The sequence below is a fragment of the Bacillus sp. AK031 genome, from assembly GCF_053903065.1.
On record NZ_CP096424.1, the window covers coordinates 2,464,991 to 2,522,042 of the forward strand.

A 57,052-nucleotide genomic window follows, 5' to 3' on the forward strand; every position below is an offset into this window, starting at 1 on the left:
GACGGTCAGCACAGTAGCCGTTCTAATACCAGCCATGATAAACGGAAGGGAAAGCGGAAGCTCCACCTTATAAAGGAGCTGGCGGTTCGTCATCCCCATTCCTCGGCCGGCCTCTATAATCGCCTGGTCGACTCCTGTAATGCCGGTATAAGTATTCCTAAGAATAGGCAGGAGAGCATATACCGTCAGCGCAATAATCGCTGTAGCGCTCCCTGTTCCAAGAAGCGGAACAAGAAACCCAAATAAGGCCAGACTTGGGATAGTCTGAAATACAGCTGTCACACCTATAAAAAATTCAGCTGAGCTTTTCTTGCGTGAAATGTATATCCCTAAAGGCAGGGAAATCAAAATGGCAAAAAAGATCGCAACAAATGAAAGAATCAAATGTTCAATAAGACCCTGCATAATGTCATCGGACCTGCTCGTCACCGTCGTAAAAAAAGTGGAAACAATGTTACCCAGCATGCGGAGACCCCTCCTTTTCTGCGATCGAACGAAGGATGTCTTCTTTTGTTACATATCCGATGATTGCTCCATTTTCTTCGACTGCAAGCAATTCAGTATTAAATTCTAAAAACTGCTTGGCTGCAAAAGAAATGGAAGACCCTGAAGGAAGAAGATGACTGTTCGCTTCCAGTTCCGACCTGGACTCAGAAGACATGACATCATTCACGGTAATGGTAACTGCACCGCTTTGGATACGATGTTCACCAATAAAGGCCCTCACGAATTCATTTGCCGGATGGGCTAAAAGTTCTTCCGGCGACCCGAGCTGTTCGATGAGACCATCTTTCATGACTGCGATGTTATCCGCTATCTTCAGCGCTTCGTCCATGTCATGCGTGACAAACACGATTGTTTTATGTATTTTCTTCTGAAGGCTCTTCAGCTCATCCTGGAGCTGTTCGCGGCTTATCGGATCCAGTGCACTGAACGGTTCATCCATCAGGATGATCGGCGGTTCTACTGCAAGGGCCCTTATTACCCCGACGCGCTGCTGCTGGCCGCCGCTAAGCTCCAATGGAAATCTCTTCTTATAAATTTCCGGTTCAAGTCCGACGAGCTCCATCAATTCGTCGACACGAGGTTCGTATTCTTCTTTTTTCCAGCCTTTCAGCTTGGGGATGAGTGCAATGTTTTCTTCGATTGTCATGTGCGGAAGCAGCCCGATCCGCTGTATGACATAACCAATGTTACGCCTCAACTCCACTTCATTTTTTGAAGCGATTTCTTCCCCGTTTATGTATATCTTGCCTTCTGTCGGAACAATAAGCTTATTGATCATTTTCATGGTGGTCGTTTTACCGCATCCGCTCGGACCGATCAAGGCGGTCAATTCACCTTCAGGGATCACGAGGTCTATCCCTTTTATAGCCTCTGTCCCGTCGTCAAATCTTTTCCTCACATTCTTAAATTCAATCATCACAACACCTGCTTAAAAAATAAAATCATATTAATATTTCCCTGCTCAACACAAGTTAAACATATATTAATTTAATTATAAACAGATAACGCTTGAGGAATACGCTCCTTTTTTGAGAGCGGCTGGCCGGGACAGGCAAGGGGATACCACAAGAATATTTCTAAGTAAAAGGCAGAAAGAGGATAGTGGCTGATAGAATCATAATACTCTTGGATAGACATCCAACTCAGATCATACTGGCCATAACAAAACAGCCGGACATGAAATCCCGGCTGTTGCTTCAAAAATTTTCCTATGCTTATAAATCTTTATTTTTCCGCATCAGAAATTGTTCTACAATAATGGCCGTAATCGTGCCGATAATCAGGCCGTTATTCAATATCGAGGCAGCCACTGCAGGCACACCTTCATAAGCTGACGGTGGAACAAACATCAGCCCGACACCGGCAATCAGTGCGATTCCTGCGACAAAATTCGAGCGTTCCTGGCTGTGTTCTTTTTTGTATTCACCAAGAGCAAGGCCCACCATATTGATAAAAATGACATATGTAACTGCATATCCGACAGGTGCTGGCAATGTGGCTAATATGTTCATGACATCAGGGAATAGACTGATGACCACTACGAGTGCCGCTCCAAAGATGAATGGGATTATTGAGAGTATCCCTGTTGCAGAAACAAACCCGGCAGCACCTGAAATCGGCACAGATCCAACAGCTGAGAATATTCCTCCGAGAAGCTGATTGATTCCGGAAACCGTCCCTGCCTGGTTATAGCGTTTATGCAGCTTGATTTCATTTCGGCTCATTACCTCTTCCATCACCCTGACCGATGCGATCATATTGGTAATAAGTAAGAGTGTGATGAAAAAGGAAGTGATAATGACACCCAGGTCAAAAGCCGGCATTCCGAATACGAAGATATCTGGAAATGACAGGATTTCGCCTGTTGATGCCGGAGTGCTGCCAGTTTTGCCGATTGCAATAAACAGCAGCCAGCCAATGGCGAGAGAGAAGATAATCGAATAGCGTTTAATCCATTCCACTTTATGATTTGAAAGGTACAGTGTCAGGAAGAATGTCACCAAGCTTCCCGTTAATATAAGAAAATCAATGCCTGGCTGCTCTCCAGTAATCCCGAACATGCCTTTAATAAATGAACCGCTAAGCTGGAATATGAGCAGCAGCAGATAAATAAATGTGATAGTCGGAGTAAACAATCGTGTCAACTTTGAAAGCCAGCCTGTTAACGCAAAGAAAAAGAAAAAGGCACCACTTGCGATCATTCCACCCTGAAGAAGCTGCAAAACTTCATTACTTGATCCGTATATTGTTCCGACAAACCCTGCATAAATGGCGAATACGCCCCACCATAATCCTGCAGGCCCCTCGTTAATAGGCATTCTGTGTCCAATTAGAGCCTGCAAAATGCCTGCTGCCCCCAGAACAAACATCGTCCTTTGTATGAAACCTGCTGTCTCCTCAGCCGGAAGCTGAAATAAGTCAGCTATTGCAATAGGTGCGGCAATGGAGCCGGCTACCATAAAGGCCATCCACTGAAGCCCTGTAAAAAAAGTTTTCATTCTTACACCTCATTCTAACAATCTATCCTACATTCTAGCATATGAGGCAGATATTCCTTTCTTTTTTTCTCAAAAAAATCCAAACAGCCCGTATGCTCTTTTAGTTATCAAAAGATATTATATGTATAGCAGAAAAACCATAAGAATAGACTAATATTAGCAAGTTATAATAGCTGGTCATAATTTTTTAGCTTCACTTCTCCCATATTGTTCTTTTTCATGGTAAAATAGTGTGGATTCATACTAACGAGCTGCTTTTTCTTTGCAGCATACGGGTTAAAGGGGTTGTATCAATGATCATTGCACTTATTATTGTAATCGCATATTTGTTGGGATCGATTCCATCAGGGTTAATTATCGGCAGAGCCTTTTTCGGAAAAGATATCAGGGAACACGGAAGCGGAAATCTTGGCGGGACAAACAGTTTCAGGACACTCGGGGTAAAAGCAGGGATGGTCGTGACCATCATGGATATCCTTAAGGGAACGGCAGCAGTGATGCTTCCTGTTCTTTTTGAGTCAGAACTGCACATGCTGATTGCAGGGGTGGCAGCTGTCATAGGCCATATGTATCCTGTTTTTGCAAACTTCCGGGGCGGCAAGGCCGTCGCAACATCAGGCGGTGTACTGCTAGGCTATGTTCCGCTTCTGTTTGTATTATTGCTATTAGTCTTTCTGCTTTGCTTATTCCTTACTAAATATGTATCGTTATCTTCCATTCTAACAGCCGTATTTGCATTTATATATGCGTTATTCACCGGAGATCTTCCGCTTATCATCGTTGTCGGTGCCCTTTCTTTCTTTGTGGTATACAGGCACAGGGCAAATATAGCCAGGATAAAGAGCAAGACTGAGCCCAAGATCAAATGGCTCTCATTTAAAAAGTAAAAAAGAATGCCGTATACCTTCCAGGTATATGGCATTCTTTGTGAATTGACCTCATTTTATCCTATTAATAGGGAATTTTCAGGGTAGGGTGTTTATTTATAAGACAAGCACTACTATAATGAATATTAAAGGACTTTTATCCTGTTATAAAATTTTTAGAGAAAAGTTGGTTGGTATGATGAACAAGAAAGTTTTTTGGGGTTCTGCTTTAGCCATTATTCTGATTATCATTGCTTCAGCATTAGTCATGACCCAGTATCAAGCTGCGGATGGTCCCGATCAATCGGGTACATACAGCCTTCACACAGCCTCTGAAACAGTATTGAAAGAAAAGTCTTATACATCAGAAGCAGTCATTGGGGCAATCGGGGATGTTCTCCTGCATAATACAGTGTACCGCGATGCGGAAGAAGGAGACTCTTATAACTTCCTGCCGATGTTTCAGGATGTAGAAACCTTTTTGCAGAAGCCTGATTTTATGATAGCCAATCAGGAGTCACTACCGGGTGGAGCCCACCTCGGAGTTTCAAGCTACCCCGCCTTTAATAGCCCTTATGAGATTGTCGATGCCCTTCAGGAGCTTGGGGTAGATGCACTGACAACTGCGAACAATCACTCTTTGGATAAGGGGACAACAGGGGTGTTGAGTGCCATTTCTCATTATGAGGAGATCGGCATACCATACACGGGAGCTTTTAAAAGCCAGGAAGACCGCGAGAATATCCGGACCTTTAACGTCAACGGCATTTCATTTGCTCTTTTGGCCTACACTTACGGGACAAACGGAATCCCCGTTCCCCAAGGGAAGGATTACCTTGTTAATCTCATCGATATCAATGTAATGAAAGAGGATATCAAACAGGCAAGAGACCTGGGCGTGGACATGGTTGTATTGGCAGCCCATTGGGGAAATGAATATGAAAGATTTCCTAATGAAACCCAGAAAACCCTTGCACGGCAGCTGACAGATGCGGGGGCAGACTTAATCATCGGCCATCATCCCCATGTGCTGCAGCCGATTGAAAAAATGACGACAGCAGATGGACGTGAGGCAGTTGTCATTTATTCTTTGGGTAATTTCCTTTCAGGCCAGGAGGGTGACTTGAAGAATATCGGTGGAATCGCCAACGTCACCGTCCAAAAGATTATTGATGAAAACGGAAAAAGAATAACGTTTCCAGAAATCGGTTTCCAGCCGACGTATGTGACTCAGTCAAATTACCGTAATTATCGCATACTTCCACTGGCACAAGCATATCAAAACGGGCTGGTCCCTTTTCCTGAAGATGAAATGGTGTCCCATGTGATGAATATCCAATAACAGAAAATCCTGTCCCTATACGGGTCAGGATTTTTTGCTCTTCGGAACATTCGCCTGTCGGGGCTAAACGGGGCGCTTCCGCTTTTTAGTGTGGTGCCGGGAACAAAACATGATGGAATAAGACCGCGGTTACTGCAAGCAGGGCCAACACGAATATTACTGAAGTGAAAGCCTTCTTACGGCCTTTATGGCCCATCCACACAAGCAGAAAATAAATGACAGCGGCTGCTGCAATAAAACCTGACGCTTCAATTATATCCTCCATTTTGTGAAGTTGGATAAATGTCATAAGGACCATACCGCTGAAGATACCGGCACCAATGCTGTTAAAGAGTTTCAGGCTGCTCATTTTATTCAGCTCCTTTTTCCTATGTATTAGTATTTAAAATAACACAAAGAGTATTCCCGCATCCATCCATTTCTCTTATGTGAGCGGATAATTGGCTGAAGGAAAGAAAATCATCATATAATAAATGAAGACAGTGAAACGAAAGGAGTACAGTTATGGACATATCTTTTTCAGATGATGCACTGCAATGGTTCAAAGATGAAATGAATATCGAAGAAGGCGATTATATCCGCTTCTATGTGAGGTATGGTGGTTCGAGTCCCCTTCATGAATCATTCTCGCTCGGCGTCAATAAGGAGGATCCTATTGATATTGGAGCCAAAAAAGAAATAAACGGCACCACCTTTTTTGTAGAAGAAAATGATCTCTGGTTCTTTTCCGGCCATGATTTATACGTTAACTTTAATGAAAAACTTGTAGAGCCTTTATATGAATATAAAAATTAAAAAAGTGACGGCGGTAAGAATCCCGCCGTCACTTTTTCCGTTATATTAATTTGTTCACCACAAGAGCTGTAAGTCTGCTCGGTGAATATGGTTTTACAAGGAACCCATCTGCTCCAAGTTCCATTACTTTTTCTTTTTCATCCAACGCGGTTGAGACGAAGACCGGAATATCACATAGTCCAGGATTATTCTTCAATGACTGAAGTACATCCAGGCCGTCGAGTTTGGACATGCTCAGCATAATGTCCAGAATAATCGCATCTGGAGGATTTTCTGTAATAAAGCTTAATGCCTCTTCACCATTATCGAACGTTTTAATGACAAATCCGCTTTCTGTCAATTCATTGGACAGCAGTGACGCCAATTGCTGATCATCTTCCACTACAACGATCCTTTTCCCTTGTTTTGAGGAGAGGTAGGTATCTGCAGCTGATTCAGCTACTTCACTTACTTTTGGAAGAGTGATGGTGAACGTACTTCCTTTGCCAAGTGTTGAAGACAGGCCTATATCTCCCTCATGCGCTTTCACGATTTCTTTCGCAATAGCGAGCCCTAAGCCAGTACCGCCGATCTTACGGCGGTCTGTATTATCGACCCGGTAAAACTTCGTAAACAGATTAGGGATTGCTTCTTCAGGAATCCCTAGGCCTTCATCCCTTACAGATACATGCAGGCCATCGTCGGAGGAGGAAAGCTTAACCGTAATATTCCCGCCGTCCGGTGAATACTTGACTGCATTCTGTATGAGATTTTGGAATACTTGGAACAACTTGTCCCGATCCCCAAGTACGATGTCCCCTTCTGTTTCACTGACAAACTGGATGTCATGGATGGATGTATTAATCCGAATATCTTCAATTACACTTTTTAATAAAGGAGTTAGGGACTCATATTTCTTGTCATATGTCTGTTTGCCCGCTTCCATCCGCTGGACATCGAGAAAGTCGTTTATCAGCGTTGTCAGACGTTGTGCTTCCTGGTAAATCGTGTTCAAGTACTTCTTCTGTCTTTCTTCTTTCAGTTCACGATTGATTAATAGTTCTGTATATCCCAGCACACTGGCAAGAGGCGTTCTCAATTCATGGGAAACCGTGCTGACAAGCTCGTTTTTCATCTGATCTGCTTCATATTCTTTTGTAATATCTCTATGCACCAGGACCCACCCAGACAAAGTTTCACTTCGATACAAAGGCTCTGCATATACCTGAACCATTCTCGGCTGCCCCTGCATTATTCTATATTGTGTCTGTTTTGATGTACTGGCTGAATTTGTATAAAGATTCTCCACAAACTCATTAAGCTTTTCAGGCAGTTCAACCTTCTGTTCTATGCCTGTTAACCACTCAGCAAATGGCGTGTCGATATATTTCTTCGGATCTGCACAATCATAAATAGAACAGAATTTTTGATTGATATGCAGAATCCGACCATTCGTATCCAACAGTTGAATTCCTTCATGAATGGTGTTGAGAATATCATTATTCATCAAGCGGTCCGCCTCAGAAGATTCAAACAGTTTAATTTTTTCCAAGGAAAGCGAAACCTGTTTTGATAAAGAGGAATATTCTTGAATTTCTTCAGAAGAATACCCATGTGAAAAGCGGGTATAAACCATAACCGCCTCCACTTTTCCGTTATAGGAAAGGACAGGAATATATAAATCCCAGCAGGATTGGTCTTCCTGGTGAATTCCCTTTTCTTGAGATGGCACATCCCTCTTAACAACAAATGACATCCGTTCTTCCAGTAACCGGTTAATTTGCCCGTCATTTGCCAAACTGCTGACGAATTGGCTTGCTGCCTCCTCTGAAACTCCCCATTTCGCATAGTTTCTTCCGGAATCCAGAAGGACGACGATCCCTCTATCAGCATGGATCACCCCTGAAAATCCTTTAACAATCGAATGAAGCACTTCATTCCTATCAAGGGAGTTAGATAGGCTTTTAATCAGTTTATTACGGTGCCGCAATTGATTTTCACGATTTTCCATTTGCCCCAGGAGATTTTCCAATTCAAGCTGCTGGGCCTGCAATTCATCCTGCTGCTCAGAAAGTTCGTCATTGCTGTCTTTCAAATGCTGTTCATTCTCTTTAATGGCCGTAATCATCGATAAGAAGCTGTTCTTCAGAATGGATATCTCATCTTTCCTTTTGTCAGGAGTAAACACTATATCCGTTTCATCCCCTCTGCTCACCTTATCAGCTGCAAAAGCAAGTTCCCTGAGCGGCTTGCCTATGCGGTTCAAGCTGATACGGGTAATCGATAACAGTATGAGCAGCATGAAAAGGACGAACGCGAACATTAACCATTGCATCTGTTTATATACAGTGGCAAGGGCATCAGCATTTTCCTCGACCTGAGAATCCAGATCAAGACGGTACTCATTTATTCTATCCTGAAAGTTTGTTACCTTTTTAGTTGCCGAATTATTGGCCAGGTCGATCACTGCTTCCGTATTTCCTTCTTCTAAGTCTTCAAGAATACCAGGGATTGTCTCTTCAAAATAATATCTGTAGAAAATATTCATATCATATAAAAATAGCTGCTCTTTTGCAGTAAGGGGCATTTCACTGAATTCTACTAAATGCCTTTGTATTATCTCTTTTTGCCCCAAAGCTCTATCTTTCAGTTCCTCATTGCCAAAAGCAATATACCCTCGAATATCCAATATTGCCTTGGTAAACCTCTCATCCACTTGAATGATGATCTCTTCCTTTTCTTCTGCAATATTATTAGACTGTTCGTAATCCCTCTGTATATGAAACTGACTATATAGGATAATGCTTGCCCCTATCAAAAATAAAATGATAAACACGATCATTAATGAGGCGAAACGTCTGGCTAGGCTTGTCTGAAAATAATTATTCATCCTCTGCCAAAATTTCCTTTACTTTATCAGCCAGTATCAACGGGCTGAACGGCTTTGTTAAAAAGTAATCAGCACCAGCCTGCAAAATCGTTGTTTCATCAGATTTTTGGCTTTTAGCTGTCAGCATCATTATTTTTGTGCTGGCATTCATTTCACTATTTCGGATACTTCCGATTACTTCCAAACCAGTTTTGACCGGCATCATGTAATCCAGCAGGATTAAATCGTATTTTACAGATGAAGCAAATGACTCTGCTTCCCCGCCGTCACACGCTTCATCTATGTCATAGCCTTCATCTTCCAGCGTGTCCATTATCAGCATCCGAAGGACATCTTCGTCTTCTGCTAAAAGAATTTTCTTCATGTGTCCAACTCTCCCTATCAATGATCTGCAAATTTATTCAGGTAAAATAAAATCTTGTTTTCCAGGCTGTTGATCGAAAAAGGTTTAATCACATAGTCTGCAACTCCCAATTCGATCGCCTGGATCATTTCCGTCTTTCTAGTTTCAGCAGACAGCATTAACACCGTGAAATTTTTGAAATCAGCCTGCTGCAACGTCTCTATGCCGTTCATTCCGGCCATGAATATATTAAGAAAGACCATCCCTTTTTGGTGTCGGTCCATCCAGCCGCTCTCCAAGAGCTCTTCTCCGCTGTCGAACCTGGTGATCTCAACAGGTATATGGTTAGAAGCAGCTGCCTGCTTGATTGTATTGGTCAGGAGCACCTGCATAATTGGATCATCTTCCAACAGTGCTACTGCCACTGTTTTATAAGAGGAGCTCATACTGCGGTTGAAAATTGTCACTTGTTTTCTCCCGTTCTCCTTTGATGTATATAATGCAAGGTCAGCCAAATCAAGCCAATAGGAAAGGGAAGTGGAGACGGTAGCATCAACTTCTGCAATACCTGAAGAGAATGTACAAGCAAATTCTTTGCCTTGTTCCCCTTTAAAGGATAAGGACGAGAATTCTTTTAAAATTTTATCCAGGCGATTTTTGCATTCTTCAGCTGAAAGGTTGGGAGCAAGAAGAACGAACTCTTCACCTCCATATCTAATCAAGCTTTCTTCAGGTCTTAACCTCTTTCTTACAAACTGGGAAAACCCTTTCAGAACAGCATCTCCAGTTAAGTGGCCATGTTGATCATTCACGCTTTTAAAGTGATCAAGGTCCAGAAAAGCAATGGATAAATTCTGGTCTTCCTCCCACTGTCGGGAGCATAGCTGAGTAAAGGATTTCAAAAGATATTTACGATTATATAGACCAGTAAGTTCGTCAACTAATATTAAATGATCGACAAATCCTTTTCTTTCAATCTGCCTGTTCATCCGGACATATAACTCTTCCAAAATGAAAGGCTTGGAAATAAAATCATCTGCACCTTTTTTATAGCTCGCCATGCGGATGGTATCTGATGAAATGTCTGAGATAACCATCACCGGAACGTATTGAGTTTTAACAGTCTTGGTCATTTGGGATAGCCTGTCAAGATCGTTCTCTCTCTCATGAAGAATATCCAATAGGATGCAGTCGGGTTTAATGTCATATAGAGCCGAAATCGCTTTATCACAATCTGTAAAAGCAAACACATGAAAACCTTTTCTCTCTAAATAATCTTTGATGTAAATGAGAAAGTCCGTGTCCCTTTCCACAAGGAAAACGATTTTGCTTCTGTCAGTGCTGTCTGCGTTTATCGGATAATCCATTTCGTTTTCATATTGAAATTGGTAACACTCTTTCAGCAGTGGGGCAATCTTTTCCTGAAGGGTTCTTCTGCTCCAATTTTCATCCGGCCTGTTGTCGACAAGCTTTAAAGCAGCAGCAGCGATATTGCCTATTTCGTCAAGCTCAATGGTCGGGGCTGTCCCGCTGACAGAATGGAAAAACCTCCTTACCTCACTGGCTGGTATTTCTTCATTTGAACTCAGCCACTCTGAAAGTGTCTTTCTGATATTTTCAATTAACTTTAACTGGTAAACTTGCATTTTCTTCATATAAGACTCCAATAAAATTTAGTAGATGTATAGAAAGTACTAGTCCATCTTTGGGCCAGTTACTTCCTTAAAAAAAGCGTTTAAGATGACTGATGAGGTTTTCTGCTTCTAGAATCCTTTTTTGGTTTTCACCTAAAAGATCAAAGTGTGGATAATCGTCTCTCCGATCATCAATCCATTCTCTTTTTAAACCGTACTTTTCTCCCCACTCAGCAAGGTCGTCCACATTTTTGGCACCTGCCTTGGTAACCGTCTTGCATCCAGGAAAGCGCTCATCCAGCCAATAATGTGTTAAAAAAGCAATTTTCCCTTCATCGATATCCTTCTTCCATGCAGCTAATTCTTTTTTATCAATGCCAAATGCCATAGTTCATATCCTTTTGTTATTTTTTTGCCTTTTCATAAGCCTCGTGCCAGTCAGGATAAAGTCTCTTAACTGATATCGGCCTGAAGGATTCCTTTTTGACACATACATGTTTGGAAATCGCCGTAACGGAAAGGTCCCCTTTTTCATTGAGTATTTCATATCCATATGTGACCCGGAGTCCATCGTATGATTCTATCCATGTCTTCACAAAAGCTTTTTCACCATAACGGACAGGGCTCTTATAACTTATCTCTATATCAATGACTGGTGAAATAATTCCATCTTTTTCCATGTCAGCATACTTGAATCCTAAATCCTCGATTAATTTTGTCCTTCCAAGTTCCATCCATATTAAATAATTGGCATGATACACTACCCCCATTTGATCTGTTTCAGCATAACGGACTTCTATAGTTCTCTCTGATATATACAATTTATTCACCTTAATTCTTTTTTTGTTTTATCACTATAAGTTTATCATATCAAAGTGCTTTGTCCTATATGAAGAAGCTGCCGGAAATTCCAGCAGCTTTTTGCTTACCTATATTGGTTATCTTGACCGTTTCTTTGATGCGCAGCTTCGTCTTTGAGTTCACTTCTGAACGCATCGATACTTTCCCGACGCCTTTCATTTTTCGCCTCTATAGCTTGTTTTTGGTCATCACTGTCTGTATAAGCCATAGATTCTTCAGCTCTTTCCATATTTTGAATGGTGTGAAAAACCATACTCTGCAGTTTTTCAACATTATCACTGCGGTCATCTGGATTAGGTCGGTTTTTGTATTCTGCCATTGCGGGTTCCTCCTTTAAATAAGGGCTTTATATTTATTATTCACCTTTTGTCTGGATCACTTGAGCATGCTGACCTGATTTATCCTGCATCTGACGTCCTTTATTGCCACCTGCTTCGCGAGGCTGGGTGCCAATATGGTTTGGCATAAAATGTTTTCTGCTTCCCTTTGGGTTGCTCATAGAAAATCCCTCCCTTAATCATTAGAATTTCCAAAGGGAGGGAAGATATGAGTATTGTTTGACTAGATAATCCTGCCTGTGCTGGCAATTTAATATGTTTTTTACTCTGCTTTATTCATACGCTTGATTTCGAGACGGGACTCAATTCGCTCTTCTATAGCATCAATCGCTTCCGCATCCATCATTAATGCTTTCTTATTTTCGTTCACCAGGTCTGCAAATGACTTTTTTCTCGGTTTACGCATATTTTCAGCCTCTCTTCTCTTTATTTTACTAATAGTATGGACAAGAGGCCTATTGTTTATAATTAAATTTTCTAAAATTTTTAAAAAGAGAGGTTTTTCACATAACGCACGTCTCAAGTGAATTAATTACCTGTAGCTGTCACTGAACAAAAACATGGAAACCTTCTTCATCAAGAGCTCCGATATGTTTATTGATAACCTTCCCTTCTTCATCAATTAGAAAAGTCGTGGGAATTGAGATGATTTGGTAAGCTTCATTTACCTCATCCTTTTCATCCAAGAGTACTGGAAATGTCACCCCTGCATTTTCTGCGAATTCAGCCGCATGTTCTTCTGGATCGATGTTGATTGAAATCACTTCGATACCGTCAACATTTGCTTCCATGAATGCTTGCAGTGCAGGCAGTTCCTTCGTACAAGGCGAACACCATGCGGCCCAGAAATTGATTAATACTTTTTTACCTTTAAATTCAGATAAAGCAATGGTTTCCCCTGACAGATTTTTCAATTTAAATTCTGGTGCAGCTTCACCGATTTTGGGTCCAGGCAGTCTGTCAGGGACATCTTCAGTTCTTTGTACAGACGGTTGGATCGTGGAACTCGCCTGCTGTTCCTCTGCCTCATCAAAATCGTACAGGACCATTTGCGAACTGTTATCTGTATAAACAACAAGGCCGAAAAAGAAAATAAGCATAACTCCAATCAGTTTTTTCACTGACACAGCCCTCCAAATATGTATTACCTCATTTTATGAGGGCTTGTCTCGATTTATTATTTAATTTGGCTTTTTTGCTGCAGCACAAATATGGGTGCTTGGAATGATGATGGCATTCCCCCAAATAAAAAACACCCGCCTCCATAAAGAAGCGGGTGTTCAAGCTTTATGCTTTTAGTTTGTCGCGAAGTACCATTTGAAGGATACCACCGTGACGATAGTAATCAACTTCTACATCAGAATCGAAACGAACCAATGCGTCGAATTCAGTTTTGTTACCATCTTCATCAGTAGCAGTAACTTTAACGATATCGCGCGGCTTAACGCCCTCAGCAAGTTCTACAGAGATTGATTCTGTACCTTTCAGGCCAAGTGTATCAGCATTTTCATCCTTCTTGAATTGAAGAGGAAGTACCCCCATCATTACAAGGTTAGAACGGTGGATACGCTCGTAGCTTTCAGCGATAACTGTTTTAATGCCAAGAAGGTTAGTACCTTTGGCAGCCCAGTCACGGGAAGATCCCATACCGTAGTCTTTGCCTGCAAGTACTGCCAAACCAGTTCCTTGCTCTTTGTACTTCATGCAAGCATCGTACATTGCCATAACTTCGTCTTCAGGCCAGTAAGTTGTATATCCGCCTTCTGTTCCTGGAGCAATGCGGTTACGGATACGGATGTTGGCGAAAGTTCCGCGCATCATGACTTCATGGTTTCCTCGGCGTGAACCGTAAGAGTTGAAGTCGCGTGGCTCTACGCCATTCTCGCGCAAGTAAATACCCGCTGGAGTATCTTTTCCGATCGCACCGGCAGGAGAAATGTGGTCAGTTGTCACTGAGTCACCGAACTTACCAACAACCTTTAGCCCATCAAGTGGTTTGATGTCTTCCGGTGTCGTAGCTAATCCTTCAAAGAATGGAGGATTTTGAATGTACGTTGATTTATCATCAAAGCTGTACAATGGCTCATTGCTTGTTTGGATTTCGTTCCAGCGTTTGTTGTCCTGGAATACATTTTCATATTCTCTGCGGAACAATTCAGGTGTAACGGTTTGCTTAACAACATCCTTCACTTCGTCCTGAGTTGGCCAGATGTCAGCGAAGAATACATCGTTACCGTCTTTGTCTTTTCCAAGAGAATCTTTTTGAAGGTCAATATCCACTGTTCCAGCAAGAGCATATGCCACAACCAATGGTGGTGAAGCCAAGTAGTTTGCTTTTACAAGCGGATGGATACGTCCTTCAAAGTTACGGTTACCGGAAAGAACAGACGTCAGCAATAGATCTGCATCAGCCACTGCCTTCTCAATTTCCGGAAGAAGCGGACCGGAGTTACCGATACATGTTGTACAACCATAACCTACCAGGTTGAAGCCAAGCTGCTCAAGAGGTTCAAGCAGGCCGGAATCTTCAAGATAGCCTGTTACGACCTTAGATCCTGGAGCAAGAGAAGTTTTAACATAATCAGGAACGATCATGCCTTTTTCTGCAGCTTTTTTAGCCACAAGACCAGCACCAAGCATTACATATGGGTTAGAAGTGTTCGTACAAGATGTAATCGCAGCAATACCGATACCACCAGTAGGAATTTTAACTTCTTCACCATCTCTGTTTGTATACGTAGCAGTTTTATTAATTTCTTTCTCATCAAGACCAAAACCTTGGTTACCTTCAGGGTTCGTGATCGCATCATGGAAAGAAGATTTCATTTCAGAAAGTGGAATCAAATCTTGCGGACGCTTAGGACCGGAAAGATTCGGTTCAATTTCAGATAGGTTGATTTCTACAACATCCGTGTAAATTGGATCTTCTTTATCCGGAGTGAAGAACATATCGTTCTCTTTCAGATACTGTTCAACTACATTAATGTGCTCTTCAGAACGGCCAGTTAAACGCATGTAGTCAAGAGACTCTGCATCAACCGGGAAGAATCCGCAAGTTGCACCATATTCTGGCGCCATGTTGGCGATTGTCGCACGGTCTGCAAGTGGAAGTGTCGCAACACCTTCACCGAAGTACTCAACAAATTTACCAACAACACCTTTTTGGCGAAGGACTTGAGTCACTTTAAGCGCCAAGTCAGTTGCAGTCGCACCATTAGGAAGTGCTCCTGTCATCTTCACACCGATTACTTCAGGGATCGGGAAGTATGAAGGCTGTCCAAGCATACCTGCTTCTGCCTCGATTCCGCCTACACCCCATCCAAGTACACCGATTCCGTTGATCATCGTTGTATGGGAGTCAGTTCCTACAAGTGTATCAGGGTATGTTTCAAATTCACCGTCTTCATTTTCGACAGCATGAACAACATTTGCCAGATACTCAAGGTTAACCTGGTGGACGATACCTGTCGCAGGCGGTACAGCACGATAGTTTTTGAATGCTTTTTGCGCCCAGCTCAAGAACTGGTAACGCTCGGCATTACGTTCGAATTCAAGGTCCATATTGACTGCAAGAGAGTCAGCTGTACCATATTTATCAACCTGTACTGAGTGGTCAATGACCAGGTCAACAGGAATTTCAGGATTGATTTTGTCAGGATCTCCGCCGATGTCAGCCATTGCTTTACGCAATGAAGCCAAGTCTACTACAGCAGGTACACCTGTGAAATCCTGAAGGATAACACGTGAAGGCTTGAATGGAACTTCTGCTTCCTGTACGTCAGCAGATCCCCAGTTTGCCAGGTTTTCTACATGTTCTTTGTTGATTACACGACCGTCAAATTGACGAAGCACAGATTCAAGCAATACCTTCACTGAGTAAGGTAAGCGTGAAATTTTTGCTACGCCAGCCTCTTCTAAAGCTTTTAAACGATAATAGTGATAGCGTTTCCCGGCAGCTTCGAAAGAAGAACGGGAGTTAAATACGTCGTTTGTCGCCATCTCGATTCCCCCTCTTATGAGATTGTAACGATTACGTTGGTGAAAAGTTTGATACTGTTTTCAACTTTGTTCACATTAACATCTTAATACAAGCGATTACATAAGTAAATATCAAGAAAGTTATTGTGTTTGATAAGTATTTCTTATGACATTTTGGATTTGCATTTCAAAAAGAAATGAACCATTGATTTACCTGGGTCTTTGATTGAATACTCTGACATGTCGGCCTGTTCATTGTTATCCTGAGAAAACAATTTTGTTAATAGGATAAGCCTCCCGAGGAAACGATATTCCAGAGGGAGGTGAAGTGAAATGGCTAAAAGAAAAGCAAATCACATCCGTGAAGGCATGAATGCTGCCAAAGCTCAAGGTACTGGAGCAGGGTACAATGAAGAGTTCTCTAATGAACCATTAACGGCTGCTCAAAGACAAAACAACAAAAAACGCAAGAAAAATCAATAATCAAACAATTTCAACATATATTTTAACAAAATTCACTGCCATTACTCAATTAATTGGGCTTGTGTTACCAAATAAAAAGGGACTGCCTTCAACGAGTAAGCAGTTCACTTCAGAGGTACAAAACGTAAAAATCCATAGCATACGAATTTGCACCGTTATTCGTATGCTATTTTTTATTGGTGTTACAGCATACCGTCTACTTTCAAGTGTCTTTTTGCATTTAGTTTCGCACACGTTTCCACAACATTGAAATATATATCGGAGTCCTGCGATTTATGTAGCGAAGTATCTGCGGTATAAAAAAACCATAACGGATTTTGTCCATTATGGTTAAATTCGCTCCTTCATAAGGGTTTCAAGTGTGTATTGGATTTACTGTTGGGAAACGGTTATTCTTCAACTAACGACCTGTTTATTCCCACCCCGCCATCTAAGAGCGCCAAGGGAAATCAGCAGCATAAACTGATAAAAATAAGGGGAGAAATTTCCCTTATTTAAGAAATGACACCATAAATAGTTAAAATAAGAGGAATATTTACCGCTATTCATAGGAAAATCATGAAAAATGGGGTGTTGCGCTGGACTTAAAGGGAAAATCTCCCCTTATTTATTGCTGACTCCGCCATATTTTGCAGTTTAAGGGGGAAATCTCCCTCTATTTTATGGATCTATGACCCTCACTTAAGGATAAGACTTCCTTTGGCCACTGACCTGCTCCTTTATTGGGCCATTACCTTACCTCCACTAAATCTTCAAATCAGGCTGATAGTTTTGGTTGCACTTCACCTTACGAATCAGGGTGCAGATTAGTATGCGGTTTCATATGAAAAAAGCAGTTCAATTAAGGGTACAAAGCTTGTTTTTGCACTCCAAAACTGAACTGCTTATTCAATGAGAGTCCCTTTTCTTAACTGGCTGCTTGAAATTGCAGCTACACATTTCAAGCAGCCAATAACCGAAGTATACTTTCGGGCAAGTGCCCTGGATTAATCAGCTCTGATTTTGATTAACCTGCTGCATCACATTTGAAAGGTCCGCTTTCATCTTTTCGAGCTGCTCACGCTGATGTTCTGAAGATACTTCCAATGCATTTTCAATCTGCTGATAGGCTTCATTCACTTCATTTTTCAAGTGTGAAAGCTGGTGGCCATAATCAGCTCCATCCAATACTAACTCATTTACAACGTCCTTTACTTCCTCATGTCCTTGCTGGGCTGCCTGAAAAGCCTGCTGTTTATCTTTATGATATGGCATGATGTCATCTCCTTTAGGAAAAATAATGCATTGTTATATTCTCCTTTATTTGCAGGAATTATACGAAAAGGGCCAAATATTAAAAACGTTTGACCCTGCAAGGAGCTTTTTAATCACTTAAATGAATGAATAAGAGCGAAGAAAACTCCGCATTCTACCTTTAGGAGGGATGAATGATGAACAAGAATGACGGCAAGGATATGCGCAGAAACACAACCAAAGGACAGCCTTCCGGGCAGCCGGAACCATTAAGCGGTTCTAAAAAGGTGAAAAACCACAACCATACCCGCCAAAAACATAACCAGCATCATGATATGTAAGAAAAACGAGGCTGGGACATAAGTTGAAAACTAATTGATTTAAGCAGAAATAATCGAAAAAAAACCGCATGAGATCAAGGTTATATACTCTTGATTTCATGCGGTTCATTCATGTTATTAGGCTCTTATCTTAAAGAGGTTACTTATAAGGTTATTTACCGCTGCTTCCTGAACGTAAGCGGATTGGAGCGGAAGGTGCGCGATCTCCTGCGGGACTAGCGGGACAGGTGAGACCCCGCAGGCAAAGCCGAGGAGGCTCACCGCCCGCCCCGCGGAGTCGTGCACCTGGAGCGGAAATCCATTCTTTTTACTCAGACACATTCTTTGCGAAAAGAGCCTTTTTTTAAGGTTTTGTCCCAGCCTCGTTTTATTCAATGATTGACCAATAAGCAGTAATCACATTGAAGGCTCATCAAGCTTTTTCAGTTCCCTCATAATCTGTTCTATTTCTTCTGTTTCGACTGTACGGAAATCCAAAAGGAGTTCTTCCCGGTGAACTCTTCCTATTATCGGTACAGAAGCTTTTCGCAAAGCTTTTTCAAGCTGTGAAGAGTCTAATTGTTTATGCTTTAAGGAAAGAACATAAGTATCCAGTTCCACTTCTGGCATCGTCCCCCCGCCGACCTGGCTTTTGCTCTCTTTAATTTCTGTCAGGAAATTCCCTGTATTGGCAGACAAGAAGCCGGATACCTTTTCTGCCCTTGCCTTTATTTCATCAGAAGACATCAACAGCGATTTGTAAGAAGGAACATCTTTGCTTTTGTCTTTCAGATAGTCAATCAATGTACCTTCCAGTGCTGCCAAAGTCATTTTGTCTACTCGCAGAACCCGGGCCAGTTGATGTTTCTTTAAAAGAGTGATGAATTCTTGTTTGCCTGCGATGATACCCGCTTGAGGTCCGCCCAGCAGTTTGTCACCGCTGAATGAAACAATGTCAGCCCCTTTTGAAATTACATCTTTCACCAATGGCTCATTCCCGATATTATGGGCATTCAAATCATAAAGCATGCCGCTTCCCAAATCTTCGTAAAAGATGACGTGCTCATTATCAACAGAAAGCCTCGCGAGCTCTTCCGTATGTACCTCTTCTGTAAAGCCTTTTATGACAAAATTGCTCCTGTGCACCTTCATAACCATTGCCGTCTCTTCAGTAATGTTCATTTCATAATCAGACACTCTGGTCTTGTTTGTAGTCCCTACTTCGATCAGACGGGCACCGCTTTCCTCCATGATGGAAGATACACGGAAAGATCCGCCGATTTCCACCAGTTCACCTCGCGAAACAATGACCTCCTTGTCCTTAGCCAGTGCCGACAAAATAAGGAATACGGCGGCTGCATTATTGTTAACAACCATTGCGGCTTCAGCTCCGGTCACTTCTTTAAGAAGGGTTTCAGCGTGGGTATGGCGGGACCCTCTTACACCTTTCTCAATATCATATTCCAGATTTGAATAATTCCGGGCAATTTCCACCACATGCTGTACCGCTCTGTCACTCATTCTGGCTCTTCCCAGATTTGTATGTAAAATCGTCCCGCTGGCATTGATTACTTTTTTCAATGTGTAAGAAAACTTGGTTTGGGCTGTCCTGGCTGCCTGCTCTACGATGTAGTCAATAAATTTGCCGGTTCCGGGAAGCGGGCCTTTCCATGTCCCCTCCAGTATTTCCTCTCTTATGCGCCCAACGACAGGCTTGATCAGCTCTGTTCCCTTTTCTTCAGACAGAGCTTGTTGCTTTATCATTTCAGCAAACACTTGATTATTTTGAATTTCATGTATGGATGGTATTTTCCTTAGCATATCTTTCATTAGAAAACGGCCTCCTGATATTTTTAAAACGCTCTTTTAAATTGATATTATTTGGAAGAGATTGGTGTGGATTTCCGCTCTCGGCAATTCTTGAGCCTCCAATCACTTTATTTACAGTCACTGGCTTCAAAGTGCTTTATGTATAACATTGATAAAACACATTATACCACCCACACATCATAACCCAAACAGAATAAACTATTGAAAAGTAATGATGGAGGAAAATATGTCAAACACAGGAGATGAATTCAAATTAGATGAATGGGAGAAATGGTTGAAGGACTGGTTGCTTGATCCTTATACTACGAAGCTGGATGAAATGGAATTCAGGGTGGATCTCTTCGATACTACAGATGCCTTTATTGTTGAAGCAACGACTTCTGACTTCACAGTACAGGAAGTGGTCTTGATTAAACAGAGTCATACACTCACAATTGAAATCCTCCCTTTACATGAAAAACGCAAAAGAAGCCGATCGGTTGACTTTCCCTTTTCTTTGGAGAAATACCCGGTAAGGCTCCATCCTTTAAAGGGGTGTTTGGAGATCCACATTCTTAAAATCTGTGAAAACAAGCCTGCACCCTCTGTCATCCGGTATCAGGGACATCTGTAATGTCAAAAGGATCAGCCGTTTAATCAGCTGATCCTCCAGGCAATCACTTATCTTCCATTTTTTCGATCATCTCATCTATATCAGGAAACACTCCTGTATCTAATTTAGAGTAGATCATCACACCATTTACAGTCACTTCAAAAGCTCCTCCAGAGGAAGGTATCAATTTCATCTCTTCAAGGTTGGACCTGAAATGGTTAAATAATTCTTCCGCGAACCTCGCGGCTTTAGGTGCGTAGTTTCACTGCATGCAAAACTCAACGGATACTGCATACTTTTTCATGGGCATTATCCTCCTTTGTTTGTTTTTTTCATTGTATTACACCCTAAATTTTTCTGCAAACGACGTGATTCTACTCGTACCTTAAGGTTCCATGCATGCGCCCTTATGGAGTTAAAAAAAGATACATAAGCAGAAAAAAACTTACCGGAAAACACCCTTGCCATATAGGGAAAAGTCTTTCTTTCCTTATAATTTCTGTCAGCACCGAACCATAATACCTTTTTATCGAGTCCAATGTAGGGTTGGATAAAATGGGCTTCTTGTTTTTGATAGTGTTGGAGTGGAATTCCTGCACTTTGTTTACATAATACGATTATGTTCTTCTTTGATTGGTTATTTGCCAGAGTTTCCCAGACGGAATTAGGAAGATCCTCAGGTTTTTCAAATGATAAAATCACTTCATCTTTGGCAAAACATATATCACGAATTAGTTTATCGGTATTTTCCTTATGGTACCACCTTAGCCTTTTGGTGAAAACTGGGTTTAATAAAGTGTCCATGTTTTTACTTTGCCTCAAAGTCTTTTCCTCTAGATAGCTAATCAATTTTCGAATTGGTTTTTCAGCAGAAAGATGCTGTTTGACAAAAGAATCATCACTTACAAGGATGAACTTTCCTTTTGCTCTGGTCACCGACACGTTAATAAGCCTGCCACTCTCTTTTTTGGCTAAAAGTGTTCCCGCCTTTTCATGCGGCGAGCTGTCCGTACTATCAAAAATCACCATATCTTTTTCTGAACCTTGAAACTTATGGACGGTGGCTGCCATTATCTCACAATGAATGGTTAAATCCCTCGCGTTAAAAAAGAATGGTAGTATGCTGTTCATCCACTTTGCCTGCGCTCGATAAGGGGTAACAAACCCTATGGATGACATCCCGGAATGATTCGCTGAAAGCATCAACTGAATCGAAACAAGGCTCGATAAAAGATTCCACCTGGATCCTCCATCAGTCTGGCACCAGGCGAGAGAATCACTGACGGACAGCAACACGGCTGCCTCATCTTCAAAAGGAGCCAGACCTGTAATTGTTTCTCTTTGAGGCAGGACATCCGGGTGGTCAGATACAAGTGAGTGATAAAATTCTTTGTTGGTGAATGCAGAAATATCAGGATGCATCCGTCGTTGGACAGGCAGCAGCATCAACTGTGGATGGCTTTCTCCCCGCTCTACCCTGTCCGTAATGCCTGATAAGTGAAAAATATCCTGCTTAAGCCACTTCTCCGTCATTTTATGACGAGAAACTGCGATAGGAGGAAGCTGACGGAAATCACCGCATATGACAGCTCTTTTGCCCAAAGTGGCTGCAAAGGCTATCTGGGGCGAAAATGCCATGCTTGCTTCATCTATGATGACCAGATCGAACTGATTTTGATAAATCAAGGGATCGGTAGCCGCTTTAGACAGTGTCGTAGCCACTACTTCCGCCTCATTTACAAATGTATTTTCATTTTTTCTCAGTTTTTCCCTCAGTTTAGCCAAGCCGACTTCAACTTTTGTCAACTGTGCGGAATCCATTGAAGTGAATTTTTTTGTCAGCTTTTTTTTCAAGATAAATCGTTTCTTTTCGAACTTCCTTTTCTTCTCGCCAATATCGGCGTCTTGTGTTTCTGCAAGGCGTACCACACTTAAATCCGGATGTGAGAGGACCTCTTCCTTTTCAGGAAAGCCATACCGGATTACCTCGCCGGGAACCCATTTGTTATTTTCTTGTAAGAAGCGGCTCATCTCCAGGATTAAAACATCCACCGCAGCATTACTGTGAGAAAGGAGGAGGACCTTCTGGCCGTTAACATACTGATAGGCAGCAGTTCTTGCAAGATTATAGGTTTTTCCTGTGCCAGGCGGCCCCCAGATATAGGTAACAGGGTTATACTTGGATCGTAACACAGCTTCATGTATGAGGCTCTGGACTTTTTCCCTTGGATGAAATGAATTTCCACCAGGACTCATTACTTTTTCAACCTTTGACAATTTAACAGGATCTTCTTCTATTTCTTCGAGACGGTCCATCAGCTTATTGAGAAGGTCCCAAGGTTCATTAAATAGAGTTCCCCTGCCAGTTTCATCTCCTAAATCAGTGTCCAGCTCTACAATGACATCAGTGCCTTCTGAAGAGAGCACGCTTCCTTCATATCTTTTACCCCTATATTCAAACAGGATGGCTCCTCCCTGAAAGACACTTCCTGGGTAAGCCAGAATCAACCAGTAAACAGCGCCTTTCTCATTGTTGGCTAAATGCTTTCCTCTCAGGATGGGAATGCCCCTTCCTTCATATTCTTTCAGCTTCTGGATTTCAGCTGTCAGTGCTGATTTCCATTGCTGGATCATTGTTGTAGTCTTTAACATCGCTAGTTCCTTTTTCATCATTATTTATATTTACCTTGAAGCTGTTATTTCATAGAGTGCCTTTTTAATGTCCATTCATGTAAAAACAATTATTTACCCTGAACACCATGAGGTTTAACCAATGGATGTTCTGTGTATATTTTAGCTAAGAAATACAAATATAAAACTCAAGGAGGTTTATACTATGGAATTTTTAATGTATTTAATTGTTGGTGGAATTATTGGCTGGCTTGCCGGTATCATTCTTGGTAAAGATATTCCCGGCGGAATCATTGGCAATATTATTGCTGGTATCATCGGTGCATGGCTTGGCGGCTTAATCTTTGGGGATTTTGGTCCTGAAATAGCCGATATGGCGATTATACCTGCCCTTATTGGATCATTGATACTTGTGTTCCTTTTAAGCCTGATCATGAAGAACATGAGAAAGTCCCGATAAGTACATTCTTGCCGAAAAAACAAACAGGCCTTCCCTTTTCTAACAAAGGGTGGCCTGTTTGCCTCATTAAACGCCCTTAAAGCTCTTCTTTCTTATATCTTTCAGCATAATACATTACATCTTCAACATATTCTTGACTGTGATTATAGGCATAAACGGCTCTTTCGATATCGCCGTCAGCGGCCCCATTGCTTGCGAGATAGTTGGCGGCACTATAGACAGCATCTTCTATATCCCAGGGATCAGCTTTTCCGTCCCCATTAGCGTCTACTCCATATCCGCCATACTTGGCAATAATTCCCGGGTCTGTTTTTTCGTCAGCAGGAATATCCCCCTGTCCTAGACCCTCACACGTTGGGTGAGACCAGCCTACGAAGGTACATGGCATGAACTGCATCGGTCCTTCCGCTCCAACCGGAGAAACCATCGTCTCCATTTGCGAAAACTTGGTTTCAACCCGGTGGTGCGCAGCCAGCAGATTCCATGGTACTCCGTATTTCTTGGAGGCTTCTTTATAGATGGGGATGTATTGAGTCGGTATTTCTTCCTTGGCCTCTTCTGAAATTTCCTGATACGTCAGAAACCCTCCATACACAAGAAAATAGACAGACAATATAGTAACCGGTATTAACAGGATCCGCAAAGGGGAGTTCTTTCTATGCTTTTTATTCGGTCGCTTTTTACCCATTAGATGTTCATCAACCTTCTCATAGTGTCCTGTTTATTTTAAAAAAACATCTATGTATAAGCAACTAATTGCCTGCGTTTTTTATAAAAAAAAACATGGGAATCATTTCCTTCGAAGACAAAGGCCTCACCGACTAATATTCGCTGAGGCCATCGACTTGACAAATTAATTTACATAGGCTGCACCTACGATGATCAAAAGAATGAAAAGAACGACAATCAATACAAAAGTGCTGCCATAGCCGCCGCCATATCCACCACCGTAGCCGTATCCGCCGTATCCGCACATACTGTAACACCTCCTCGCAAGTGGTTAATATACCTTATGTACAAACAATTTTTTTGATTGGCTAAATAGCCCGGAAAACAAAAAAACAGGCCTTCAGTGAAGACCTGCTTTTGTTTTACTGAATTTTTCGTGGTTTCGGCTTTAGATACAGCCCTAATTCTTTCTTTTCTTTTGTTAAAGACCTGTATAGCGACACCATCATTAAAATCATAATCATTGAGAATGGGAATGCGGCAATAATCAGTGCGTTCTGCAGTGCCTGCAACCCTCCGCTGTACATGAGAATCAATGCGACAGTTGACTGGGCAATTCCCCATGTCAATTTCACCGTATTAGGAGGTGTCAGTGACCCGTACGTTGTTTGCATTCCCAGAACAAAAGTCGCAGAATCGGCAGATGTAATAAAGAATGTACTGATCAAGATCACCGCGACAATTGAAAGGATTGCTGATAACGGAATTTGATTGAATACAGCAAACAGCACTTCTTCCGTCGCGAATGTTGTCAAGTCCACCGCTCCAGATTGCTGGATATCGATGGCGGTTGTCCCAAATACAGAGAACCAGATCAAGCTGACGAGTGTAGGCATCAACAGGACACCAAATAAGAATTCGCGAATCGTACGTCCGCGTGAAACCCTCGCAATGAAGATTCCGACGAATGGAGACCATGAAATCCACCATGCCCAGTAAAAGATGGTCCATCCATTGATCCAGGTCTGGTGATCTTCATCAAGAGGGGCGATACGGAAAGACATCTTGATGATATTCTGGATATATGTCCCGATAGTATCTGTAAATAGGTTCAGTATGAGTAAAGTAGGTCCGACAATGAACATGAGGACCAATAAAGATACGGCAAGTATCATGTTGGTGTTACTTAGGTATTTGATTCCTTTGCTCAGCCCTGACCATGCAGAAATCATGAATAATACCGTAACAACCGCAATGATGATAAATTGCATTGTAAAATTGTTCGGGATTCCGAGCAGGTATGAAAGACCGCCGTTAATCTGTGCTGCTCCAAAACCTAGTGTAGTTGCCACTCCGACTACAGTGGCAAATACAGCCAGTACATCGACGATGACACCAAGCGGACCTTTCATATGATCGCCAAAAAGCGGTTTTAATGTCGCGGATACAAGGCCAGGTTCACCTTTTCTGAATTGAAAGTAGGCAAGGGCAAGTGCGACTAGAGCATATATTGCCCACGCGTGGATTCCCCAGTGGAAGAAGGTATAACGCATCCCTTCCTTGATTGCCTCATTTGTTCCTCCTTCTGCCATCGGAGGTGCATTGAAGTGGGAAAGCGGTTCAGCCGCCCCCCAGAATACCAAGCCAATTCCCATACCGGCACTGAACAGCATGGCAAACCAAGTTGTTGTACTGTATTCCGGCTTCTCATCTGGTTTACCCAGTCGGATTGTCCCGATAGGACTGATAATAAGGAATATACAAAATATGACGATGGCTGTGACAAGTATCAGATAGTACCAGCCGAACCTCGTAGTTATAAATGATTGTACGTTGGCAGTGAACTCTTCAAAACTTTCCGGAGCTGTAACACCAAAGATAAGTGCTGCCAATACAATCGCAACCGTAATCCAAAAAACACCTGAAATTTTCTTCATCTTAGTTCTCCTTTCGTATGTAGTCAATTAAAATTTCTAACAATTCATGCACTCTATACAGTAGTTTCCCGTCAATCGCCAGTTAAAACGACATTATCAACGTTACAGATTATTTCAATCGAGTACAACTAATTTGCCTGTTTCTTTTATTCGCACTTAAACAACTGCACATTTCATGCTTGCTTTATTTTCTCCTCGAAGGTGAAAAAGATACCACTAAATAAAACAGTCCTGCCATGCATGAATCCCAAATCTGCTGCAAAAGATAGTAAGGACTAAATTCTAAAAAAATATGGAGGAACAAATGTCTAACTCTAAAAGCCGACAGCATGAAACTGCCAAAGAACTCGCAGAAAAACAAATGAGCGATAAAAAAGAACTAAAATCCATCAAAAATCCAAACGCCAAACCAGGAATTTAGCACACTAAAGCACTAAAAGGGACAGTCCCCTATCACGCACTAACGCATTAACGCACCAGAGGACCACCCCCTCACTTTATCGCGCTAAAGTACCACAACCAAAAGACCACTCACGCGCTTGGTGAGTGGTCTTTTAACTTATTCAATTATTTGTACTGTAACGTTTTTGACGCCATATTCTAATGCGTCCTCACGTGATGGCATGAAAATATCAATTCTGTTTCCTTTAATGGCTCCGCCAGTGTCCTCTGCTCTCGCATAGCCAAAGCCTTCTACATATACTTTAGAACCTAACGGAATAACTGAAGGATCCACTGCAATGACCTTTTCATCTGGATTCGCTCTCAGGTCTACACCTGTCTTCGTAATCCCGATGCAGCCTTCGCAGTACGCTGTATAGGCTGTCGATTTCACCTCTACTTCTTTCACTACTGTTTCCTCAGGTTTTTCAGCAGTTTCCTGAGACTCCTTATTCTCTCCAGCTAATACGTCCTTGCCTTTCTTAATCAGCTCTTGTCTCGATTCCACTGTAAGGACAGCCTCTTCATGCTTTGACGCAAGTTCCCAAAGCATGTCCCCTTCTTCAACATTATGGTAGTTCTCAATTGCAACCTGTTTATCTTCTTCTATATTTTCTTCTGCTTGTACAGTTAAAGTAAATAATCCAAGTGTTAAGAGAGTAATCATTGTAAGTAATAGTTTATTCATGTTGTTTCCTCCTTCTTGGCCGAATCAGCCAACAGAAGTCATAGTAACATAGGCTTATCTCACTCCGGTGACAAAAGAATGATGAATCTGTTACAAGTCCTTTACACGGTGTCATTTTACAGGAATATATTCACACTCGGACCAGTTATTTGTCGGGTGACCGCATTTTTTCCAGCAACCACCTAAAATTAAATCCTATCATGACGTTTATAGGCTATTCATTTCAGATAAACACAATGTAGAGGCGTAATTTTTGCTCTCTGTCACTATTCATTATGAAAACATTTCATAAGGAGGACGAACAGATGACTTTTACAAAAAAATTAAAAAAGCTGGATAACCTTCACTTGCAAAAGCCGGATAAACTGCTGACAATGTACTTGAACACTGACCGTAGAGATCCTGATCAGCAGGGCGGCAAGTGGAAAATCGCATTAAAAAACGGCTTCAACAGTTTTGAAGAATACTTGGAAATCAGCAGCGAAGACGAAAAGAAACGATTCCACAGTATTCGTGAACGAGTTGAACGCTATGTTAACAGTCTTGAAAGAGATCTTCCAAGAAGTATCGTCGTCTTTGCTTCTGAAGACAGCGGCATTTGGGAAACATTTGAACTTCAAGTTCCGGTACAGACAAACTTTTACTGGGAAGAGCAAGCAGTTCTTGACCAGCTTAGAGAGCTTCATGATCAAAACCCTCTGACAGGATTGATTCTGCTCCAGCAGGACCAGGTGAAATTAATAGAAACCGAGTTTGGTCAAATAGAGGATACTGAATTTTACAACTTTGACGTAGATACAGAAGAATGGCGCAGACATAAGGGACCGCAGCCCGCTGATATCAATATTGGCAGCAACGGAGGAAGCGCCAATCAGGACGATCATTTCAAAGACAGATTAGAGGCTAACCAAAAACGCTGGTTTAAAAGTCTCGGAAGTGAGCTTGATAAGCAGGCTGCTGATCGGAAGTGGGAAAAGATTATCCTTGTAGGCGATAAAGATACGGGACACTTGTTAAGTGAAAACATGAATAAGGAAATAAATGATTTCGTGCAAAAGAATCTTCTAAATGAAAAAGAAGAAAGAGTATTGGAAGAAGTGCTTGCATAATATTTAGAAAAAGCAAAGGTGCTTATTAGGTACCTTTGCTTTTTTTGATGGGTTCTTTTCCAATCTCCTGCTTCTCCCATCAAATTGAAAATTATATGACTTACTTCTTTCCGTCCATAAATTTTTTTAGCACAAAAAAAGCAAAGGCAAAAGCCCTTGCTTTTCATTTGCTATATTAATCTAGAATCGTAACTTTCACAGAACGTACTCCCCAATCTAGTGCATCTTGTCGTTCCGGGATAAATACGTCGATTTTCTTACCATTGATCGCGCCGCCTGTATCTTGGGCAGTTGCATAACCATAGCCCTCAACATAGACTCTTGTACCCAATGGAATGACATCCGGATCAACTGCAATTACTTTAGCATCAGGATTGGCTCTTAAGTCAACACCTGTTCTTGTTGTACCAGAGCAACCCGGGCAGTATGCTGTGTAGGCTGTCGCTTTGACAGTGATGGCATTAGCCTTTTCTTCTGTAGGCTGCGTATTTACTGGTGTTTGTGTCGGTTGAGCCGGTACCGTTTCTTCTACTGCAGGTGCAGAAGCAGTGGCTTCTGCTGCAGGCTCAGCCGCTTCAGGTTCTGCAGACGCTGCCGGTTCTTGCTGTTTTACCAGAGTGGCGATTCCGCGGTTGTCCAGATCTACCATTAATTGTTGTCCAGGGTGAATTATATCTGAAGTCAATGAATTAGTATTTTTAAGTTCATTCACTGACACACCGTAATATTTGGCAATTCCCCATAAAGTATCACCTTGTTCAACTGTATAATTCTCAGTTGATGATACTCTTAATTCCTGTGCAGGAAAGATTAAGTCTGAGTTCAGATTATTCCATCTCAGCAGATCTTCTACAGATGTTCCATATTCTTTTGATAATCCCCAAAGAGTATCGCCCTTCTTAACTTCTACCTTTTCCGCAGAGGCGCTCGCACCCATTGATAGAGTTAAACTTGCTGCAGTTGCTAGAGTGATAACTGTTTTCTTCATACTAGTAATCCTCTCCTTTGTTAGTAAGTGGTACGATATCTTTACTCACATTCTTAATGCTAACATAGGAGTACTACAAGGCAATTACGAGAGTATAATAGAGAGAATACATTTGTATTTCAGGGTTGTAATGGGGAATTATTCTTATAGATGAAAGTATTTCCAACATGGGAAAAGAAGGTTTTATAAGGGGGAAAATGAGAGATTTGAGCAGGAGGATAGCATATATCTATCTATTATGTTAACGGCAACTGCCCCTTAATTCAATAGAATTTTTAAATTTTTTGGGTTAAGTACGAAACAGAACTTCTAATAAAAAGCGGCATGCAGCTAATCAGCTGCATGCCGTTTTACTTTAAATGCTTTAGCTCAATGAGGAGACGTCCCTCTGGATTAGAGTATTAAAGCGTCAGGATGATTGGTTCACCTTTAGTTACGATGATCGTATGCTCGATTTGAGCAACGAAGCTTTTGTCTTCTGTGACAAATGTCCAGCCGTCATCCTCTTGGACAATTTCTTCTGCATTGGTTGAGACGAACGGCTCAAATGCGATAACCATTCCATCAGTGAGCAGTCCATTATCCCATGGATCAAAGTAATTAAGGATATGAGAAGGTTCCTCATGGAGTGATTTCCCCACTCCATGGCCAGTCAGGTTTTTGATGACTGTGTAGCCATTCTTCCGGGCCTCATTATGGACCGCTTTCCCGATGCCATTCAATTTCGAACCTGCTTTAATCCTTCTCAGGCCTGCATCAAACGATTTCTTCACGGCCTCGCACAATTCGAGGAGCTTTTCATCCCCTTCCCCGATAACAAACGAAATTCCAGTGTCTGCATAAAAACCGTCTTTTGAGCCTGAAACGTCGATATTGACTAGATCTCCTTCACGGATCACCCTGTCACCAGGAATTCCATGGGCAACTTCTTCGTTGACACTAATACATGTGAAACCCGGGAAATCATACTCCTGCTTCGGTGCAGAAATTGCACTATGTTCCTCGAATAACCTGCCGCCGAGTTCATCGAGTTCTTTCGTTGTCATACCAGGCTTGGCCGCTTTCTTCATTTCATCTCTGACAGAAGCGACAATTTTGCCAATGGCTTTCATTGCTTGTAATTCTTGATCGTTTTTAATAATCATATTATCTTCCTTCTTTTCTATATTCTCTGTTTATATTATACAGAAGTTATTCTGAATGAGAAGGAAATGACCTCATTCAAACAATTTAGTGTTTTTCAACAGTTAACTTGCCGACCTTTTCATTGAGGTAATGTAAATCCCATTTCTGCAGTTGGTCTTTGTTTACATTTTGCAAGATGTAATGATGAAAGTCCTCCACAATTGCTTTTTTTGGAGGAGGCATCTCTATTTGTATGACATACATGGCATCCAGCAAAGCCAGAATGACTGAAATATCTTCCTTTGCATAATGCACAATCTGGTAGAACGTTTTATATAGCAGCCTGTCGAAATCAAAAAAGGGAATATTGAGCCGTGGTGTTCCATCCTTATCTGTCATTGTCAATTGCCCATCATTCAGTGCCGTTATGGAGTAGATGAATCCACCCATGAATATTCCCAAACCTCTTAAGGTGGTATTATCATTCACAAAATTTTTCAGAGCCCTTGGAGAAAACTGAGAAGAGTATGTAGTCAGCACAACCATAACAGTCGAAAATGTAAATGTCGTCATCGCAAGCAGTGAACCCGCTATCGTACTCAGTACTGTCTGAGCAAGATCGATTTGAGTCATCATAAAATCCGGTAAAAACCTTTCCATTAAAGCAGCCCAATAGTAGTCAACCATGATGGTGACAATGGCGAGAATTAAAGAAAGAAGGCTGTATATTGGCGGAACAAACCATATACTGTTTTTTTGTTGATCAGAAAACTTTTCATTTCATCACTCCTTGCATCTTCCTGCGGAGATAGGTATATTATGGCACAGCATCTAATGAAAATAAAATTGGGAAAAGCCGGCCAAATAGCCGGCTTAAGGTAATCGTTATTGAAGCTGCTGGACAAATGCCTTCGCTGTACTTAAAGATGATTGTGGATTTTGTCCAGTGACAAATCCAGTATCTGTAACCACATAATCGGCAAATGGACTTCCTTTCTGAAAAACGGCTCCATTTTCTCTAAGACGGGACTCCAGGAGGAACGGGACCAATGAATCCATCTCTGATTGCTGTTCTTCCTCATTGGTAAAAGAAGTGATTCTCTTCCCATCCACGAGGGACTTGCCAGAAGACAGCTTGACATCAACAAATCCTGCTGGCCCGTGGCATACAGCACCGATGAGCTTTCCATTATCGCCAAAGTGCGCTAATGCCTCCTGCAGGGCTGTATTTCCTGGTAAATCAAACATAGTCCCATGACCTCCGGGAAGGAAGACCGCATTGTAATCCTTTACGTTGAGTTGTGACAAAACAAGTGTACTTTCCAATTCATGAATGGCTCCTTCCCATTCATCCGGCGGCATGTCATCTTCAGTCCGGCTTCTAGGGTCTACGGGAACCCTTCCGCCTTTTATACTGGCAACATCCACCCCGTATCCACTGTTCGTAAATTCAACATATGGCTCTGCAAATTCGGAAAGCCATAATCCTGTATCATGCTCTTTATCCATTTGGTCAGTATTTGTAAGGACGATTAAGATCTTCTTCATAAAATCAGCATTCCTCCTTCAACCTTTTAACTTGTATATATCCTGGGATAATAGAAATTAAACTAAATTTCATATTGTAAGTTTTCATCTTTTTATATAGGCTAAATATAGAATCAAGCTCTTTTCTGGACGATTATTCATTTTCCTGCAGCTGATGAAATGGAAGGAAGCTGCCGATGGACACCACATGTAATTCATCTTTTTCGAAGAACAGCAAAGCTATTAATCTCATTATCATTAATTAAATAAAGGAAGGAGCCAGCTCTATTGAAAAAAAACATATGTCATCATCACCTCTCTATTTATCTCTCTGTTCCTCACTGCCTGCAGTGCAGCACAACAGCAAGAAGAGCTTACTGGTGAAGAAGCAAAACAGATGATTGATTCAGAAGAAGTAACTGTTCTGGATGTAAGGAACGTAGAAGAATATGAAGAAGGGCATATAGCAGACAGTCTGCTTATCCCTTTAAATGATCTTGAAAACCGGCTCAAAGAACTGGATAAAAACAAGACTTATATTGTTGTCTGCAGAACAGGCAACCGCTCATCACAGGCTGCAGAAATTCTGCGCAGCACCGGGTTCACCGATGTCTATAATCTTCAATCGGGAATCAGTGCCTGGAGCTACCCTTTAGAAAACTAAACAAACCGCAAAAAACTCCGGCACCATTCTGCCGGAGTTTTTCCTTATCCTTAGTCGATGATTTGCAGTTCTTTTGGAAATTTTGTCAGTGTTTCATACCCATCTTCCGTAACAAGCACATCATCCTCAATCCTTACCCCGCCAATGTCTGGCAAGTAAATGCCCGGCTCAATGGTATACACCATGCCCTCTTGCAGAATTCCTTCATTCGTGTGGCTCATCGATGGGAATTCGTGCACATTGATGCCCATTCCATGACCAATTCGATGAGGGAAATAGTCTCCATATCCTGCATCCGTAATGATTTTTCTCGCTATGCTGTCAAGATCCCCGATTCTGGTGCCAGGCTTGCTTGCCTCAAGCGATGCGATTTCGGCTTTCAATACTGTCTCATAAATTTCTCTCTGTTTATCGGACACTGTTTTATAGGCAACAGTCCGAGTAATGTCAGAACAGTACCCGTCCAGCACTACCCCCATGTCGAAAAGAACAAAATCACCTGGTTGGAGCTTTCGGTCACCTGGGTTTCCATGAGGTTCACCAGACTTTTCTCCAAACAGAACCATTGTGGAAAAAGACATCTCACGAATTCCTTTTTTCTTCAACTCATATTCTATCTTGGCAAGTACTTCCATTTCCGTGATTCCTTCGCGAAGTGCCTCAACACCTGTTTGAACACCAAAATCAGCCATTTCGGCTGCACGGCGCATAATTGCAATCTCAGATTCATCCTTGACAACCCGGAGCTCATTCAACTTGTCCTCAGCATTGACCACTTCAGCATTCGGAAATAGAGACAGAAATGCTTCACTGCGTGTGTATGATAAAACATCTTTTTCAATTGCTATTTTCTCTGCTTTCGTTAAATCCCTTTTAGATACAGCTTCCTTGATCATATCCCATGGGTTTTCATGGTCCGCATACCCAATGATTTCATAATTCCATCCGGCACTTTTCAGCTGCCCTGTTTCCATAGATGGCAGTACAAACAAAGGTGATGCATCTTTAAAAAGAAACAATCCCATCAATCGTTCATGCGGATCAGTAAGAAAATGGGACAAATAAAACACATTTTCTTTAGAGTTAAAAAATGCTGCTTCGATATTGTTTACCTTAAGCCATTCTTGAACTTGTTCTATTCGTTTGTTCATCCAGTGACACTCCATTTCATCCTTATGTACTTATAATGATTTCTTAGATATAAGAGAATGTCAATACATTATCATGCCTACTAAGATAAAACAACCAGAGGGCATCAAGTTGATATATATACAGTTTTACGCATAAAAAACACCTTCTGAACAACGATCATCAAGAAGGTGTTTCTTTACTTATTGCCCTTATACTTCCGCTGTGCCAATGAAATCTTTCAGCAGTTCTTCTGCCTGCAGGCGCGCTTCAACGTTTTCTGTGCTGACTGGTGTAAATTCCAGCTGGCCGGCACGCTGTGATACTTCAATCATGATTTCATTCGTCACATGAAAAGGAAAAAGATTTCGGGGAAGGTGCTGCATCGCTTTCTCCTCGCGTAATTCTTCTTCCTCAAATAATGTTAATGTAATAATTTCGTCAGACATATTTTCAATTTTATAAAGACCGATATCCATTTACAGTTTCACTCCTCTATGAATATTTAAGAATATGTTATTACTCTTTAAGATACCCAATCAGCTAAAGTTGAAACTGTTTTCGGATGAATATTTATAATAGTTAAGTAAAATAGGTGAAATTCCCCATCTTTGGGAATGGTCCGGAGTCAAAGAAGGCTGCCGCTCATTATATTATTCTGAAATACTTTTTATTTAAGAAATAGAAAGTCGAGCTTCTTATCCTCTTTGTTCCACTTAAGGGCAGCATCAAAAGTTTTTTCCCCTTTTTTAAAACCCTTAATGACTTCCGTCTGACCGTCATTCATTAATTTCTTTGCATTGGTTTGGGAGATTTTCTTTTTCATAATCATTTTAGAGAGGGTGAAACTACACTTTGTTTTGTTATAAGCACTGCAGCCATAAAACTCACCCTTATCGATTACCTTCGCACTGCAGAAAGGGCAAGCCCCTATCGACTTTCCAAGAGATGATTTAGATTTCGTTCTCTGGATTGTTTCCGTATCGATGCCCTCGAATCTCCAATCCCGAGAGCCCTCGATTGCATCTTCAATAATCTTTCCGCTGAGCTTTTTCACCTGTTCCATAAACTGCGGTGCAGATGCCTTGCCTTGGCCAATTTCACGCAGCCTCTGTTCCCACTTAGCGGTCATTTCCGGTGAGGCAAGGATCTTTTCTCCGATCGCTTCTATTAACACTTTTCCTTTATCGGTAGCGAAAACAGCATTTCTTTTAACGTCAATATATTTCCTATCTTTCAATCCTGAAATGATATTCGCCCTCGTCGCTTCTGTCCCGAGACCTTCTGTACTAGAAAGAACCTTCTCGAGTTCTTCGTTGTCCAAATGTTTGCCTGCGGTTTTCATTAATGTGATTAACTGGCCCTCCGTATATCGTTTGGGAGGCTGTGTCTTCCCTTCCTTGACATTCACCTTTTTCACTATTCCTCTGTCCCCTTTTTGGACTTGGGGTAGAATCTCTTCTTCATCCTTTTCATTTTGAAAGATGACTTTCCTCCAGCCTTCCTGGATTTGCATTTTCCCTTTTGAAACAAATTCTGCCCGGCCGTCTATAAGAGTTATCAGAGTAGTGTAGTCAAAGATTGCTTTTTCATAATGCGCAGCAATTAACCTGCGGATAACAAGGTCATATATTTTTTGTTCTTCAGCAGGCAGTTTCTCAGGGTTCTTCACTTGCTCAGTCGGAATGATGGCATAGTGGTCTGTCACTTTCTGTTCATTCACATACCTTTTATTGTTCAGCAAAGAGTTGACCGGAAGAGGAAATAAATCTTTGTAAGCTGCCAGGTTTGCCACCTTCCCGAGAATTTCAGGGAAAGCTCGAGCTTCCTCCTTTGTAACATAGCTTGAGTCCGACCTTGGATAAGACACAATCCCTTTTTGATACAGTTTTTGAAGGGTATCCAGTGTCTTTTGGGGAGAAAACTTATACAGCTTATTTGCAGTAGCCTGTAAAGATGATAAATTGAAAAGCATTGGAGGCTGATACTCTTTTCTCTCAGTGGCAATATCTTTTACTTCGGAAGTCTTGCCTTTACAGAATTCCGCTATCTTCCTCGCAGTCTCTTTATCTTGCAGCCTGGACTGTTTATCCTTCTCCCATTTCCCTTGATAGATCTTCCCATCAACATCAAAGTCTGCCGTCACTTCCCAGAAAGGTTCACTGACAAAGCTTTCGATTTCTTTCTCTCGCTTTACGATTAATGCGAGAGTAGGCGTCTGTACCCTTCCTGCAGAGAAAACATCACTCATTCCTTTTTGCTTCAGGAGAATGCTATAAATCCTTGAAGCATTCATTCCGATGATCCAATCTGCACAAGCCCTGGAATACGCCTCAAAAAAAACGTTTCTTGTCTCGCTTTCTTCCAAAAGCTTCGAAAATCCCTCCTTGACAGCTTTGGGTGTAAGGGAGGAAATCCATAGCCGCCTCATCGGTTTTCTGACACCTGAGATATTGATAATATTTCTTACAATCAATTCCCCTTCACGCCCTGCATCCCCGGCATGAATGATTTCGGTGACAGCAGGCTTTTGAAGCAGGGATTTGACTGCATTAAATTGTTTATATTTAGAACGGGTCACTTCGTATTTGAACTTTTCCGGAATGATTGGCAATGTATCGATACTCCATTTTTTCCAGCTTGAATTGTATTTTTCAGGAGATTGCAGTTGCAAAAGATGCCCGATTGCCCAAGTTATGTATGCCCCTTTTGGGAACAGTTCATTCGGAAGGATTTCAATAAAACCCTGGCCTTTTTTATTGGGAAAGGGCTTTGCTAACGCAGCGCCCTGATCTGGCTTTTCGGCGATAATAACTTTCATGGCTGGCTCCTTTATATTAAATATTTTTCATTGTAGCACATTTGTCCTGAAATATAGATGTTTCCCATACAGGAAAACGAGGGGATTATCTGGTAAAGTATTGTTATTGAGGATCTATTTTAATACTTGGTTAAAGAGAGAGATGGTTTTATTCATTTATTTAGAAGTTGTTGGATGATTTCCGCTCCAGGTGCGCGACTCCGCGGGGCGGGCGGTGAACTAAAAAGCGAAAGCTGCCGTTCAGGGACGAATAGATTTGAAGGCTATACAATAATGACTCCCCTAAGGAAAAAACTTATCAATACAGGGGTGTAATTAGTTAAAAAACAGTTAACAACTGATAACTGATCTTATTAATCTTGTAAAAATGAAAAGAGGAAGAATTCATGTCAAAACAAACGAACAACCCATCTGAGTGGAATCGGTTTATACACTTATTGAAAATCGGACGTCCGTCCAAATGGATTTTTGGGGGCGCTCTCCTTTTAAGCTTGCTTGAAACTGCAGCCTCTCTGATCGTTCCGCTTTTCACTAAATCCCTTGTTGACCAAATATCCGGTGCCGGAATTGAAATGAGTTTGATCCTCCTCCTTCTTGCCGCTTTTGTAGTACAAGCAGTTGCGGGCGGGTTCTCTCATTACCTCATGACATATATAGGGGAAACATTTGTGGCAAAAATCCGGGAAACCTTATGGAACCATGTTCTTGAGCTGCCCATTCCTTTCTTTGATTCACAACAATCCGGAGAAACGATGAGCCGGATCACACAAGATACCAACACAGTCAAAACACTCATTACCAACCACCTTGTCACTTTTGTGTCTGGAATCATTACCATCATCGGCTCTGTCATCATCTTGCTTACAATAGACTGGACCATGACCATCATTATGTTTGTCGCAGTTCCAGTATCTCTGCTCATTTTAATGCCTCTTGGGAGAAAGATGCATACCGTTTCCAAACAGACCCAGGATGAAATGGCGGCTTTCAGCGGAAACCTTGGAAGGGTCCTTTCTGAAATCCGGCTGGTGAAGTCCTATAGCGGCCAGCCCATAGAAAAGGAAAATGGAAAAAAAGGGATTACTAACTTATTTCAGTTTGGTTTAAAAGAAGCCAGAATCCAGGCAGTTGTCTCCCCATTCATGACAACTATCATGATGGTGGTTTTGGTTGTGATCATCGGTTATGGAGGTGCAAGGGTATCTTCAGGGGCTTTGACAGCAGGGGCTTTGGTGGCAATCATCATCTATATGTTTCAAATCATTGTTCCTTTCAGCCAGCTGGCGACTTTTTTTACTGCCTATCAAAAAGCTTCCGGCGCTACAGAAAGAATCCAGGACCTTCTTAAAGTTGAACCTGAACGGAATAATCCGGTTGCGGAGGGAGACTATACAGGCAGTCTGGCTTTCAACGAAGTTTCATTCGGTTACAGCAGTACGAAAAAAATCGTAAGAGAACTGTCTTTCGAAATACAAACAGGGCAGACAGCGGCTTTTGTCGGTCCAAGCGGAGGCGGTAAAACAACAATCTTCTCTTTAATCGAGCGGTTTTATCCGATAAACAGCGGCGACATCCTGCTGGGTACAGCTTCTATCAACGATATACCGCTTCAGGAGTGGAGGCGGTCTATCGGTTATGTTTCTCAAGAAAGCCCCATTATGTCAGGGACAATTAAAGAAAATATTTGTTATGGGTTGCAAAGGGAGATAAAAGATGAAGAAATTTATGAAGCTGCCCGGCAGGCAAATGCCTATGAATTCATTGAAAGTCTTACAGAAGGATTTGACACTCAAGTCGGTGAACGCGGGGTAAAACTTTCAGGAGGACAAAGGCAAAGAATCGCCATTGCTCGTGCTCTGCTAAGGAATCCTAAGATCCTGCTGCTGGATGAAGCTACTTCTAATTTGGACAGTGAGTCGGAATTGCTCGTCCAAATTGCTTTAAAAAACCTGATGAAGGGAAGAACTACTCTTATTATAGCCCATCGGCTTTCAACTGTGGTAGAGGCTGACACAATTTTTGTCATTGAAAATGGAACGATTACAGGAAGGGGCAGCCACCAGGACCTTATGAAATCACATGAATTATATAACAAGCTTGTACAGCAGCAGCTGAAAGGTGAAAATTAATTCGGTAGGCTGCCGCTATTGTTTAAAGACGCTTCAGCTTAGGATTTATTTATGCTGAAGCGTCTTTATTTACGTACATTGGATAAATTGAGTCTTCCTGAGATGCAGGATGCCGCTGCAATATTTCTGCGGGACAAAGCTCATAAACAGATAAATTGATTATTTACTTTTTAATATACTTTCCTGTATCTATGTTACGCTCATTCAGCTTGCGATGGATCGTTTGATTTATAAGCTCAAGCGTCTTCACTCTTGCAAATTTCTTATCCTCACCTTCTATAATATACCAAGGCGCATTTTCCTTGCTTGTATTTCCTATCATATCCTCGACAGCTTCAGCGTACTCATTCCATTTCTCCCGGTTTCGCCAGTCTTCCTCTGTCAGCTTCCAGGATTTCATTGGGTCCTTCTGACGATCTTGGAATCTGCGGAGTTGTTCTTCTTTAGAAATATGAAACCAAAATTTAATAATAATATAATTTTCATCAGAAAGGATCTTTTCAAAATTGTTAATTTCGTCATAGGCTCTGTTCCATTCCAAATGATCTGCAAAGCCCTCCACTCTTTCCACAAGCACTCTTCCGTACCAAGAACGGTCAAAAATGCCAATCTTCCCGTACTTGGGCATACGATTCCAGAACCTTTGCAAGTAATGGTATTGTTTCTGCTCATTTGTCGGGGCAGCTGTGGAGTGCACTTCAAATCCGCGGGGATCAAGGTTTTGGGTCGTTCTTTTAATTGCTCCACCCTTGCCGGCTGCATCCCAGCCTTCAAACACTAAGATACACCCCACTCTCTCGTCAAGCAGAGCTCTCTGCAGCGCAAGCAGCTCAAGCTGCTGCTTTTTCAATCTTTTTTTATATTCTTTTTTATCTTCTAATTCTTTTGTTAAATCAACCGATTCAAGCATAAGGATACCTCCTTTATCGATATTATGTTATTAATCAATGTATATATGTTTTTATTTCCTCACCGGAGGCTGGTCAAACACAAAAACAGTTCTGATTTCTCAGAACTGTTTTTGGATTGGATTAGATCCAAGACCATCTATCGCGCTTATCATCATCTCTTCTGTCATCTAAACCGGCAACATCATCTCTGCGGCGTTTTCTTCTTCTGTCATCTATACCGCCTACATCATCTCTGTCATGTTTTCTCCTTCTGTCTTCAGTACCTAGTACGTTGTCATAGCGGCGTCTTCTTTTATCATCTTCATCAAGGATAATGACCTCATTTGCGCGAATAAGCACTTTATCGGCATTGATCACTCTTCTTCTCTCTTCAGACAAACCATTCCCCTCCTTTTTTCCAATAACTGATACAAGCATCGGCCCTGAGCCTCCGCAATGTATAGATTGGTTTACTATAGGATATGAACAGAACCTGGAAAGGAATGGACATCTATCCAGCTGTTATAAGAAATAGGCTGTTATAAGCACTTCGTACCCACTATTGAAGTTCCACCAGCAGTGCATTTCCGCTTGCGGCTACCTTTACTATCGCATATTCAGCACTGCTTTCAATCTCCGTACCCGTTCCTTCTTGTACAAAAAAAGTTTCAATGCCATAGATGACTCTGCCGTCCCCGCTGATGACTCCGTTAATTGCTACATCACCGTTTTGCATTATATACTCTTTATTCCATTTCCCTCGTATCTTGTAGATTCCGCTATAGGTGTGTGTATCTCCATCCGGCCTAAGGATCAACTGGACTTTTTCACCAGGTCTCCCTATATCCAAAAAGGAGTCTGGCTGGGATATCTCGTAATTTAATGTTACATAATCCCCTTGAAGAAGTGACCTGGGATCGACTGGAGCAAGCTCCAGTTTCACCGCGGTTCCCTCACTTAACAATTTTTCATTCGTAAATGTCTGATATCCAAGAAAACCGATTTGCATAAGGGCAACAATAACAATCGCTTTCCACTTTTGGCCAACCAGATTTTGATCTGCCTCAGTTTCTCGCTTATTACTGTCAAAATAGAGAGTGATCGATAAAAACAAAATACTTAATACAAAAAATAAAATTGATTTATGGACAAGCTGCCACATAAGGTCGTAATATTTATATCCAATGAAAACGAACCAGTATAGTAAAGAGACATAGAATTCGTATGACAGTTCTCTTCTTTTTGCTATAACAACAAGTGCTGTTACCAAAGTAAAGTACAATACATTAAAAGTCAGGAACAAAGCCATGGGACTCTGATCTGCTATCGTTAGACTGATAAAGAACACCAAGGCGGCAAAAAAGGCACTTTTCCTAATGCCTGTTTCACCCTTTCCCTGAAGAAAATAAATAACGCTGTTGAAAAGCAGCATAATAAGAGCAATCCAATGATAGGCTTCAAAGAATTCTGCCAACAGAGTAAACAGAGCTGCATTAGATACAATAAATTGTATTACCCTTATGCTGGACGTCTTCATCAGTACGATGCCAACCAAGGAAACAAGCAGCAAGATAATTTTTTCAATTGAATACTCACTGAATAGACTGCTTCCCAAAGCGATCGTATACCCAGTGCATAAAATGGTATATTTCAAGGTGTCCGGCATACTCATCTTTAATGGAATAACCAAGCCAGGCAAAATCAGCATAACCAATGAGAAGTAGAATAAGAAGATCGGCGAAAAATCCATGAAGGACAAAGTGATCAGCCCTATAATGGAAATGACAGAAAAAATTGTTGCAATGAAGATTACACTAACTGTGATTGACTTTTGGAATACCAAATTATTTTTAACGATTTTTTCCAAGTGTCTCACAGAGCGAATGCTCAAGACAACCAGGGTGATTGAGAACAGCAGCAGAAAGACGAATAACCCCTCTCCTAAATAATGAATCATCAACTCGAAGCCCTTGGACACAAGATACACTGCCAGAGAAGCGATGAAACCGGCTGCCAATCCTTTTTGCGGACTGATTTTCAAGTAAAAAAACAGTCCTAAGAAGATGTTTGCCAAGAACAGCACATTCATCCATAAACCATATACCGGAAAGTTTTCAGAGAAAGACAAATAGATGAAAAGCCATTGTGTTATCACAAATGAACTGTATTTAATGACAGGGATATTAACCTTACTCTTTACACATATCAAAAAGATACAAGCATTGACGGCTAAGATAAATAATATTAACAAAAGCAGTTGCGTTTCCGTCCACCTGATGAAATAACTTGATGGATATAGAAAAAAATAAAACGTGAACTGTAATAGAATGAAGCTTAAAAGATAAAATGGCTTATATCGCGTTACAAGACTTAGGAAAACCATAGGTATGAGCCAGACAGCAAACAACAAATAGCTGTCTGCATGAGAATTATAGATTTGGCCAATAAGCGCAACTGAAATCCCAAAACTGACGCCCGTGCAAACAAGCACCCATCTACTTAGAAAAAGCCGGCCTTGCAGGTATTTCGCAAGCAATAAACATAAAAAATAAAAAACAATGAGTATCCCCGCGCTCAATCCTACCTTGGATAAGCGGTCGAACCCCTGCCAGTTAGAGGCAAAAAAATAAAAAATACTTGCAAGCAGCAAACTTATGCCAAACAGATATCCTAAATTAATTAGTTTTCCATTCACCTGTATCCCCCCGAATCCTGAATATCCTAAATTAGAACAGCCATTACAACCAAAATTTCTGACAATTACATTTATCATGATTATACTATTATATGTGGGAAAAACATCAAGATTTTCACGACTTTGGATTTTTTCAATACAGAATCGCGTCACCATACAAAAAAAAGCCAAGAAAGCCTATAAATTATAGGTTCTTAGCTCTCATACAGTCAAACATTCCTGTTCACAAATTCAGATTGCCAAATCCTTCGGTTTCCTGGCCAATGCCATAATTCCTGAAATCAAAAACAGCAGACCTGGAAGGAATCCTGCACCAAATGTCCCTAATCCGATCACCAGTCCAGCAAGAATAAAGAATATCCCGGCCACTTTTGGTTTATTATTTCCTTTTATCAGAACAACCGCAATGACGGCCATGACTGTACTGGCCAATCCCAATCCGAGCAGAAATGGTCCCACAGAATCAAGGATCTCCATAATATAGTTGATATCTGCTCCAGAAAGAGAAGGATCTCGGCTGAATTCACGCTCAACCGCACCATGTACCTCTGCAAATCTATCATTAATTGCGAATCCCATCACAGCAAACATCACACTGAACAGGATTCCGATCATTCCCATGACTATTTCGGCTGTCCGGCTCATCACATCTCCTCCTTAGAAGGATTTTATGATTCATTCAGCAGACCATTACACAAAAACATCGAAAAAAACCTTTATTCAATGAATCTTTTTTTCATATTTGGAGGAGGGAGCATACAACTGTCACTTTTTCCGAACCACTTATATCGGTTTCGGGCAACAACATCATAGAGAGTATCTCTAATGGACTTTGGAATGACTAATCCAATTATCAAAATCCTCCACAAACCATCTAGGTTCTTCGTCACTTTAAGGGCTGCCGATGACTTCATATAACATTTCCCGTCCTCAATTAAAATAAAACTGTCGGTCTTCCTATCTACATCGTATTCTTCAAGCAATGTTTGTCCAACTTCACTCTGCAAGGAAGCAAATTGAAAATAGGCTTTTTTATCTCGCTTCACAACAAATTGGACAATATTGCTGCATAAGTTGCAAACTCCATCAAATAAAATAATACCGCTCATCCTGCATCCCCCTTTCCTATATCATACCACTCTTCAGAATGCTAAATGCCCATTAAGTCATCTAAAGCCCAAATATGCTTAGAGTTATTGTTTTTTATAAAAAAAGCTCAATTCAGTAGCTTTATTCTTATTCATTCCATTGTATGTACAGTGGTCGCTATATAATGAAATTGGCTTTTGCTGAAATTCGGAGTATTTTAAAAGAGAAGGTTTGAAGAAGACAATCAGACCCCCTCGTTTTCCGGCTTGGCTGACCTCCAAGCCGGTTTTTTGTGATGTTCAGCAAACCTGCCTGCCAGATTACATAATTTCCTGAACTATCTGCATCCTATGAGATGGAGGTGATTCATTTGGATAAAGATAAACAGATAAAGAACCCTGATTTTGACAGCCTGGATGACAGAGTCATTGCTTCCATGCCGTCCGACCCATCGCTTGTAATCAAAACAAACCTGGATCCGCAAAACGTCGAAGAAGAAAATCCTTATTACCAAAAGAACAGTCAAGACGATCCGGAAAAATTCAAAGACTATTTCAAAGAGTAATCCGCTTCACCGCATTGAGGAACTGTCCCCTTTTACGTTAATTCATTAACGAAATGGGGCAGTCTTTTTTTGATTGAAGTTTTCAGTCGACAGATGATATATTCGGATATATAGGTTATAATAGAATCGCTCTAGAAAACTTTTGACAAAGCAGGTAATGGTTTTCTATGTAGCTATTATTGAAACTACTATTTAATCGCTTTCATCATAGATTGTGAGGTTTTGCAGCTAAATGTTACACTACAGAACTTATATCAAAGACTCGACAACCCCATGGGTTACTTTTATTCATGGAGCGGGCGGAAGCTCAAGCATTTGGTTCAAGCAAATTAAAGATTTCAAAAAAGAATATAATGTTCTCCTAATAGATTTACGGGGGCATGGCAGTTCGAAAGCCACCTGGAAAAAAGGCGATTCATTTGTTAATGTCGCACAGGAAGTCATTGAAGTGTTGGACCACCTTCAAATCAGATCTTCACATTTCATTGGAATTTCACTTGGAACCATCGTTGTACAAACTCTTGCCGGCCAGTACCCTGAAAGACTCTCTTCCATGATATTGGCAGGAGCAGTCATCCAGCTTAATCTCAGGACAAAGTTCCTCCTTGCTGTGGGGAATGCCTTCAAGTTCATTTTGCCTTATATGTGGCTGTACAAGCTCTTTGCCTGGATTATTATGCCTCGGTCGAGACATGTTGAATCAAGGTATACATTTGTGAATCAAGCAAAAAAGATGTGCCAGAAAGAATTCATACGCTGGTTTGGGTTAACAAGGACTATCAACCCCTATCTGAAAAACTTACAAATAGACTCCAAAGGGATTCCCACACTTTTCATTATGGGAGAGGAAGACTACTTATTCCTAACGCCTGTAAAACAGCTGGTGAACAAGCAAACTGAATTGGACCTGAGTTTAATCAAAGATTCCGGCCACGTTTGCAATATCGACCAGCCGGAAAAGTTCAATTCTGTTACCTTGAATTACCTGAAGAAACTCAAACCCATCTCAGCGTCTATTATCTGAGCTATAATCTAACCGTCTTGTTGTAAAGACGGTTTTTTCATGTAGAAAACCAGATTTTTAATTTTTTACTGCCGCTACCCAAAAAGTCAGAGTTATAACCCTTCATACTTGGGTAGAGTGTTAGAGATGATCCCGGATTGACGCCTGTTATATCTTCCGTTTCCTTCCAGGGCAAAGATGTTATTTCAGCAGACTTGTTATGATATAGAATTTTATGTATTAAGAACGAGGTGATATCATGAAAGTAATCGGAATCGATTTGTCGGGTCCCTCCAACCCAAGGGATACTGTTGTTTCAATTTTTGAAAAGGCGGAAGGTTCACTGAAATTCCGGGAGTTGATTTCAGGTGCAACGGATGAAGTAATCTTATCCAGGATTGAAAGAGAAGCGGAACACGACTCTATATTCATAGGGATCGATTCCCCCCTTTCTTACCAGGATGGAGGTGGTGACAGGCCTTCAGATAAGGATTTGCGCTCTTATATAAAGGAATTGGGAATGAGGCCATCATCCGTCATGTCCCCAACAATGAACAGAATGTCGTATTTGACACTCAGGGGCATTTCCCTGACAAGATCGATCAGTTCCATGAGAACTTCAAATCCCATACAGGTAGTTGAAGTCCATCCAGGTGCAGTGATGGGGTCCAGGATTCCAAGTGAACTTCTTTCATTTCTTCTCTCATACAAGAAAGATGAGGATTCTCTCTTCCGTATTTATCACTTTCTCCAGACCACTGACCTGAATGCACTTCCGGCAGAGGTACTCGAAACCACTCATGCCATTGACTCCTGTGCCGCAGCCCTGGGTGCCTGGTATTGGGCAGACCCATACCTTGAACCAAACTGGTGCTGGAAAGCTGAGCCGCCGCTCCATCCATATGATTTTTGCTGTTGAAATATGGAGGGCCGTGGTAAATAGCAAATAACTCCAAAAGAAATACCAGGCAGCAGAATGCCTGGTATTTCTTTATAATTATGAGTCACAACCTCATGCACGCTCTCTCGTTACATTCTCTACAGTCTCAACATGAAATCCATTCTCTTTCAGAGCTTGTTTTAAGCTGCTATAAGAAGGATATTCTTTAAAATCGATTCCCAAGTGGACAGCAGTCATGGCCAGTTCTGGACGAATGCCAGACAAATAGGCTGCGACACCTATTAATTTCAAGCTTGAGATCATCTGGAATAGCTGGTTAGCAATCATTGTATCAATCGTGCCTACCCCTGAAATGTCAATGAACAGCTTAGAAATGTTGAATTTATTGCATTGCTCCAGTACTGAGTCAGATAACCCTTCAGCAATCGTGATATTTAAATTACCAAGTAAAGGAAATATAGCCACTGTATCTGTGACAGGGATGACGGGTGAAGTTATCGCTTTTATCAAACGCTCCTGTTTCGAAAGTGATTCTTTTGTTTTGAAATGATAAAGATGGGTGAATTCTTCAATCACCAAATCAAATCCGTCATTCAGTTCCTTATTCCACTCCATTGTCTTCGATATTTCAATATTATTTTCCAAAATATACGATTCGAGGATTTCAAGAAATATCTTCCGGAATATCCGAAACTGCTGGACGACTTCATAAATGGACGTGCCGAGTTCCACCCTTTCATGGGCGATTTTTTCCGCCCACTGCTGAACTTTCTCTGCAAATTTATCCTTACAGATAAATACATGGGCAATGCCTTCAATGAATTCGGTATTTTGGCTCCTTAGTTTGCTTTCTATCTCTGTGGATGTATTCTTGGCATACACAGAGTATCCGGTTGATTCCTTCCTGGAATCGAGCCATTTATCGGTCATTTTTCCCGAATGATCAATTATATATTGAAAAAGCATTTGATTCTTCTCCTGCATATAGGACATTCACCTCTACAAAAATATAACTCTATTTTATTAATCTTGATCCCTTTTAGCAATAATAAAGGTGCTGTATTGGTAAAAAAGAAATCCAATCGCTGTTTAACAGGCTGCTTTACTGTGCCTGCATCTACAAAAGTGAATTTTCCATGAACAGAACAGTGAAAAGCATGTTCTATTAATACAGGATATACTATAATATACAGGCAGAAATAAAATGCCAGGGGGTAAATCACATGTTAAAATCAGATATTGGGCGTTTCAGGCTCATGGGCTTCATTGAGGGCGCTTCTCTCTTAATCTTGTTGTTTATTGCTATGCCGTTAAAATATTTAGCAGACATTCCTGAAGCCGTATCGGTTGTAGGAGCATTACATGGTTTCTTCTTCATCCTGTACCTGCTGTTTATTGCTTATACTACCATCAGAGTCCGTTGGGCGTTCAAGTGGATCTTTGGCTCGGTACTGGTAGCCTTCATTCCTTTCGGGAATTTGATGCTCGATAACAGGCTAAAAAAGACAAACTTCACAGCTTAAGCAAGGCAACAGCTGTGTTAAAGAGTAATGTTGCTTTTTATAAGCCTATTTAGGAGTGCTGCATGATCTCCGCTACAGGTGCACGACTCCGCGGGGCGGGCGGTGAGCCTCCTCGGCTTTGCCTGTGGGGTCTCACCTGTCCCGCTAGTCCCGCAGGAGATCGCACACCTTCCGCTCCAATCAACCTAGTGTGCTCTTTGAAATACAGATTGATTTTATAATCAGATTTCAGGATGTGCAGGCTACAAATAACAGAAGTTTATTTAGACACATGCACTCTGTTAACCAGTGGATCCTTTTAAACTAAATAACAACATCATTGACTAACAAAGCCAAAAAAATAACCCTATCGTTCACACATTTCTATTAAGTTTGATTCAATAGTCCATACCCTTTCTATCACTCGGCATATATTGACATTATCTCTTAAAGAAAGGAGTGATAGAGATGGGTAACAATCAAACAAACCCTTGTGAGCGCTGCAGTGAGGATAGTTTACTTTGTTTGTCAATTCCTGGCGGCCTTTGCCTGCAAATCCTCGGTCTTCAATTGACTCTCAATGACTTGCTGTTGGAGTTAGGTCCTGAAACAGACCTGGCCGGCATTTCAGATTTACTGAACCAGTTATTAGGCAGTGGAGCAGTTGCAATCACAGCTCAGGAAGAAACTTCTGAAAACTAGTAATCGGGCGGTGAGTTCCTGATCAGCACGTGAGGACAACCCAGGATACCATGCTCAGAAACTCAATTCGCCCAAAAGAAAATCCCCTCTAATCGGAGGGGATTTTCCTAATAATAGGAACGTGAGCTTCGTTTTTTATTTCGATATTTTTTATAGATTGGATACACAATTGGCCCCCACTTAATCAGGGATTTTATGATTCTTTTCATGTCATGACCTCCTAAAGGGTTCTTTAGTTTGATTTCCCTTCATTTGAAAAAGTTAAACTCTTCAATTAATGGGGCCTGCCGTTTTTCCATATTTCAGTACTTCATAGATGGAAAGTCCATCACTTGGATTTCCCTCCCCTGTTTTAAAGGGAAAAAGGGAAAAGAAAATAAAATACACTGAAAAATAGACAAATTGATAAAAGAAAATATGCACCGGTAAAACCCCTTGGTAAATCAGGTGATTTATCAATAGAATGACTACTAATTTAGATACGCTGCCTGACAGATAAATCACAATATGAACCCACTTTTTGTCATGCTTCAGATTCTCATATTGGCACCATCCATCCATGAAATAGAGTCGCTTCACTTCTAATGGCCCGAGTGTCATCAATGTTTTAGCAGCACCAATCGCAAAATTGATCCTTGCTCCAAATAGTCTTGCAGCCAAAACATGCCCTGCTTCGTGGACAAGAGTCACTAAGGGAAGAGTCAGAAAAAAGCAAGAAAGAAAATCCCCATATCATTCAAAGTAAACATTTTTTCAGCCCCCGTCTTTTTTACTTTTCTGAGGTATTTAGCCGAATAAGACCATGCTCAAGCAAGTTCAGCCTCTTTTTAACGAAACCGTAATCAAGTACACACAATTGTATTAAGACAGGGATATAACTCTAAAAAAAGGCTAAAGAACCTCCTTTTAGTCCCGGGAGGCTGGATGCTGGTGCTGGATTCAGAGGACGCCACCAAGGTCTTATACCTGCATCAAAAAAGAGCCCTGAAAAATCAGGACTCCCTTTTTTTAAGAAGCTTTTTATACTCTTCAATGAAAGCAGAGGGATTGTGTTTTACATAATAGCTGAATACACCTTGGTGCGTGTGCAAATATAGAAACCCTTTACTGCTGCTTAGTGTTTTATACGAAATATCATGTACGTTTTTTATTCCGAAGCTTCTTGTATAACTCTCAATTGTTTCTGTTGACAAGATCAGGTTACGCTCCATCTCATTGGTGGACTGGATATTGTCTTCTATTTTTCGCGAAACTTCAAAATAGGGATGCGTGGCAATGACTCTCATTCTGGAAGATCATTCGGAAATTTAATTCCGATTTGTTTCCTTGCCTCTTCCAACACAGCCATTGTGCCTTCTGAAAGCTTAAAAGTCTGCAAGCTTGATTCTGTCTTCCCTTTTTTAAGAAGATCAACAAATTCACACACTTCGTAATACATTGTGTTATCTTCCTGCTCCAAGCTGATATCCTCGACTTTACCGTCTCTGTAGTGAATCTCCACCTTTTTTGGATCTGACACACTATCGATGATTATGCTGCCATCTTCACCTTGTATTTCGGAAGGTATCGTTGAATTGGTGATTTTCGAATACATCGCTACTGCTTCCATTCCATTATATTTAAAAACAATAGATCCTTCGCCATCTGCACCCGTTTCCAACAGCATACCATTAGCATGAATGCTCTCAGGCATTCCAAACAAAGAAATCACTGGAACTACACAGTAAATACCAATATCCATAATGGCCCCATTCGCCAGTTCAGGCTTGAACGCATTAAGAATGGTCCCGTTTCGATAGGCATCATAGCGTGATGAATATTGGTTTTTTACTGAAACAAACCTTCTCACTTTTCCAATTTTATGAAGGTTGTCTTTAATCGCTTTAAATCCTGGTATAAAAGTTGTTTTCAACGCTTCCATCAATAGAACTTTGTTTGACTTAGCGGCACTGATCATTTCTTGCAGTTCTTTACTATTGCTTGCAATTGGTTTTTCACAAAGTACATGCTTTCCATGATTCAAAAAGATAATGGATTGTTTGCTATGTAGAATATTGGGACTTGCGATATAAACAGCGTCAATAGCATCGCTAGCCGCCATCTCCTCTAAATTGGTAAAGGTTGTTTCCACATCATATTTTCGGGCAAATTCCTTCGCTTTCTGTTCTGTACGGGAATAGACAGCCGTTAAGGTAAAATCATTCACCTTCGCTGCCCCGTCCAAAAATCTTTCTGTAATCCAATTGGTCCCTACTACTCCAAAACGAATCATACTGATCCCTCTCTTGCTAGTTATTTTCGTTAATCACACTTTATCACTTTTAGCTGCAAGGATGAAATTATACACCTTAGATGGAAGAAAACAAACTTTTAATAATTTTTCCTGAAATGCTCTCATATATTTAACCGATATGATTTTAGACAGGTCTGCGGGCTTATAGAAGAATATAAAGGAGTGTCCATCTGCATGAATAGAGAAGGCTATGAGGATAAGGCATTATACGAACACCGCTTCTGGCTACAGATATTGGGAGACCATGCCCGATTTATCCGAGATACCCTTTCCCCTATTGAAAAAGAAGAAATTGAAAAAGCTGAACACTTCATTTCTGTCATGGATCAGCTTCTTGATATGTCGAGACAGTCTCTTTCCGGTGACAAGCTCCATGATTTAACCCATATGGCAGCGAAGCAGACGGAGAAATTAAGAACCTTTAAACTGTCTCTGATTAAAAAGAAACTTACTGGAAAAGTGGTCATCGGACTTGGAGAAACGTTCATCAACCATATGGTTAATGAACTCGAAGAATATATTAAAGTCCTTGATTCCCTTATTAAGCATCAGGAAGTGCCAGAGTTTCACCCTGTACATCATCACCTCCTCTGGCTTGCAGATGCTGCCGGCCACGCTGGAGCAATAAACGATAATCTGGATTTAAGTGAAAAGCAGCTAAAGAAGAAAGGTTCTGCCTTCCAGAAAGACTTCGAGGCATTCTACCTCAAAGCCATTGAACTGGCAGGTTATTTGCGAACTGGTTTGTTGGAGTTCCCTGCCTTATCTAAATTCAATGAAGATGTTGAGCTTGAAATGAAGATCTTCAGGAGTTTTCTTGCAGAACTCGAAGAATGGGAAATGAACCACAAGGTACTCGGGTCTTTTTCCGCTCTGATGGCCGATCATATGGCCAGGGAAGAATGCTATTACCTCATTAAACTTTATCAATCCGCCGGAACCTCGCTTCCAGACTGTGACCCTGCTGCACCGCGTGTAAAAGCATAAAATCCTTTACCGCTTTAAACCGTTAAGAGGGACTGTCCCTCTCAGCGCTTTAAAGTAATAAAGCATCAGCTCAATCAGACTTGGGCTGTTTTTTATTTTCGGCATTTTATTATTCTGACACCTAGAATATCATTATATTTTTGCAAGTAGTCTTCATGACTGTCGAGCATTTCATGTATTTCTTCTGATATGTCTTCTGAGAGGTCGAACTCAATCACCGGTTCGGCCATAAGCAATGGAAAATCCGGCTTCTCGATCTCAATTTCACGGAAACCAGCTACTCGAACAGCTTCCTTCCATTCATTCTCACTGAGTATATCGTAAACACTGTAAAAGTTGGTTAATTCTTCTATCACCCTGGCTTCAGGTATTTTTTCCACTGCCATCTCAACCGCCAGGAAGAGACCGCCAGGCTTTAACACCCTCTTCACTTCAGTAAGGACAGCTTTTCTGTCTGCAAAAGATAAAACCGACTCACAAGTGATCAAATCGAACTTTTCATGCTTGAATGGCATGCTGTCAGCTGAAGCCTCTACAAGCTCTACTTCTGCTCCTTCCGATTGAAACCTCTTGCGTGCCTTCTGAACCATGATAGGGTGATTTTCCAATGCTGTCACCCTGCTGCCAAACATTTCCTTAATAAAGACGGCTGTCTGTCCTGTCCCACAGCCAATATCCAATATCTCCATATCCTCCCGAATCTCTTCCCTGAATAACAGTTCCTTCGTCAGCAGAATGCCGCCAGGATGGGCGCCGCCTATTCCATACAAAGCTAAAAAATCCAAGTAGTTCCCCATTTCCATAACCCCTTCGCATAAAGAATCCAAAATCTCTTGCAAAAGCCCCGTTTTTTTCACTTGGCCATGATATCTTCACCTATTTATACAATGAAAACTTCGATAAATAGGTGAAAGAACAGTCAACCTGTCCATTCATTTAATAACATGTCTATATATCAACTTATTTAATGAAGGGAGAGTTCTTCGATGTCTTATTATCATGTATGCTGCCGGTACCAGGGCAAAGTGGTCCGGATCAACGACCGATTCGGCAGGACACACATTGGTGAAATCACAAGAGTCAGCCGAAGCAAGGTATTTATACGGCCGGTCAGACCAAACCCCGGCTACGGATATTTCGGCGGATGGGGTTATGGATATTACGGCTTTGGTTATGGAATAGCACTTGGAGCAATCACCGGATTGGCACTGGCTGCCTTCTTCTGGTAAGCGTTCTTGAAAGGAGCATGCTCGATGCCTTGTTATATCGGGAAAGTCCATATTCAGGAAATCAGCGGAGGTGAAGTGAAATTCGGCAATACGCTGAATAACTCCCCGATTTCCAGTACAAAAAGCACCACAGGTTCCGGATCAGGCAGCACAGGTCCTTTTCAAATCATCTTAAACGGAATTTCTCTTACCCAAAATATATAGTTTGCCATACACGGGAAATGATAAAAAAGGCTGCTCAGTCCAGGTGACTGAGCAACCTTTATGAGTAGAACCATCCAAACATTAACCGTTTAGACTTCTAAGGTAAAAAAGTTCACAGGGAGTCTTTCACTTGATCTAACCTGGAAGTGATACTTAAGAAAAACACTTCTGTTTACCAGCTATGTATATATACCAGGTAAATCAACATGATCCCTCCATCAGCCAATACATGACTCAATACAGGTGCCACGAGCGATTCTGTCCTGTATTTGAATATGCCCCATATAATACCTGCAAGAAATACAGGCAAAACAGCGATTACATTGAACGGCCAATTAAAGAGTTCAATCAAAGAAAGCAAATGATAAAGGCTGTAGAAAGAGGAAGCAATCACAATGGATTTTCCGGCCGATAACTTTTCTTTAAGTTCTTCAAATATGAAATTCCTCCAGTAGTTCTCCTCAAGATACGGATTAAGGAAAAGAAGAACCGCTACCAATAGCCATACTCTATCTCCATCAAAATTCCATTCTTTTAATAATAAACGTATTAGTTCCAGATCAATCAAATAAGAGAAAAGATAAGACACAGTAGCAAAGATAATAAACAAGAAAATAAACCCGCTTACAGTCCCCAGAAGCAGTGAACTTGAAGTAAGATGCACCTTCCACTGAAATTGAGTTTTTCTGCTTGCTGAAAAATTTAGCGGTATAACTATCAGCCACCCATAAAATAAACAAAAGGTTAAAGGGACACTGTCCAAGAGTGTCAACCCGATAAAAATCATAATAGTCGGACCCAGGAGCAAGACAGCTTTCCTCATATTCCACCTCAACATTGTCAAAAAAATTTATCTGCTGCTCCACCTGTGATGGGTTAAGCAGCAATCTACCATTTATTGTATCATTATGAAATATCTTTTTGGAGTTTGCTTTTCACTAGGGTCGGATTGCTTTTGATTAGACTCTTAAAATCTATGTATTGCCTATATAAAAAGGGTAGAACGCCCTAATGATTCTACCCTTTTTGTTACAAGACTGTTATTCTGTATGTTTTGGTTTATCCGGATCTTTTTGGGGATCAATTTCTTTATTATTCTCTTCCTTGCGTTCTTGTTCTAAAGAAAGGCTGTTTTTTTCTTCTTTTTCTTTACTCATTTGATTCCCTCCTCTCATTTTCTTTCATATTAATAATGCCCTTTAACTCCCTGTATAAAACAAAAAAATCTTGAGCAGCAAGATTGCGGCTCAAGATTTCCGTAGTTTAATAGACTCCTACATTACTCCATGCACTTCCTACTGCAGATGCAGTGGAAGAACCATATAGATCATTGGCTGATTGAACAAGTGCCTGTCTTGCATCAGAGAAATTACTATAAGGTGTTAAGTAAACAGTCAAGGCGCGGTAATAGATATTTTCCGCTTTCGTTTTACCGATACTGTTTATCGTGTGGTATGCTGCTTTATTTGGGATCCCGCTATTGATATGAACACCGCCCCAGTCACCTTCTTGTGTGACAGGAAGGTTTTGATAATCATTCATGTGTGCGGGCTGATTATACTTTGCCGGATTGGATAAGCTGCGCAGAGCATCGCCGCTCACACCTGGCGTGTAAACATCTTCACCCATCAACCAATCGTCAGAATCAACGAAATAGCCAAATACATCAGAAAATGACTCATTAAGTGCTCCTGGCTGTGATTCATATACTAGATCCGCAGAGGTATCCGTCACAGCATGAGTCAGTTCATGAGCGACAATATCGTCCGCTCCGGAAAGATAAGTAAATGTTGAACCATCTCCATCACCATAAATCATCTGGTTCCCCACCCATGCAGCATTGTTGTAATTACTGCCATAATGAACTGTTGAAGTGATATCCGATCCCTGGTTATCGTAACTGACTCGTCCGAACTTGTTGTAATAGTAATCAAACACTTCCCCAGCATAATAATGGGCATCCACTGCCGCTTTCTGTCTTTCGCTGTAGAATGTATTTCCGCTGTCCGTCACATAGTATCCCGGCAGGCTGCTTTGGCCACCATTATAATTGTCAAATGTCTGGATGACGCCATTCATCGGTTTAGTGGTGTCGAATAAATAGTAAGTACTATTATAATAATATGTGTTCAAGGACTTGTAGTCACCTTTTACCCCATACCCTGAGCCTGTCGCTTCATGGACTTCGTTGACAGCTTTTAAAACCTCACCGTTTTCTGCATTGATATACAATTGCCAGTTGGCAGGATAAGGCGATGCGAACTGCAGTTGGACATGATAGGCGAGGGTATACTCCTCAGCTTCGTTGTAAACCACGAGATCCGACTTTTCCGTCAAGGCGCTCTTTTCGCCTTTGATAGTCTCAATCACTGTATCAGCTTCTTGACGATCCGTCTCCACATGCTCCCATGCAAGATCAAGAGCCTGTTTTTTATTCAGCTTTTTCGTTTGTTTAATTTTATCAGGGGCCTCTGCATGAAATTCCCCATTTACTGCGACAATATTTCCGCTTTTGTCCACATGCACCATGACTTTTGATTTATTGATCGGAATGTTCTGTATGACTGGCTGGTATGTAAAATGAGTCATTCCGACCTCATCTTTCTTGGTTTCCAGCAATTTCAGCTTCTTATCTGGATTAATTTTAAACGTTCCTTTGTTAGCTTTTAAGAATCCTCTTGCATCCTTATCCGTCTTGACTTTCTTCTGGCTTAGTTCACCGGTTACAAAAGATGGAGCCCCTTTCTCAACAGTATCCTTCCAGTTCATCTCGACTCCCGGCTTCATTTTCCATAGTGGATCTGACGCTTGAGCAGAAGCTGCACCTGCAGAAGTTAATAGAGCTGCCGTAATGGCCGCAGATGTCATTACCTTTTTAAACTTTCGATTATTTTTCATCTGTTTCTCCCTCCTTGCTCAGTATTCTAGCAAAGAAGAATGAGAGGAGAAACCAATAATCAGAATATTCATTTTAGACAGAAACCTTCAAAATGGTGGTTATTCTCACTAAAAATCAAACAAATAGAAAACTTTCCTGTCATTCTATTAATCTTTGATCATTAATTGCTGCCAGCTGCGGAGATTTTCACAACAAAAAACAACTATTCCCTTGGTCAACGAGAAACATATTCATTACCTTTTATCCAGAATCTATAAAGGTAATCTTTCGCTTCTCCTGAATTTCCTATACCAATTCTTGTACCGCACTCTATTTGCTCCGGTTTCTTTCCTTCTGCAATATATAAGGGGCCAGAATGAAATAACCCTCCATAATCTCCCATCGTTATCCCCATTGCCTTTGTCAGTTTACCTGGACCGTTTGTCAGCTCCCTGCCCAGTTTTGGCCTTCTCTTCACCATCAATTCTTTTCCAATATGTGGCTCTACTGCCCTAATGAGAATCGCTTCCGGCTTTTCTTCTGGTCCACTTACAACATTGACCAGGCAGTGTGTATGCATGACATAGGTATATACTCTACCGGCTTCAGAAAACATGATCTCAGTTCTCTTCGTTCTCCTGTTATTATAACTATGGGCGGCTCTGTCTTCAGGACCCATATACGCTTCTGTTTCAACGATATAGCCTGCTGCAGTTCCCTCCTCGGTTTCTTTAACAAGCAAACAGCCAAGGAGATTTTTTGCCAGCTGCAAAGTAGGTTTCTGATAAAAAGAAGGCGTTAAAACATTATATGAGAAACTTTTATCCACATTATTCCTCTCCTTTCTTTTGTACGGGTGTTTGTGAATGAAGCTATAAATTTGGTGGGAAAATAAATAAGAATCTACAATAGGGAAGAATTACGGACCATACTTTTGCAAGTTTTCCTTCCTATCCTTCCCTGAGAAAAAATATCACATGCGATGTCTTATTAATCGGGGAGCAAGCACAATCAATGCTTTGAGTGGAAGGCATGACCTTTCCCTTATTTAGGTAACAGCAAGACCCTACATTTACATGCGTACCACCGCAGACAACAGAATAATCGTATGGGGGATGAAAACAACCGCAGTTGCAGCAGGTAGAGACAGAAAGCTTTTTAACAAGAAGGAAAAACTTGTGCCCTAATTCTACCTTTCCGGTTTTTATGGCGGTACACATGACAGCTTCTTTTAATAGAAAAATGTGAGAAAAAACATACACATTACTATCTGTTGGTTATGGCGACGAGGGATCGGTCTAATATTCT

General features: G+C 41.2%; 59 protein-coding genes and 2 pseudogenes (1 of these 61 only partly in view). 19 read left to right on the forward strand and 42 right to left on the reverse strand.

Annotation, left to right across the window (positions count from 1 at the left end; translation table 11 throughout):
* From M1E09_RS12655 to M1E09_RS12665, 3 genes are all read right to left on the reverse strand, one after another.
* On the reverse strand, positions 1 to 465 hold the 5' portion of the coding sequence (locus M1E09_RS12655) for an ABC transporter permease (RefSeq protein ID WP_456271228.1). It extends 195 nt beyond the left edge of the window; 465 of the gene's 660 nt are visible here — the first part of the coding sequence; it begins with the start codon at positions 463 to 465; its stop codon lies beyond the left edge, outside the window.
* On the reverse strand, positions 455 to 1,423 hold the full coding sequence (locus tag M1E09_RS12660) for an ABC transporter ATP-binding protein (protein WP_456271229.1): 969 nt from the start codon (positions 1,421 to 1,423) through the stop codon (positions 455 to 457). The genes M1E09_RS12655 and M1E09_RS12660 overlap by 11 nt, the downstream gene beginning before the upstream one ends.
* Before the next feature lie 298 nt (positions 1,424 to 1,721).
* A complete protein-coding gene (locus tag M1E09_RS12665) occupies positions 1,722 to 3,005 on the reverse strand; it encodes a purine/pyrimidine permease (protein ID WP_456271230.1) in 1,284 nt (427 codons plus the stop codon).
* 293 nt (positions 3,006 to 3,298) lie between these two features.
* On the opposite strand from M1E09_RS12665, the gene plsY reads away from it, so the two are divergent.
* A complete protein-coding gene (gene plsY / locus M1E09_RS12670) occupies positions 3,299 to 3,892 on the forward strand; it encodes a glycerol-3-phosphate 1-O-acyltransferase PlsY (RefSeq protein ID WP_456271231.1) in 594 nt (197 codons plus the stop codon).
* A gap of 175 nt (positions 3,893 to 4,067) precedes the next feature.
* Positions 4,068 to 5,213 (forward strand): CapA family protein, encoded by a 1,146-nt coding sequence (locus tag M1E09_RS12675; protein WP_456271232.1) that lies wholly within the window; start codon positions 4,068 to 4,070, stop codon positions 5,211 to 5,213.
* An 85-nt stretch (positions 5,214 to 5,298) separates the two neighbouring features.
* Here M1E09_RS12675 and M1E09_RS12680 read toward each other — a convergent pair whose 3' ends face one another.
* The gene (locus tag M1E09_RS12680; RefSeq protein ID WP_456271233.1) at positions 5,299 to 5,562 is read right to left on the reverse strand and encodes a hypothetical protein; all 264 of its coding nucleotides are present in this window, start codon (positions 5,560 to 5,562) and stop codon (positions 5,299 to 5,301) included.
* A gap of 155 nt (positions 5,563 to 5,717) precedes the next feature.
* On the opposite strand from M1E09_RS12680, the gene M1E09_RS12685 reads away from it, so the two are divergent.
* A complete protein-coding gene (locus M1E09_RS12685) occupies positions 5,718 to 6,008 on the forward strand; it encodes a HesB/YadR/YfhF family protein (protein ID WP_456271234.1) in 291 nt (96 codons plus the stop codon).
* A gap of 40 nt (positions 6,009 to 6,048) precedes the next feature.
* On the opposite strand, the gene M1E09_RS12690 is transcribed toward M1E09_RS12685, so the two are convergent.
* The 10 genes from M1E09_RS12690 to acnA form a co-directional block, all read right to left on the reverse strand.
* Positions 6,049 to 8,877, reverse strand: coding sequence for an ATP-binding protein (locus tag M1E09_RS12690; RefSeq protein WP_456271235.1), 2,829 nt, complete (start codon positions 8,875 to 8,877; stop codon positions 6,049 to 6,051).
* A complete protein-coding gene (locus M1E09_RS12695; RefSeq protein ID WP_456271236.1) occupies positions 8,870 to 9,241 on the reverse strand; it encodes a response regulator transcription factor in 372 nt (123 codons plus the stop codon). The genes M1E09_RS12690 and M1E09_RS12695 overlap by 8 nt, the downstream gene beginning before the upstream one ends.
* 17 nt (positions 9,242 to 9,258) lie before the next feature.
* Positions 9,259 to 10,875, reverse strand: coding sequence for a diguanylate cyclase domain-containing protein (locus tag M1E09_RS12700; RefSeq protein WP_456271237.1), 1,617 nt, complete (start codon positions 10,873 to 10,875; stop codon positions 9,259 to 9,261).
* A 67-nt stretch (positions 10,876 to 10,942) separates the two neighbouring features.
* Positions 10,943 to 11,242, reverse strand: a complete 300-nt coding sequence (locus M1E09_RS12705) for a hypothetical protein (protein ID WP_456271238.1) — start codon at positions 11,240 to 11,242, stop codon at positions 10,943 to 10,945.
* A 16-nt stretch (positions 11,243 to 11,258) separates the two neighbouring features.
* Positions 11,259 to 11,624: an acyl-CoA thioesterase gene (locus M1E09_RS12710; RefSeq protein WP_456274979.1), complete on the reverse strand. Its 366-nt coding sequence runs from the start codon at positions 11,622 to 11,624 to the stop codon at positions 11,259 to 11,261.
* A gap of 155 nt (positions 11,625 to 11,779) precedes the next feature.
* Positions 11,780 to 12,034, reverse strand: coding sequence for a small acid-soluble spore protein Tlp (tlp, locus tag M1E09_RS12715; RefSeq protein ID WP_456271239.1), 255 nt, complete (start codon positions 12,032 to 12,034; stop codon positions 11,780 to 11,782).
* Positions 12,035 to 12,070: 36 nt separating this feature from the next.
* Positions 12,071 to 12,214 carry an acid-soluble spore protein N gene (locus M1E09_RS12720; RefSeq protein ID WP_456271240.1) on the reverse strand — a complete coding sequence of 48 codons (144 nt, stop codon included), beginning with the start codon at positions 12,212 to 12,214 and terminating at the stop codon, positions 12,071 to 12,073.
* 101 nt (positions 12,215 to 12,315) lie between these two features.
* Positions 12,316 to 12,459 carry an FbpB family small basic protein gene (locus tag M1E09_RS12725; protein ID WP_456271241.1) on the reverse strand — a complete coding sequence of 48 codons (144 nt, stop codon included), beginning with the start codon at positions 12,457 to 12,459 and terminating at the stop codon, positions 12,316 to 12,318.
* A gap of 139 nt (positions 12,460 to 12,598) precedes the next feature.
* A complete protein-coding gene (locus M1E09_RS12730; RefSeq protein ID WP_456271242.1) occupies positions 12,599 to 13,174 on the reverse strand; it encodes a peroxiredoxin family protein in 576 nt (191 codons plus the stop codon).
* Positions 13,175 to 13,340: 166 nt separating this feature from the next.
* Entirely contained in the window at positions 13,341 to 16,052 is a 2,712-nt protein-coding gene (gene acnA, locus M1E09_RS12735; protein WP_456271243.1) for an aconitate hydratase AcnA, read from the reverse strand.
* A gap of 312 nt (positions 16,053 to 16,364) precedes the next feature.
* On the opposite strand from acnA, the gene sspO reads away from it, so the two are divergent.
* Positions 16,365 to 16,514 carry a small acid-soluble spore protein O gene (sspO, locus tag M1E09_RS12740; RefSeq protein ID WP_044022356.1) on the forward strand — a complete coding sequence of 50 codons (150 nt, stop codon included), beginning with the start codon at positions 16,365 to 16,367 and terminating at the stop codon, positions 16,512 to 16,514.
* Positions 16,515 to 17,504: 990 nt separating this feature from the next.
* Here the strand turns inward: sspO and M1E09_RS12745 are convergent.
* Entirely contained in the window at positions 17,505 to 17,768 is a 264-nt protein-coding gene (locus tag M1E09_RS12745; protein WP_456271244.1) for a hypothetical protein, read from the reverse strand.
* Positions 17,769 to 17,941: 173 nt separating this feature from the next.
* Here M1E09_RS12745 and M1E09_RS12750 point away from each other — a divergent pair, with 173 nt between their 5' ends.
* Complete coding sequence (locus M1E09_RS12750; RefSeq protein WP_456271245.1) at positions 17,942 to 18,088, forward strand: small acid-soluble spore protein P; 147 nt, start codon at positions 17,942 to 17,944, stop codon at positions 18,086 to 18,088.
* Between the two features lie 396 nt (positions 18,089 to 18,484).
* Here the strand turns inward: M1E09_RS12750 and selA are convergent, their stop codons facing one another.
* Entirely contained in the window at positions 18,485 to 19,897 is a 1,413-nt protein-coding gene (selA, locus tag M1E09_RS12755) for an L-seryl-tRNA(Sec) selenium transferase (RefSeq protein ID WP_456271246.1), read from the reverse strand.
* A gap of 226 nt (positions 19,898 to 20,123) precedes the next feature.
* On the opposite strand from selA, the gene M1E09_RS12760 reads away from it, so the two are divergent.
* Positions 20,124 to 20,510: a hypothetical protein gene (locus M1E09_RS12760; protein ID WP_456271247.1), complete on the forward strand. Its 387-nt coding sequence runs from the start codon at positions 20,124 to 20,126 to the stop codon at positions 20,508 to 20,510.
* A gap of 43 nt (positions 20,511 to 20,553) precedes the next feature.
* Here M1E09_RS12760 and M1E09_RS12765 read toward each other — a convergent pair.
* Together M1E09_RS12765 and M1E09_RS12770 are read right to left on the reverse strand one after the other, a co-directional pair.
* Positions 20,554 to 20,691, reverse strand: a pseudogene (locus tag M1E09_RS12765) (Rdx family protein); the annotation flags it as partial.
* A 107-nt stretch (positions 20,692 to 20,798) separates the two neighbouring features.
* On the reverse strand, positions 20,799 to 23,141 hold the full coding sequence (locus M1E09_RS12770) for an AAA domain-containing protein (protein ID WP_456271248.1): 2,343 nt from the start codon (positions 23,139 to 23,141) through the stop codon (positions 20,799 to 20,801).
* 184 nt (positions 23,142 to 23,325) lie between these two features.
* Between M1E09_RS12770 and M1E09_RS12775 the strand changes: the two genes are divergently transcribed.
* Complete coding sequence (locus M1E09_RS12775) at positions 23,326 to 23,580, forward strand: GlsB/YeaQ/YmgE family stress response membrane protein (protein ID WP_456271249.1); 255 nt, start codon at positions 23,326 to 23,328, stop codon at positions 23,578 to 23,580.
* A gap of 76 nt (positions 23,581 to 23,656) precedes the next feature.
* Here the strand turns inward: M1E09_RS12775 and M1E09_RS12780 are convergent, their stop codons facing one another.
* The 4 genes from M1E09_RS12780 to M1E09_RS12795 form a co-directional block, all read right to left on the reverse strand.
* Complete coding sequence (locus M1E09_RS12780; RefSeq protein ID WP_456271250.1) at positions 23,657 to 24,268, reverse strand: lytic transglycosylase domain-containing protein; 612 nt, start codon at positions 24,266 to 24,268, stop codon at positions 23,657 to 23,659.
* 165 nt (positions 24,269 to 24,433) lie between these two features.
* The gene (locus M1E09_RS12785) at positions 24,434 to 24,556 is read right to left on the reverse strand and encodes a YjcZ family sporulation protein (RefSeq protein WP_456271251.1); all 123 of its coding nucleotides are present in this window, start codon (positions 24,554 to 24,556) and stop codon (positions 24,434 to 24,436) included.
* 115 nt (positions 24,557 to 24,671) lie between these two features.
* Positions 24,672 to 26,186, reverse strand: coding sequence for a glycine betaine uptake BCCT transporter (locus tag M1E09_RS12790; RefSeq protein ID WP_456271252.1), 1,515 nt, complete (start codon positions 26,184 to 26,186; stop codon positions 24,672 to 24,674).
* Between the two features lie 559 nt (positions 26,187 to 26,745).
* Positions 26,746 to 27,315: a 3D domain-containing protein gene (locus tag M1E09_RS12795; RefSeq protein WP_456271253.1), complete on the reverse strand. Its 570-nt coding sequence runs from the start codon at positions 27,313 to 27,315 to the stop codon at positions 26,746 to 26,748.
* Positions 27,316 to 27,620: 305 nt separating this feature from the next.
* Here M1E09_RS12795 and M1E09_RS12800 point away from each other — a divergent pair, with 305 nt between their 5' ends.
* On the forward strand, positions 27,621 to 28,424 hold the full coding sequence (locus tag M1E09_RS12800) for a VLRF1 family aeRF1-type release factor (RefSeq protein ID WP_456271254.1): 804 nt from the start codon (positions 27,621 to 27,623) through the stop codon (positions 28,422 to 28,424).
* Between the two features lie 175 nt (positions 28,425 to 28,599).
* Here the strand turns inward: M1E09_RS12800 and M1E09_RS12805 are convergent, their stop codons facing one another.
* From M1E09_RS12805 to M1E09_RS12820, 4 genes are all read right to left on the reverse strand, one after another.
* Positions 28,600 to 29,412, reverse strand: a complete 813-nt coding sequence (locus tag M1E09_RS12805) for a LysM peptidoglycan-binding domain-containing protein (protein ID WP_456271255.1) — start codon at positions 29,410 to 29,412, stop codon at positions 28,600 to 28,602.
* Positions 29,413 to 29,813: 401 nt separating this feature from the next.
* Positions 29,814 to 30,557: a type I methionyl aminopeptidase gene (gene map, locus M1E09_RS12810; RefSeq protein WP_456271256.1), complete on the reverse strand. Its 744-nt coding sequence runs from the start codon at positions 30,555 to 30,557 to the stop codon at positions 29,814 to 29,816.
* Positions 30,558 to 30,642: 85 nt separating this feature from the next.
* Positions 30,643 to 31,284 carry a DUF2254 family protein gene (locus M1E09_RS12815; protein WP_456274980.1) on the reverse strand — a complete coding sequence of 214 codons (642 nt, stop codon included), beginning with the start codon at positions 31,282 to 31,284 and terminating at the stop codon, positions 30,643 to 30,645.
* Positions 31,285 to 31,422: 138 nt separating this feature from the next.
* Positions 31,423 to 32,085 (reverse strand): type 1 glutamine amidotransferase domain-containing protein, encoded by a 663-nt coding sequence (locus M1E09_RS12820; RefSeq protein ID WP_456271257.1) that lies wholly within the window; start codon positions 32,083 to 32,085, stop codon positions 31,423 to 31,425.
* A gap of 376 nt (positions 32,086 to 32,461) precedes the next feature.
* Here M1E09_RS12820 and M1E09_RS12825 point away from each other — a divergent pair, with 376 nt between their 5' ends.
* A complete protein-coding gene (locus M1E09_RS12825; protein ID WP_456271258.1) occupies positions 32,462 to 32,728 on the forward strand; it encodes a rhodanese-like domain-containing protein in 267 nt (88 codons plus the stop codon).
* A 50-nt stretch (positions 32,729 to 32,778) separates the two neighbouring features.
* Here M1E09_RS12825 and M1E09_RS12830 read toward each other — a convergent pair whose 3' ends face one another.
* The 3 genes from M1E09_RS12830 to M1E09_RS12840 all read right to left on the reverse strand — a co-directional run bounded on the left by M1E09_RS12830 (position 32,779) and on the right by M1E09_RS12840 (position 36,677).
* The gene (locus M1E09_RS12830; protein ID WP_456271259.1) at positions 32,779 to 33,879 is read right to left on the reverse strand and encodes a M24 family metallopeptidase; all 1,101 of its coding nucleotides are present in this window, start codon (positions 33,877 to 33,879) and stop codon (positions 32,779 to 32,781) included.
* Positions 33,880 to 34,068: 189 nt separating this feature from the next.
* A complete protein-coding gene (locus tag M1E09_RS12835) occupies positions 34,069 to 34,335 on the reverse strand; it encodes a hypothetical protein (protein ID WP_456271260.1) in 267 nt (88 codons plus the stop codon).
* 191 nt (positions 34,336 to 34,526) lie between these two features.
* A complete protein-coding gene (locus M1E09_RS12840) occupies positions 34,527 to 36,677 on the reverse strand; it encodes a DNA topoisomerase III (RefSeq protein ID WP_456271261.1) in 2,151 nt (716 codons plus the stop codon).
* A gap of 386 nt (positions 36,678 to 37,063) precedes the next feature.
* On the opposite strand from M1E09_RS12840, the gene M1E09_RS12845 reads away from it, so the two are divergent.
* Entirely contained in the window at positions 37,064 to 38,806 is a 1,743-nt protein-coding gene (locus M1E09_RS12845) for an ABC transporter ATP-binding protein (RefSeq protein ID WP_456271262.1), read from the forward strand.
* Positions 38,807 to 38,969: 163 nt separating this feature from the next.
* Here the strand turns inward: M1E09_RS12845 and M1E09_RS12850 are convergent, their stop codons facing one another.
* From M1E09_RS12850 to M1E09_RS12870, 5 genes are all read right to left on the reverse strand, one after another.
* Entirely contained in the window at positions 38,970 to 39,716 is a 747-nt protein-coding gene (locus tag M1E09_RS12850) for a polyphosphate kinase 2 family protein (protein WP_456271263.1), read from the reverse strand.
* Positions 39,717 to 39,837: 121 nt separating this feature from the next.
* Positions 39,838 to 40,095 carry a hypothetical protein gene (locus M1E09_RS12855; RefSeq protein ID WP_456271264.1) on the reverse strand — a complete coding sequence of 86 codons (258 nt, stop codon included), beginning with the start codon at positions 40,093 to 40,095 and terminating at the stop codon, positions 39,838 to 39,840.
* Between the two features lie 160 nt (positions 40,096 to 40,255).
* A complete protein-coding gene (locus tag M1E09_RS12860; RefSeq protein ID WP_456271265.1) occupies positions 40,256 to 42,391 on the reverse strand; it encodes a GDYXXLXY domain-containing protein in 2,136 nt (711 codons plus the stop codon).
* A gap of 231 nt (positions 42,392 to 42,622) precedes the next feature.
* Entirely contained in the window at positions 42,623 to 43,036 is a 414-nt protein-coding gene (locus M1E09_RS12865; protein WP_456271266.1) for a DUF4064 domain-containing protein, read from the reverse strand.
* Between the two features lie 71 nt (positions 43,037 to 43,107).
* Positions 43,108 to 43,500 carry a thiol-disulfide oxidoreductase DCC family protein gene (locus tag M1E09_RS12870; protein ID WP_456271267.1) on the reverse strand — a complete coding sequence of 131 codons (393 nt, stop codon included), beginning with the start codon at positions 43,498 to 43,500 and terminating at the stop codon, positions 43,108 to 43,110.
* Positions 43,501 to 43,850: 350 nt separating this feature from the next.
* Between M1E09_RS12870 and M1E09_RS12875 the strand changes: the two genes are divergently transcribed.
* From M1E09_RS12875 to M1E09_RS12885, 3 genes are all read left to right on the forward strand, one after another.
* Complete coding sequence (locus tag M1E09_RS12875; RefSeq protein ID WP_456271268.1) at positions 43,851 to 44,045, forward strand: hypothetical protein; 195 nt, start codon at positions 43,851 to 43,853, stop codon at positions 44,043 to 44,045.
* 232 nt (positions 44,046 to 44,277) lie between these two features.
* Positions 44,278 to 45,069 carry an alpha/beta fold hydrolase gene (locus M1E09_RS12880; protein WP_456271269.1) on the forward strand — a complete coding sequence of 264 codons (792 nt, stop codon included), beginning with the start codon at positions 44,278 to 44,280 and terminating at the stop codon, positions 45,067 to 45,069.
* Between the two features lie 238 nt (positions 45,070 to 45,307).
* Positions 45,308 to 45,967 (forward strand): DUF429 domain-containing protein, encoded by a 660-nt coding sequence (locus M1E09_RS12885; RefSeq protein ID WP_456271270.1) that lies wholly within the window; start codon positions 45,308 to 45,310, stop codon positions 45,965 to 45,967.
* Positions 45,968 to 46,060: 93 nt separating this feature from the next.
* Here the strand turns inward: M1E09_RS12885 and M1E09_RS12890 are convergent, their stop codons facing one another.
* Positions 46,061 to 46,915 (reverse strand): STAS domain-containing protein, encoded by an 855-nt coding sequence (locus M1E09_RS12890; protein ID WP_456271271.1) that lies wholly within the window; start codon positions 46,913 to 46,915, stop codon positions 46,061 to 46,063.
* A gap of 257 nt (positions 46,916 to 47,172) precedes the next feature.
* Between M1E09_RS12890 and M1E09_RS12895 the strand changes: the two genes are divergently transcribed.
* A complete protein-coding gene (locus tag M1E09_RS12895) occupies positions 47,173 to 47,472 on the forward strand; it encodes a DUF3817 domain-containing protein (RefSeq protein WP_456271272.1) in 300 nt (99 codons plus the stop codon).
* A 447-nt stretch (positions 47,473 to 47,919) separates the two neighbouring features.
* Positions 47,920 to 48,153, forward strand: coding sequence for a hypothetical protein (locus tag M1E09_RS12900; protein ID WP_456271273.1), 234 nt, complete (start codon positions 47,920 to 47,922; stop codon positions 48,151 to 48,153).
* A gap of 270 nt (positions 48,154 to 48,423) precedes the next feature.
* Here M1E09_RS12900 and M1E09_RS12905 read toward each other — a convergent pair whose 3' ends face one another.
* Complete coding sequence (locus tag M1E09_RS12905) at positions 48,424 to 48,813, reverse strand: hypothetical protein (protein WP_456271274.1); 390 nt, start codon at positions 48,811 to 48,813, stop codon at positions 48,424 to 48,426.
* 622 nt (positions 48,814 to 49,435) lie between these two features.
* Positions 49,436 to 50,425, reverse strand: a complete 990-nt coding sequence (locus M1E09_RS12910) for a Gfo/Idh/MocA family protein (RefSeq protein WP_456271275.1) — start codon at positions 50,423 to 50,425, stop codon at positions 49,436 to 49,438.
* Between the two features lie 195 nt (positions 50,426 to 50,620).
* On the opposite strand from M1E09_RS12910, the gene M1E09_RS12915 reads away from it, so the two are divergent.
* A complete protein-coding gene (locus M1E09_RS12915; protein ID WP_456271276.1) occupies positions 50,621 to 51,433 on the forward strand; it encodes a DUF2935 domain-containing protein in 813 nt (270 codons plus the stop codon).
* A gap of 92 nt (positions 51,434 to 51,525) precedes the next feature.
* Here M1E09_RS12915 and M1E09_RS12920 read toward each other — a convergent pair whose 3' ends face one another.
* Positions 51,526 to 52,230, reverse strand: coding sequence for a class I SAM-dependent methyltransferase (locus M1E09_RS12920; RefSeq protein WP_456271277.1), 705 nt, complete (start codon positions 52,228 to 52,230; stop codon positions 51,526 to 51,528).
* A 189-nt stretch (positions 52,231 to 52,419) separates the two neighbouring features.
* Between M1E09_RS12920 and M1E09_RS12925 the strand changes: the two genes are divergently transcribed.
* Both M1E09_RS12925 and M1E09_RS12930 read left to right on the forward strand, forming a co-directional pair.
* The gene (locus M1E09_RS12925) at positions 52,420 to 52,662 is read left to right on the forward strand and encodes a hypothetical protein (protein ID WP_456271278.1); all 243 of its coding nucleotides are present in this window, start codon (positions 52,420 to 52,422) and stop codon (positions 52,660 to 52,662) included.
* Positions 52,663 to 52,686: 24 nt separating this feature from the next.
* Entirely contained in the window at positions 52,687 to 52,866 is a 180-nt protein-coding gene (locus M1E09_RS12930) for a spore germination protein (RefSeq protein ID WP_456271279.1), read from the forward strand.
* Between the two features lie 172 nt (positions 52,867 to 53,038).
* Here M1E09_RS12930 and M1E09_RS12935 read toward each other — a convergent pair whose 3' ends face one another.
* The 4 genes from M1E09_RS12935 to M1E09_RS12950 all read right to left on the reverse strand — a co-directional run bounded on the left by M1E09_RS12935 (position 53,039) and on the right by M1E09_RS12950 (position 56,573).
* Positions 53,039 to 53,689 (reverse strand): CPBP family intramembrane glutamic endopeptidase, encoded by a 651-nt coding sequence (locus M1E09_RS12935; protein ID WP_456271280.1) that lies wholly within the window; start codon positions 53,687 to 53,689, stop codon positions 53,039 to 53,041.
* A 217-nt stretch (positions 53,690 to 53,906) separates the two neighbouring features.
* Complete coding sequence (locus tag M1E09_RS12940; protein ID WP_456271281.1) at positions 53,907 to 54,023, reverse strand: 3-methyladenine DNA glycosylase; 117 nt, start codon at positions 54,021 to 54,023, stop codon at positions 53,907 to 53,909.
* 106 nt (positions 54,024 to 54,129) lie between these two features.
* Positions 54,130 to 55,764: a M4 family metallopeptidase gene (locus tag M1E09_RS12945; protein WP_456271282.1), complete on the reverse strand. Its 1,635-nt coding sequence runs from the start codon at positions 55,762 to 55,764 to the stop codon at positions 54,130 to 54,132.
* 215 nt (positions 55,765 to 55,979) lie between these two features.
* Positions 55,980 to 56,573 (reverse strand): DNA-3-methyladenine glycosylase, encoded by a 594-nt coding sequence (locus M1E09_RS12950; protein ID WP_456271283.1) that lies wholly within the window; start codon positions 56,571 to 56,573, stop codon positions 55,980 to 55,982.
* Positions 56,574 to 56,799: 226 nt separating this feature from the next.
* On the opposite strand from M1E09_RS12950, the pseudogene M1E09_RS12955 reads away from it, so the two are divergent.
* A pseudogene (locus tag M1E09_RS12955) lies at positions 56,800 to 56,928 on the forward strand (NAD(P)/FAD-dependent oxidoreductase); the annotation flags it as partial.
* Positions 56,929 to 57,052 lie beyond the last annotated feature (124 nt).

Bases quoted from the DNA above. Each gene is read 5' to 3' on its own strand.
- M1E09_RS12660 (WP_456271229.1), bottom strand. From the start codon at position 1,423: ATGATTGAATTTAAGAATGTGAGGAAAAGATTTGACGACGGGACAGAG.
- M1E09_RS12665 (WP_456271230.1), bottom strand. From the start codon at position 3,005: ATGAAAACTTTTTTTACAGGGCTTCAGTGGATGGCCTTTATGGTAGCC.
- plsY (WP_456271231.1), top strand. From the start codon at position 3,299: ATGATCATTGCACTTATTATTGTAATCGCATATTTGTTGGGATCGATT.
- M1E09_RS12675 (WP_456271232.1), top strand. From the start codon at position 4,068: ATGATGAACAAGAAAGTTTTTTGGGGTTCTGCTTTAGCCATTATTCTG.
- M1E09_RS12680 (WP_456271233.1), bottom strand. From the start codon at position 5,562: ATGAGCAGCCTGAAACTCTTTAACAGCATTGGTGCCGGTATCTTCAGC.
- M1E09_RS12685 (WP_456271234.1), top strand. From the start codon at position 5,718: ATGGACATATCTTTTTCAGATGATGCACTGCAATGGTTCAAAGATGAA.
- M1E09_RS12690 (WP_456271235.1), bottom strand. From the start codon at position 8,877: ATGAATAATTATTTTCAGACAAGCCTAGCCAGACGTTTCGCCTCATTA.
- M1E09_RS12695 (WP_456271236.1), bottom strand. From the start codon at position 9,241: ATGAAGAAAATTCTTTTAGCAGAAGACGAAGATGTCCTTCGGATGCTG.
- M1E09_RS12700 (WP_456271237.1), bottom strand. From the start codon at position 10,875: ATGAAGAAAATGCAAGTTTACCAGTTAAAGTTAATTGAAAATATCAGA.
- M1E09_RS12705 (WP_456271238.1), bottom strand. From the start codon at position 11,242: ATGGCATTTGGCATTGATAAAAAAGAATTAGCTGCATGGAAGAAGGAT.
- M1E09_RS12710 (WP_456274979.1), bottom strand. From the start codon at position 11,624: ATGGGGGTAGTGTATCATGCCAATTATTTAATATGGATGGAACTTGGA.
- tlp (WP_456271239.1), bottom strand. From the start codon at position 12,034: ATGGCAGAATACAAAAACCGACCTAATCCAGATGACCGCAGTGATAAT.
- M1E09_RS12720 (WP_456271240.1), bottom strand. From the start codon at position 12,214: ATGAGCAACCCAAAGGGAAGCAGAAAACATTTTATGCCAAACCATATT.
- M1E09_RS12725 (WP_456271241.1), bottom strand. From the start codon at position 12,459: ATGCGTAAACCGAGAAAAAAGTCATTTGCAGACCTGGTGAACGAAAAT.
- acnA (WP_456271243.1), bottom strand. From the start codon at position 16,052: ATGGCGACAAACGACGTATTTAACTCCCGTTCTTCTTTCGAAGCTGCC.
- sspO (WP_044022356.1), top strand. From the start codon at position 16,365: ATGGCTAAAAGAAAAGCAAATCACATCCGTGAAGGCATGAATGCTGCC.
- M1E09_RS12745 (WP_456271244.1), bottom strand. From the start codon at position 17,768: ATGCCATATCATAAAGATAAACAGCAGGCTTTTCAGGCAGCCCAGCAA.
- M1E09_RS12750 (WP_456271245.1), top strand. From the start codon at position 17,942: ATGATGAACAAGAATGACGGCAAGGATATGCGCAGAAACACAACCAAA.
- selA (WP_456271246.1), bottom strand. From the start codon at position 19,897: ATGAAAGATATGCTAAGGAAAATACCATCCATACATGAAATTCAAAAT.
- M1E09_RS12760 (WP_456271247.1), top strand. From the start codon at position 20,124: ATGTCAAACACAGGAGATGAATTCAAATTAGATGAATGGGAGAAATGG.
- M1E09_RS12770 (WP_456271248.1), bottom strand. From the start codon at position 23,141: ATGTTAAAGACTACAACAATGATCCAGCAATGGAAATCAGCACTGACA.
- M1E09_RS12775 (WP_456271249.1), top strand. From the start codon at position 23,326: ATGGAATTTTTAATGTATTTAATTGTTGGTGGAATTATTGGCTGGCTT.
- M1E09_RS12780 (WP_456271250.1), bottom strand. From the start codon at position 24,268: ATGGGTAAAAAGCGACCGAATAAAAAGCATAGAAAGAACTCCCCTTTG.
- M1E09_RS12785 (WP_456271251.1), bottom strand. From the start codon at position 24,556: ATGTGCGGATACGGCGGATACGGCTACGGTGGTGGATATGGCGGCGGC.
- M1E09_RS12790 (WP_456271252.1), bottom strand. From the start codon at position 26,186: ATGAAGAAAATTTCAGGTGTTTTTTGGATTACGGTTGCGATTGTATTG.
- M1E09_RS12795 (WP_456271253.1), bottom strand. From the start codon at position 27,315: ATGAATAAACTATTACTTACAATGATTACTCTCTTAACACTTGGATTA.
- M1E09_RS12800 (WP_456271254.1), top strand. From the start codon at position 27,621: ATGACTTTTACAAAAAAATTAAAAAAGCTGGATAACCTTCACTTGCAA.
- M1E09_RS12805 (WP_456271255.1), bottom strand. From the start codon at position 29,412: ATGAAGAAAACAGTTATCACTCTAGCAACTGCAGCAAGTTTAACTCTA.
- map (WP_456271256.1), bottom strand. From the start codon at position 30,557: ATGATTATTAAAAACGATCAAGAATTACAAGCAATGAAAGCCATTGGC.
- M1E09_RS12820 (WP_456271257.1), bottom strand. From the start codon at position 32,085: ATGAAGAAGATCTTAATCGTCCTTACAAATACTGACCAAATGGATAAA.
- M1E09_RS12825 (WP_456271258.1), top strand. From the start codon at position 32,462: ATGATTGATTCAGAAGAAGTAACTGTTCTGGATGTAAGGAACGTAGAA.
- M1E09_RS12830 (WP_456271259.1), bottom strand. From the start codon at position 33,879: ATGAACAAACGAATAGAACAAGTTCAAGAATGGCTTAAGGTAAACAAT.
- M1E09_RS12835 (WP_456271260.1), bottom strand. From the start codon at position 34,335: ATGGATATCGGTCTTTATAAAATTGAAAATATGTCTGACGAAATTATT.
- M1E09_RS12840 (WP_456271261.1), bottom strand. From the start codon at position 36,677: ATGAAAGTTATTATCGCCGAAAAGCCAGATCAGGGCGCTGCGTTAGCA.
- M1E09_RS12845 (WP_456271262.1), top strand. From the start codon at position 37,064: ATGTCAAAACAAACGAACAACCCATCTGAGTGGAATCGGTTTATACAC.
- M1E09_RS12850 (WP_456271263.1), bottom strand. From the start codon at position 39,716: ATGCTTGAATCGGTTGATTTAACAAAAGAATTAGAAGATAAAAAAGAA.
- M1E09_RS12865 (WP_456271266.1), bottom strand. From the start codon at position 43,036: ATGAGCCGGACAGCCGAAATAGTCATGGGAATGATCGGAATCCTGTTC.
- M1E09_RS12870 (WP_456271267.1), bottom strand. From the start codon at position 43,500: ATGAGCGGTATTATTTTATTTGATGGAGTTTGCAACTTATGCAGCAAT.
- M1E09_RS12880 (WP_456271269.1), top strand. From the start codon at position 44,278: ATGTTACACTACAGAACTTATATCAAAGACTCGACAACCCCATGGGTT.
- M1E09_RS12885 (WP_456271270.1), top strand. From the start codon at position 45,308: ATGAAAGTAATCGGAATCGATTTGTCGGGTCCCTCCAACCCAAGGGAT.
- M1E09_RS12890 (WP_456271271.1), bottom strand. From the start codon at position 46,915: ATGCTTTTTCAATATATAATTGATCATTCGGGAAAAATGACCGATAAA.
- M1E09_RS12895 (WP_456271272.1), top strand. From the start codon at position 47,173: ATGTTAAAATCAGATATTGGGCGTTTCAGGCTCATGGGCTTCATTGAG.
- M1E09_RS12900 (WP_456271273.1), top strand. From the start codon at position 47,920: ATGGGTAACAATCAAACAAACCCTTGTGAGCGCTGCAGTGAGGATAGT.
- M1E09_RS12910 (WP_456271275.1), bottom strand. From the start codon at position 50,425: ATGATTCGTTTTGGAGTAGTAGGGACCAATTGGATTACAGAAAGATTT.
- M1E09_RS12915 (WP_456271276.1), top strand. From the start codon at position 50,621: ATGAATAGAGAAGGCTATGAGGATAAGGCATTATACGAACACCGCTTC.
- M1E09_RS12920 (WP_456271277.1), bottom strand. From the start codon at position 52,230: ATGGGGAACTACTTGGATTTTTTAGCTTTGTATGGAATAGGCGGCGCC.
- M1E09_RS12925 (WP_456271278.1), top strand. From the start codon at position 52,420: ATGTCTTATTATCATGTATGCTGCCGGTACCAGGGCAAAGTGGTCCGG.
- M1E09_RS12930 (WP_456271279.1), top strand. From the start codon at position 52,687: ATGCCTTGTTATATCGGGAAAGTCCATATTCAGGAAATCAGCGGAGGT.
- M1E09_RS12935 (WP_456271280.1), bottom strand. From the start codon at position 53,689: ATGAGGAAAGCTGTCTTGCTCCTGGGTCCGACTATTATGATTTTTATC.
- M1E09_RS12940 (WP_456271281.1), bottom strand. From the start codon at position 54,023: ATGAGTAAAGAAAAAGAAGAAAAAAACAGCCTTTCTTTAGAACAAGAA.
- M1E09_RS12945 (WP_456271282.1), bottom strand. From the start codon at position 55,764: ATGAAAAATAATCGAAAGTTTAAAAAGGTAATGACATCTGCGGCCATT.